Genomic DNA, 57,671 nt, shown 5'->3' with positions numbered 1-57,671 from the left:
CACTGGAACATGCCGACCGCGAGGGTCCAGTTGTCCTCGGAGACGAGCACGATCTTCGACACGATGTAGTCGCCGAACGCCGCGATGAACGAGAGCAGGGCGACCACCGCGAGGATCGGGGTGACCAGCGGGATGATCAGCCGCCAGAAGATCTGCGCGTGCGTGGCGCCGTCGATCTTGGCGGACTCGTCGATCTCGATGGGGATGGTGTTGAAGAACCCGTACATGAGGAAGGTGTTCACGCCGAGCGCGCCGCCGAGATACACGCAGATCAGGGCGAGCTTGGAGTTCAGCCCCAGTGCGGGGACGACCTCGCCGAGGCTCAGCAGCATGAGGAAGATGGCGACGAAGGCGAGCGCCTGCGGGAACATCTGGATGATCAGGAGCGTGGTGAGGCCCCCGCGCCGCCCGGCGAACCGGAACCGCGAGAACGCGTACGCGGCGGCGGCACCCATCAGGACGGCGCCGATCGCCGAGGCGAAGCCGACGATCAGCGTGTTCGCGAACCAGGTCCAGTAGCTCGTGTCGGCGAGGGCCGCGTAGTTCGACAGGTCGAACGCCGAGAAGATCGCGTTGCTGGCGGCGAGGCTCGTGCTCGGGTTGAAGGACGCCGAGAGGATGTAGACGAGCGGGAAGACGGCGTAGAAGAGCACCACCACCGCCAGCAGGTACTTCCAGCCGACCTCGAGGATCCAGCGCCTGCGGCGGGCCGCCGTGCGACTGCCGTCCTGCCCCGGCTTCTGTCCCGTCGTGCGGACGGTGTCTGTGAGCGTCGTCTCGGACATCTCTAGAACTCCTCGAGCTTGCGGGTCTGTCGGAACGCGATCGCGGCGATCACGCCGACCACGATGAACACGATGATCGAGAGCGCACTGGCGAGGCCGTAGTCGGCGGCACCCCCGGAGACGCCGGAGATGTCCCAGATCGCGGATATGAGGATGTCCGTGGCTCCGAGCGCATACGGCGCGCCCGGTATGGCCGGACCGCCGTTGTTGAACATGTAGATGACCGTGAAGTTGTTGAAGCTGAAGGCGAACGACGAGATCAGCAGGGGCGCGGTCGCAACGAGCACCAGCGGCAGGATGATCGACCGCAGCTGGCGTGAGCGGCTCGCGCCGTCGATCGACGCGGCCTCCAGGGCGTCGGCGGGCAGCGCCTGGATCGCGCCGGTGCACACCAGGAAGTAGTACGGGTAGGTCAGCCAGATGTTGACGAACAGCACCGCGCCCCGCGCCAGCCAGGGGTCGCCCAGCCAGTCGATGTTCGCGCCGAAGAAGAAGAGCTCGTTGATGACGCCGAACTCGGAGTTGAACATGCCCCGGAACAGCAGCGCCGACATGAAGGCGGGGAACGCGTACGGGAGGATGAAGAGCGTGCGGAGGAACTTGCGTCCGCGCACCCGGGGGTCGTTGTAAATGATCGCGAGGATGAGGCCCATCGCGAACGGGATCGCGACCGACAGGACGGCGAACACCACCGTCCACACGGCCACCACCGAGAGCGCTTCGAAGAGCGCGGGATCGGTGAACAGTCGCGTGAAGTTCTCCCAGCCGACCGTCACCGCCCAGCCCGTGGGGAGCTTGGTGCCGTCCTCCGCGACGAAGTTGCCGTGGTCGTCGGCGCTGTAGACCGTGCCGTTGACCGTGTCGGTGATCGTCTGCGCCTGCTCGTCCCAGACCAGCGTGGACGTGTAGATCGCGCCGGTGCTGCCGTCGCGGGTGCGGATGGAGCCCTCGTTCGGGTCGTCCGACACCGGCACGCGCAGCTCCTGCACTTCCTGCTGCATCGCCTTGTCGCTGATGAGGTCGTTGCGCGGGACGATCTGCCACCCCGGCACGTCGGCCGGGGCGCCGGTGTCGCCGGTCTGCGCCACGACCTCGAGGGGCTGCTCGGCGCTGCCGACCTTGACCTCACCGGCGTCGGTGATCGCGAAGCCGAGGACGCCGGCCCGCTCCACGACGGCGAGCGGGTAGGTGGGGGAGCCTTCGACGCGCCGCTCGCCCTGGATGAGGGCGGCCTCGACGGCCTGCTCCTGGGTGCCGACGTGCCCGGTGCCGTAATTGGTGAAGGCGATGAACGCCGTGTAGCCGAAGATGAAGACCTGGAAGACGAACAGGAAGATCAGTCCGGGCAGCAGGTACTTGAGGGGGATCGAGCGCTTGGTGAAGTAGACCACGTCGGCGACGAGCAGGATGACGATCGAACCGACGAGAACGATCCAGGACCCGACCTGAGCGGCAGCGATGATCGTCAGGACGCCGAAGGCGTTGATCACCGCCAGGATGACGAGCTTCACGAGGAAGCCCCAACCGAGGCCTTTCCATGCGCGGGCGTGCGACTCGCGTGGGGGCGCCGATGGCGCCGTCGCGGGCTCTGTGGCCGTCCCCTGCGGAACCGACATGTGCTTCTCCTACTCGACGGGTGTCATGCGGTGTCCGGGGCGGGAGCGGTGCTCCCGCCCCGGACAGGGGATCAGCCGATCGCGGCCTCGAGGTCGGCGACCATCTTGTCCCACGTCGACGCCGGGTCAGCGCCCTTGATGATCTGCACCTGAGCGGCGTTCCAGAGGTCCCAGACCGAGCCCATCTCGGGGATCGACGGCATCGGGACGCCGTTCTGCGACGACGCGAGGAAGCCGGCGATGACCGGGTCGGAGGAGACCTCCTCGGCCAGGCTGCTCCACGCGGGGATGCGCGGGTCGGCCTCGTAGAGCGCCTTCTGCGCGTCGTCGGTGGCGAGGTAGTTCACGAGGAACTCCTGTGCGACCAGCGCGTTCTCGCTCTGCGAGCTCAGGTAGAAGCCCTGCACGCCCACGAACGGAGCAGCGGTCTCGCCGCCGGCCGAGGGGATCGGGTTCACCTTGATCTTGGCGCCCTGAGCGGTGAGGGTCTCGATCGCCCACGGGCCCTGGACGGTGTACGCGGCCTTGCCGGACGCGAACAGCTCGTTGTTGGTGTCGTAGTCGATCGTGGTCGAGATGTGCTTGGTGCCCTTCTCGCCCTCCGCGCCGAGCCACTCGGCGAAGGCGGTGCCGGCGTCGCCGCCCATGCCGACCTCGCTCGTGTAGGAGCCGGTGTCGTCCTGGACGAACACGGGGGCGCCGAAGGAGGTCTGGAACCCGTACATCGTGTACGCGTCACCGGTCTGCCCGCCCGTGTTGATCACGAACGGCCGCTCGGCGCCGGACTCCTCGCCCGCGGCGATCATGTCGTCCCACGTGGCGGGGGCGTCCTCGCCGACGAGGTCGGTGTTCTGGATGAGCGCGATCGTCTCGAGCGAGTACGGCAGCGCGTAGAGCTGACCGTCGTAGGTCATCGCCGACAGCGCGACGTCCTCGAACGAGTCGGCCTTGTCGCCCAGGTCGATGGTGTCCACGACACCGGCGGCGACGAGCGCGCCGAGCCAGTCGTGCGCACCGATCGTGAGGTCGGGGCCCTCACCGGTCGGGACCTGGTTGATGAAGTCGTTGCGGATGTCTTCGAAGTTCTTCTGGACGAGCTCGATCTTGCCGCCCGTCTCCTCTTCGAACGCGGCCGCGGCGGCCTCGATGGCGGGCTTGCGGTTCTCGTCGGTCCAGATCGTCAGCGTGACGCCCGAGGCGTCGATCGCGGCGTCCTCCGTCTCGGACGGGGTCGCGCTGGGGCTGCTGCTGCAGCCGGCGAGGAGGATGGCCGAGGCGAGTGCGACGGCGCCGATTCCCATCTTGCGCATGGATTTTCCTTCCGTGGTGCGGTCGGTCCAGCGCTCCCCGTGGGAGATCGCGCCGTCACGACCTTTTCTTGGCGGGTGTCGTGACCGGCGGCCACGACGTCGTGTTCCTTAGTGCTGTGGTGCAGCCGAGGCTGCGGTGGTGGGGACGGTCAGAGACCACCCCCCTCGAGGACTCGTGGAGTACGGAGGACGGCTACTTCGCCACCCGCCACGTCCAGCATGCCCGCGATCTGTGTTCCCGTCAGCAGCTCGGTGCCGGCGGCCCGCAACGATACGGTCTCGCTGCGATGGTTGATCGCCACCAGGTAGTCGGCGTCAGCGCCGCGCCGGGTGACCAGTTCGAATCCCTCGGGATAGCCGCTCGGGGCGACGTCGGCATCCGCGTACACGGCGCCCATCAGCGCGGTGAGCCCCGCGCGATCGAGCTTCGTGCTCACGTACCAGCCGGTGCCCGCGCCGTGGCTGTGGCGGGTGATGGCGGGCCGGCCGGCGCCGGGGCCGTCGATGTACGTCGCGACGACCTCCGCGCCCTCGACGACGAGGTCCTCCTGCCAGGCGGTCGCGCCGAGCGTGCCAGGCTCGCCGCCGCTCCAGGCGATCGTCGTGGCGTCGCCCTCGCGCAGCGGGAGGAACTCCTCGACTCGGACGCCGAGTGCGTCCTTGAGGGGGGCTCCGAAGCCGCCGGGGTGGACGGCGTCGTTCTCGTCCACGATCCCGGAGAAGAACGAGACGACCAGGGTGCCGCCGGCTTCGACGTACGCGGTGAGGTTCGCGGCGTCGGCCGCGGACAGCAGGTACTGCGCGGGCGCGACCACCAGGCGGTAGCCGGACAGGTCCTGGCCGGGCAGGGCGAAGTCGACGGTGATCCCGTCGCGCCAGAGCTGCTCGTAGTACGCGCGCACCTGGGTCTGGTGGGTGATGTCCTCCGAGGGCCGCCACTCCAGGTCCTGCGCCCAGAACGACTCGAAGTCCCACAGCACCGCGACGTCGGCGACGACGCGCGATCCGCGGACCTCGTCGAGCCTGCCGAGCTTCGCGCCGAGGTCGACGACCTCGCGGAACACGCGGGACTCCGTGCCGGCGTGGGGGATCATCGCGGAGTGGAACTTCTCCGCACCCGAGCGGGAGGCGCGCCACTGGAAGAAGAGGATGGCGTCGGCGCCGCGGGCGAGGTGCGACAGCGAGTTGCGCGCCATCTCACCCGGTCGCTTGGCGACGTTGCGCGGCTGCCAGTTCACGGCGGAGGTGGAGTGCTCCATCAGGATCCACGGCTTGCCGCCGCCGACCGAGCGGGAGAGGTCGGCCGCGATGGCCAGGCCGATCTCGCCCTCCTCGTCTGCGGCCCACAGGTAGTGGTCGTCCGAGACGATGTCGAGCTCGCGGGCCCATGCCCACATGTCGGTCGTCCAGCTCTGGTTCGCCATGAAGTTCGTCGTGATCGGCTGCGCGGCGTGCGCGCGGATCGCGTCGCGCTCGAGGATGAAGCACTCGCGCAGCTGGTGGTCCGTGAAGCGCGCGAAGTCGAGGCGCTGCGCGGGGTTGACCACGGAGGGTGCCGCGGCGGGAGCGCCGATGTGCTCCCAGTCGCCGTAGCGCTGACCCCAGAAGGTGGTTCCCCACGCGGTGTTCAGGGCGTCCAGGGTGCCGTAGCGGTCCTGCAGCCAGCCGCGGAACGCGCGGACCGACTGCTCCGAGTAGTCCTCGCCGACGGGCACGCCGTACTCGTTGTGGATGTGCCACAGCACCACGGCGGGGTGGTCGCCGTAGCGCTCGGCGAGCGCGGAGGCGATGCGGACGACCGCGTCGCGGTACGCAGGCGACGAGTGCGATGCCATGCCGCGGGCGCCGAAGCCCATCACGGTGCCGTCGCGGGTGAGCACCCTGGCGTCCGGGTGCGCGGCGAAGAACCACGCGGGCGGGGATGCCGTCGGGGTGCCGAGGTCGGCGCGGATGCCGTTCTCGTGCAGCAGGTCGAGCAGCTCGTCGAGCCACGCGAAGTCGAACTCGCCCTCGTCGGTCTCGATGAGGGCCCACGCGAAGATGCCCACGCTGACGAGGTTGACCCCCGCCTGCTTCATCAGGGCGACGTCCTCGATCCACGTCTCTCGCGGCCACTGCTCCGGGGTGTAGTCACCGCCATAGGCGATTCCCCGCAGATCGGGCCAGGCGGGCGACGAGGTCATGGAGACCCTCCTTCGGATCTGTGACGGCGCGGGTGCGCAACGGCGGTCGGGGCGGGTCTGGGACAAACCTGTGACCGGTCACAGTCTTACTCGGCGGCCTCGGTCCGATCAAGTCGCTGCAGGGGTTCGTTATTCAACTGTGACCGGTCCCACGATAGAGTCGCGGCGTGACCGAGACTGACGAGCGAAGGCGCCCGACGATCCGCGATGTGGCGGCTGCCGCCGGTGTGTCGCGCGGCACGGTGTCGCGGGTGATCAACGGCGGGCACTGGGTCTCGCCCGACGCGCGCGAGGCCGTCGAAGAGGCCATCCGCCGCACCGGCTACACCGCGAACCACGCGGCGCGCAGCCTCGCGACGGGCCGCGCCGACTCTGTGGCGTTCCTGCTCACCGAGTCGCAGCACCTGCTGTTCTCCGACCCGACCTTCGCGCTGCTGCTGCGCGGGGCGACCGAGGCGCTCGCGCAGCGCTCGATGACCCTCGTCCTGCTCATCGCCGACACCGCCGCAGAGCGGGCCAATGTCGAGCACTACGTGCGGGCGGGCCACGTCGACGGCGTGCTGCTGATCTCCTCGCACGAGTCGGACCCGCTGCTCGCCTCCCTCATCGCCGCCGGCGTCCCCACTGTCTGCAGCGGCGTGCCGCTGGGCGACCGCGCCCACGTGCCGACGGTCTCGGTCGACGAGGAGGAGTCGGCGCGCGTCATGACCCGGTACCTGATCGACCGCGGCTACCGGAAGATCGCGATCATCACGGGCCCCAACGACACCCCCGGCGGACGGCACCGCCTCGAGGGCTTCCAGGAGGTGATGGGCGACCGGTTCGACCCCGACCTCGTCGAGCAGGACAGCTACGACGCCGAGGCGGGCGCCGCCGCCATGACGAAGCTCCTCGAGCGCGCGCCCGACATCGACGCCGTGTTCGCCGCATCCGACGTCATGGCCGTCGGCGCGATCGCCGCGGCCCGCCGGATGGGGCGCCGCGTCCCCGACGACCTCGCCGTCGCGGGCTTCGACGATTCCGGCCTCGCCGCCACCCACGACCCGCCCCTCACGACGATGCGCCAGCCGTGGGCGCAGATCAGCAGCTCGATGGTCGAGATGATCCTCGACGTCATCGCCGGGCGCCCGCGCGAGGCCGTCGTGCTGCCGACGACGCTCGTCGCGCGCGAGAGCGCGTAGGCCCCGTCACACGGGAAGCGGCGGCACCAGCCGGAACTAGACTTCACTGGTGACATCAGGCGGCTCCTTCTACATCACGACCCCGATCTACTACCCGAGCGATGTGCCCCACATCGGGCACGGGTACACGACGGTGGCCGTCGACACGCTCGCGCGGTGGCACCGCCAGGCCGGCGACGACACATGGATGCTGACCGGCACCGACGAACACGGCCAGAAGATGCTCCGCGCGGCCGCCGCCAACGGCGTGACGCCGCAGGAGTGGGTCGACAAGCTCGTCACCGAGTCGTGGTTCCCGCTGCTGACGACCCTCGACGTCGCCAACGACGACTTCATCCGCACGACGCAGCAGCGTCATGAGGAGCGCGTGCAGCAGTTCGTGCAGGCCATCTACGACCGCGGCTACATCTACGCAGGTGAGTACGAGGCGCTGTACTGCGTGGGCTGCGAGGAGTTCAAGCCGGAGTCCGAGATCGTCGACGGCACCGGCGCCTTCGAGGGCCTGAAGGTCTGCGCCATCCACTCCAAGCCGCTCGAGCTGCTCCAGGAGAAGAACTACTTCTTCAAGCTCAGCGAGTTCCAGGACAAGCTGCTCGAGCTCTACCGGACGCAGCCGGACTTCATCCGTCCGGAGTCCGCGCGCAACGAGGTCGTCTCGTTCGTCAAGAACGGGCTCAAGGACCTCTCCATCTCGCGCTCGGCGTTCGACTGGGGCATCCAGGTGCCGTGGGACGAGCGCCACGTCATCTACGTGTGGGTCGACGCGCTGCTGAATTACGCCACCGCCGTCGGCTACGGCAACGATGCGGAGCAGTTCGACCGCCGCTGGCCGGCGTACCACGTGGTGGGCAAGGACATCCTCCGCTTCCACGCCGTCATCTGGCCGGCCATGCTCATGGCGGCCGGGCTCGAGGTGCCCCGCGGCGTGTTCGCGCACGGCTGGCTGCTCGTCGGCGGCGAGAAGATGTCGAAGTCGAAGCTCACCGGCATCGCGCCGACCGAGATCACCGACGTGTTCGGGTCGGACGCCTACCGGTTCTACTTCCTGTCGGCGATCGCGTTCGGCCAGGACGGCTCCTTCTCGTGGGAGGACCTCGCCGCGCGCTATCAGGCCGAGCTCGCGAACGGCTTCGGCAACCTCGCCTCGCGCACGATCGCCATGATCGAGCGGTACTTCGACGGCGTCGTGCCTGCGGCCGGCGAGTACACGGACGGCGACCTGGCCGTGCAGAAGACGGTGGCGGATGCCGCGAGGGCGGCGGACGCCGCCATCGAGCGCTTCCGCATCGACGAGGCGATCGCCGCGGTCTGGACCATCGTCGACGCGCTGAACGGGTACATCACCGAGAACGAGCCGTGGGCGCTGGCCAAGGACGCGGAGAACCGGGCGCGCCTGAGCACCGTCCTGTACACGGCGGCGGAGGGGCTGCGCGCCCTGGCCGTGCTGCTGTCGCCCGTGATCCCGGCGGCGACCGCCAAGCTGTGGGTCGCGCTCGGCGCCGACGGAGCCCTCGGGGCGCTCGTCGACCAGCCGCTGCGCGAAGCCGGAGCATGGGGCCTCCTGCCGGCGGGGACGACGGTGCAGCAGCTCGCGCCGCTGTTCCCCCGTGTGGAGAGCGCGTGACCGACCCCAGCCAGTACGTGCGGCAGCGCGAGAAGGGGTCGCGCGACGTGAGCTATCCGCCCGCGCCCGAGCCGCTGGCCGTGCCGGTGTACGACAACCACGCGCACCTCGAGATCCAGGACGGGCCCTCGTCGGAGTCGGACTCCGCCGCGGACGGACTGAGCCTGGACGAGCAGCTCGCGCGCGCCGAGTCCGTCGGTGTGATCGGGGTCGTGCAGGCGGGCGGCGACATCGAGTCGAGCCGGTGGTCCGCCTGGGCGGCGGCATCCCACCCGCGGGTGCTCGCGGCGGTCGCGATCCACCCGAACGAGGCGCCGTTGTACGCCGCGGCGGGGCGACTCGACGAGGCGATCGCCGTCATCGACGAGCTGGCCGCGCAGCCGCGCGTGCGGGCGATCGGAGAGACCGGGCTCGATGTCTTCCGCACCGACGAGACCGGGATGCCCGCGCAGTTCGAGAGCTTCGAGGCGCACATCGCCCTCGCCAAGAAGCACGGCATCGCGATGCAGATCCACGACCGTGATGCGCATGCGCCGGTGCTCGAGACCCTGGAGCGGGTGGGCGCGCCGGAGCGCACGGTGTTCCACTGCTTCTCGGGCGACGAGGCGATGGCCAGGTTCAGCGCGGAGCGCGGCTACTACCTGTCGTTCGCCGGCAACGTCACATTCCGCAACGCGCAGACCCTCCGCGACGCGCTCGCGGTGACGCCGCTGGAGCGGATCCTCGTCGAGACCGACGCGCCGTTCCTCACCCCGACGCCCTACCGCGGCCGTCCCAACGCGCCGTACCTGATCCCCGTCACGGTGCGGTTCATGGCCGCGGAGCTCGGTGTCGACCTCGACGCGTTCTGCGCGCAGATCGCGGCGAACACCGTCGCGGTGTACGGCTCGTTCGCCGACTGACGCCCTCGCGTTCACACGCCGGTCATCGGCGCGTCCCCAGCTGTACGAAACATGCCGGTAACATTCTGCGGAAGTCGAGTGACCTCACGATCTCGGCACCCGAGGCAGGGGGACCGCATGCGCTCCGCCGAGTACACCGCGCCCGAGCGCGTGCTGGTGCATCTGAGCGACACGCACCTGCGCGCGGCAGGCTCGAAGCTGTACGACGAGATCGACGCGGCCGAGCGTCTCGGTCGCGTGCTCGCCTCCATCGAGGCGAGCGGCCTGCGCCCGCACGCCGTGGTGGTCACCGGCGATCTCGCCGACTACGGCGAGCCCGCGGCCTATCTGCAGCTGCGTGCCCTCGTCGAGCCGTTCGCCGCGCGCCTGGGCACCCGCGTGCTGTGGGTGATGGGCAACCACGACGACCGGGCCGCGTTCCGCACCGTCCTCCACGGCGATGAAGCCGCCTCGCTCGCCCCTGTCGATCGGGTCGATGAGCTCGACGGGCTTCGTCTCGTCACCCTGGACACCACCGTGCCTGGCCACCACCACGGAGAGCTGCGCGATGAGCAGCTCAGGTGGCTGCGCGACGTGCTGGCCACGCCGGCGCCGCTGGGCACGATCCTCGCCATGCACCACCCGCCCGTCCCGAGCGTGCTGCCGCTCGCGGCCACGGTCGAACTGCGCGATCAGGCGCGCCTCAGCGGCGTGCTGCGCGGCAGCGACGTGCGCGCGATCATCGCGGGGCACCTGCACTACTCGACGTTCGCGACCTTCGCGGGCATTCCCGTCTCGGTGGCGTCGGCCACCTGCTACACGCAGGACCTCACCGTGCCGGTCGGGGGCACCCGGCCGCAGGACGGCGCTCAGGGGTACAACCTCGTGCACGTCTACGACGACACGGTCGTCCACTCCGTCGTCCCGGTGGCGGCCGCGCCGCATCCGCTCGAGTACGTCGACGCAGCGGAGGCGCTGCGCCGCCTCGCGGAGGCGGGCATCGGACCCGCGGCGGTCAGCGGCCCGCGCCGGAGCGCGCCGCCGACTCAGCCGCTGCCGGTACTGCGCTGACCTCGGGGCGCTCCCAGGGTCCTGCCACGGGGAACATGCGCTCCAGCGCGTCCACCACGGCGCGCACCCGCACGGACTCCGGCACGTCGGCTGCCCCGCCGTCGTTCAGGCAGAACATGTCGACGCGCCGGTCGGAGGTGAGGCGCTCCAGCCGCGGCAGTGCCGAGGCCATCGTGGTCTGCACGTAGCGCACCCGCGGCTCGTTCGTCGCGATCGCACGCCCCGTGAACAGCGCGTGGTAGTGGTACAGGCAGTTGGTCGCGGAGATGTCGGTCGCGGCGCGGAAGCGGGATGCCGCAGTGCGGGCGAAGTCGTCGGCGTACTCGCGTTCGAGCTCGGCCATGACGCTGCGGCGCAGCGGCGTCGCGCAGTGCTCCAGGTCGCGCGTGATCACGCGGCCGAAGCGCTCCTGCAGGAGGGCGCGGTTCACGCGCAGCGCATTGTCGTGGCCGCTGCGCTCGAGGCGCGTCGGGCCGGTGCCGATGCGGACGCCGCACTCGACGAACTTCGAGACCCCGCCGGGCGTGAAGAACAGCTCGGGGTCGACCGGGCGGCCGAAGAACATGTCGTCGTTCGAGTACAGGAAGTGCTCGGCGAGTCCGTCGATGCGGTGCAGCTGGGCCTCGACGGCGTGCGAGTTGTGCGTCGGCAGCACCGTCGGGTCGGCGAAGAACTCCTCGCTGCGGACGATCGTCACCTTCGGGTGATCGAGCAGCCAGGCCGGTGCGGGGGAATCGGTGGCGATGAAGATCCGCCGCACCCACGGCGCGTACATGTGCACGCTGCGCAGGGCGTAGCGGAGCTCGTCGACGTGCCGGTAGCGGGCGGGGCCGTCGTCGCCTTCGCCCACGACGTACTCGGCCAGCCGGGCCGCGCGCTGGCGCTGGAACTCGGTCGACGATCCGTCCACCCACGAGAAGACGATGTCGACGTCGGCGGTGAACTCGTCCGGGTGCGGGTCGAACATGCCGGCGATGCTCGACCAGGTGCGCCCGAAGCGCTCGATCTCGACCTGCTCCACGTCCTCCGCGGGGGTCGCGCGGCGCATCACGGCGTTCTCGCGCGGCGCGTGGACGATGCCGTCCTCGGTGCGCCAGAACTCGACGCGGACGCTGGACTCGACGCCGTACGCGAGCACCCCCGCGCGCACCAGCCGCGGCCGGAACAGGCGCAGCGCGTCGGTGCGGGGCTCCTTGGCCGCCTCGGCGAACAGCACGGGAGCGGCTCCCTTGGGCTTGACGTAGAGCGGCTCGCGCGCGCCGAGCGCGGTCAGGGCCGCGACGGCGGCGCTGCGGTGGGTCGCGTCGATCGCGAGTGCGGGGGAGTGCAGCCCGTGGCGGATGAGCACGACGGCGATGCCGGCGGATTCGAGCGCGTCGGCGATCAGGAGCAGATCGGCGGTGCGCGCCGCATCCGGCGTCGCGGCGGGGTCGTGGAGGTGCAGGATGCCACGCTCGAGCACGACGTCGTCTCGATCGAGCAGGGCGGACCAGGGGACGGATCCTGCGGGCAGCGCGGTCAACGCGTTCATGGGCGTCCTCCTTCGAAATGCGGTGCGCCCAGGGTAGGCGCGTGCGGTTTCGCGGAGATTTCGCCGCTGTGCCTGTCTCAGTCGCCGCGCGACTTCTTCGCAGGTCGGGTGAACAGCGTCTCGGTCTGCTCGAGCTCCATGCCCTTGGTCTCGGGGATCTTCCATGCCACGTAGACGAACGAGAGGGCAGCGAACACCGCATACATACCGTACGTCAGTGGGAGCGACCAGGCCGACATCGCCGGGAAGCTCACAGTCACCAGGAAGTTGGCGACCCACTGCGCACCGGCTGCGACGCCGAGCGCCTTGCCGCGGATGCGGCTCGGGAAGATCTCGCCGAGCAGCACCCAGACGAGCGGACCCCAGGACGCGCCGAACCCGATCACGAACACGTTCGCGGCCACGAGCGCGATCGGACCCCACGGGGCCGGCAGCACGACCGCACCGTCGGCATCGGTGGTCGAGAACACGAACGAGATCGCCATCACCGCGAGCGACACCGTCATCAGCACGGAGCCGGTGAGGAGGATGGGCTTGCGGCCCACCCGGTCCACCAGGAAGATCGCGACGAGCGTGATGAGCACGTTGGTGATCGACGTCACCACGCTGATGCCGGTGGCCGCCTCCTCGGGGAATCCGACCGACTGCCAGAGACTCGTCGAGTAGTAGAAGATCACGTTGATGCCGACGAACTGCTGGAACACCGACAGGATGATGCCGACCCAGACGATGCCCTGCAGGCCGAAGACGGGGCCGCGCAGCGAGACGCCGGCGTGCTTGCGATCCGTCTCGATCGCGTTGGTCAGCTCGGTGACGGTCTTCTCGAGGTCGGCCTCCGGCACGAGCCGGGCGAAGATCGCGCGCGCCTCGTCGGTGCGGCCCTTCGCGAGCAGGTAGCGGGGCGACTCGGGCATCGTGAAGGCGAGGATGCCGTAGACGGCGGCCGGGATCACGCCGACGAGGAACATCCAGCGCCACGCCTCCAGGCCCAGCCAGAAGGTCTCGGAGGCGCCGCCTGCGCCCCACGCGAACAGGGCGTCGCTGAGCAGGGCGACGAAGATGCCCAGGGTGATCGCGAGCTGCTGCAGCGAGGCGAGTCCGCCGCGGATCTGGCGGGGCGCGATCTCGGCGATATAGGCGGGGGCGACGACGGAGGCGATGCCGATGCCGAGGCCGCCGATGATGCGCCACAGGATCAGGTCGGGCACGCTGAAGCACAGCGCCGACCCGATCGAGCTGATCAGGAACATCGCCGAGCCCAGCATCATGACCTTGAGTCGGCCCCACCGGTCGGACAGGTTGCCCGCGATGACCGCGCCGACCGCGCAGCCGAGGAGGGCGACCGCGACGACGAAGCCGGTGAGGACCTCGCCCATCTCGAAGTTGCCCTGGATGGACTCGACCGCGCCGTTGATGACCGAGGAGTCGAAGCCGAACAGGAACCCGCCGACCGCCGCCGCGACCGACAGGCCGACGGCTCGGCGCCCGTAGGGGCTGCGGAGGGAGAAGGCTTTGGCGGGAATCGCGGAGGAGTCGGTCACTCCTGTCACACTAGCCACCGAGGTGGACGGCGGCGACCCACGCCTGCATCGCCGAGCGGGAGTTCCCGTCGTCGATGGCGTCGTCGGGCAGGTCGGCCAGCGCGGCCTGCGCGACGGCGAGCGCGTCGGCGCCGGCGAGGGCGGAGTACATCAGTACGTAGTCGCCCAGTGGTCCACGGAAGGATGCTGCGCCCCCCGCCTCCGCGACGTTCCGCGCGATCCGATCGGGGTCGCCGGCGAGGTACTCCTGGGCGAGCGGACCCATCGGCAGCAGCTGGATGCCGAGGATCGCCGAGGGCTCGGCGCTGAACCAGGTGGCGTAGTCGCGCTTGCCGCCCCAGCTCAGCGAGACGATCCCGTGTTCGTACCCGTCGGCGAGATCCTTCGGCTCCAGCCAGAGTGTGCGGGCGGCCTCGGCCTCGGCCGACAGCATCCATTCCGCCGTCGCCGCCAGGGCGTCGTCGCTGCGCACCTGCGCCCACAGCGCGAGGCCGTTCCACGCCGCGACGGCCTCGGAGCTGGACTCCTGGTTGTTGCCGTCGGCGAACGGCGCGGGGCCGGACGCCCACGAGTGGCCGCGGTAGGGGTCGAAGACCCGCAGCGCGGGCAGGTCGGGGTCGTCGGCGCCGGTGGCGATGTCGGCGGCGAGGAGGTCGATCACGGGGGCGAGCGCGGCGGCGGCGGAGGGGCGGTGCTCGGCGAGGGCCGCGGCCGCGAGCAGGAAGTGCCCGTAGTGGAAGTGGTGGTCGTTGCCCTCCTCGGAGCCGAACGAGGGCTCGCGCCCGACCACGAGGTGCAGGGCGTCGTCGTAGGTGACGCACTGCGCGGTGCGTGTCGCGCACCCGTCCGCCTGGATCCAGGGCGCGAGCTCCTCGTCGAGCCGGTCGGCCACCTCGTCAGCCAGCGCATCGGCCCCGATCGAACGGGCGAGGGAGAGCAGATCGCCGAGCCGCGCGAGCGCCTTGCCGCCGTAGTAGGTGTCCACCGGGAGCGGCCCGGTGGCGGCGAGGTCGGCGTCGATCTGCGTGGCGAGACGCGCGCGCTCCGACTCGTCCAGCCGGGCGAGGTCGTACGCATCGCGGGCTTCCAGCCGCGGCACGTCCCATTCGAGCCCGGTCGCGGCGCAGGCGGATGCGGTGCCGTAGGCGGTCGGGAAGCTGCCGAGTCCGCAGTCGTCCGCGCCGTCGCGTCCGGCGAACGGGACGAGCACGGTCGCGGAGGTGCCCTCGTACTCCAGGGTGGTCGTGGCCGTCTCGGCCGTCGTCGAGTGGGAGACGGCGACGGCGTCCACCGGTGCTGACAGGGCCGCCGTCCACGCCGCCAGTGTGGAATCGGCGGGCACGGCGAACCACTGCGCGCTCGCGCCGACGGCGACGTGGAGGCCGCCGCCGTCCCACTCGGCGCCGGGAGCCGTCACGCCGAAGGACGTCTCGTCGGCAGAAGCAGCCCACACCCCGTCTCCCGAGGGCGTGAGGGCAGCGGCCGGGGTGAGGGTGGCGTCGCGTGCGGCGGTGAACCCGACGACGGGCCAGCCCTCCGCGACGGTGACGTCGCCGATCGCGCCGTCGCCGTCCGAGTAGCGCAGCGTGACCGAGACGGGATCCGCGCGCACGACCTGGAAGCCGGTGGCCGCGAGGTCGACGCCCAGACCGCCGGCGAACAGCGCGGACACCGTGGTCGCGCTCGCTGTGACCGGGGGCAGGTCCACCGCGAAGCCGTCGGCCGACGCGGCGAACGCGAGGGGGTACGGGTACACCGGCTGCGGGTCGGCGCCGAACGCGAGGCCCGAGTACCAGCGGTTGGTCGGCGGCGTGACCCCCTCGGCGAGCCTGCTCATGTCGAGGGTGGCGGTGCGCTGCATCGGCACGTCGGCGAGCGGCGCGGCGGAGGGGCCCGCGTCGGTGTCCGCGTCGGTGCCCGCCGCCGTGCAGCCGCCCAACAGCACAGCCGCCGCGGCGATCGCGGTGAGGCGCAGCATCCGTCGTCCGCCTCGGATGCTCACCACCCGACCTTGCGCAGGAAGTCGCGCGCCGCATCGGCGGCACCCGCGAGCGGGCCGTCATCGCGCAGCTGGAGGGTCGCCGTGACCGGCGTGCCCGGCTGGTAGAGACCCCCGATCGGCTCGGCGGCGAGGGCCTTGCTGTCGATGACGATCGTCGAGCTCGCCTGGCCGTCGACCGTGTCGACGTCGATGGTGCTCACGGTGCCGGTGACGACCTGATCGTCCGGCAGCGACACCTCGACGCTCGAGCCCTCGCCGATGCGGCCGTAGTCCCGCGGGGTCAGCACGAACTCGGCGGCCACGGCCAGGGTGCCCGCCCGGTTGATGGTCGCGAGCACCTCGCCGCCCTGCACGAAGTCGCCCACCGGGGCGAGCACCTCCGAGAGCGTGCCGTCCACGGTCGAGACGATGGCGTAGGTGCCGTCGTCGTCGACCGGCATGCCGAGGTCGTCCGCGGTGACGACGTCGGATTCGAGGTCGCGCGCCAGCTGCGGACTGCGCACCTCGAACAGCGTCTCGCCCTCCTCGACCTCGTCGCCGACTGCGGCGTCCATGGTCGTCACCGTGCCCGGGTAGGCGCTGCCGACCGTGAACGACTCGGCGGTGATCGACGCCGACCGGCTCTCGGCCCTCGACTGGCGCTGCGTGAACACGAGCGTGCACGCGGCGACGATCGCGAACACGACCAGCAACCCGAGGAGGAGCCGGATGCGGGCGCCCCAGGTCATGCGATGCTCCGCTCGGCGATGGCGGCCCGTGCGGCGGCACGTCCCACGAGCACCTCGTCAGGGACGGCGGGGACAGGCAGCGGCCTGGCGACGATCGTGACGAGCTCGGGCGTCTCGGCGGGGGGCGACGTCGAGAGCACCCGCTGCGGGTGGCGCACCAGGTGCTGCTCGCGGAACGCGGCGCCGATGAACGCCCCGAGGATCACGGTGTTCGTGAGGTTCCATGCCGTCGCGAGCGTGGGCGTGCCGTTCTGCAGATCCCGCCAGATCGCGACCACCGAGGTCAGGGCGAGGAACACGAAGAACAGCACCTGCGGCACGATGAACTCGAACGGCGACCTGTGGGACGCCGACCCGGTGACATGCCAGCCGACGTCCTTCCCGGTGATCACGTTCCAGAGCGCCTTCGTGTAGATCGGGAACGAGACCGTCGCGAGCGTGAGCGTCTCCCACCGGAACGACCCGACCACGAACCACGCCAGCACGACCTGCATGAGGTAGAAGCCCGCGTAGTACAGCGCCCACGTCACCGCCGTGATGGTGAGGTTCATCGGGCGGAGGTCGAAGTAGATCTCCAGCGGCGGCACGAGCAGGAGCAGCAGCGGGCAGATGCCGGTGAGGTAGAACGTCGCCGTCACGAAGTACTGCACGCGCTGGTCGCCCGTCAGCCGTCGACGCGGGCTGAGCGGATTGTGCGTCAACAGGATCTCGAAGCCGCCTGTCGCCCAGCGCAGCTGCTGCTTGCTGTACGCCTCGATCGTCTCGGGCGCCTCGCCGACGGCGAGGATGTCGGCGATGTAGACCGAGCGCCAGCCCCGTTCGTGCAACGACAGCGCGGTCCAGACATCCTCCGACTTCGAGTCCGTGTGGATGCCGCCGATGTCGTCGATCGCCGCACGGCGGAAGATGACGTTCGTGCCGACGCAGAAGGCCGCGTTGAAGCGGTTGCGGCCGCGCTGGACGAACCGGTAGAACACCGTCTGCATGAAGGCGGCGCCGCGCGCGATGACCGTGTGCAGGTTGCCGTACGCCTGCGGGGTCTGCACGAACGCCACGTTGTCGTCCGTGAAGAACGGCACCGTCTCGACCAGGAAGTCCGGGTCGGGGACGAAGTCCGCATCGAAGACCGCGAAGAACTCGCCCGTGGTGGCCGACAGTGCGTGGTTGATATTGCCGGCCTTCGCGCCGTTCGAGCTGAGCCGGCGGATGTACCAGGCGCCGAGCTCCGCCGTGGCGTCCTTGAGCGCGTCCGAGCGCCCGTCGTCGAGCACCCAGGTGCGGTGCGCGCCGCGCATCGCCACCGCGGCAGCCACGGTCCGCCTGATGGTGTCGAGGTCTTCGCCGTACGCCGTGATGTAGACGTCGACGAGCACCTCCCTGCCGCCGAGCCGGACGGTGTCGTCGCCGTCTGCGAGCAGGGTCCTGCGGGCCTCGTGGTACGCGAAGTCCCGCGGCTCGTACCCCGAGGACAGGATCGTCCACATCGACAGCAGCGCCTGCACGACCAGCACCGTCTCGGCGATGAGCACGAGACTGTAGGGCAGCAGGTCGCCGCGGTTCGCCGGGTTGAGCAGGAACAGCGCGTACGCGACCACCCCGAGGGTGGCGAGCACCGAGACCAGCACGAACAGTGCGGAGGTCTCGCTGACGCGGACGACGCGTCCGCCGCGGTCGAATCGGGTGAGCTGTGTGGGTGGTCGGGTGATCGGCATCTTTCCCCCCGGAGTGATGTCGGTGCTTCCTCCGCGGCCACGTCGACGCCTGAACCCCCATGATGTGCGCGGCGCGCGACGGCGGGGTACCCGCTCTGTGAACGTCGCGTGACGATTGGCTGGATGCCGACTGGGTAGGGTGAACGCATGCCCGTGACCCTCCTCGGCGCCGGCGAGATCCGCGCGCTCGCCGCTGAACTCGACGTGACGCCGACCAAGAAGCTCGGGCAGAACTTCGTCGTCGACGCCAACACCGTGCGCAAGATCGTGCAGGTCGCCGGCGTGCAAACCGGGGAGCACGTCGTCGAGGTGGGGCCAGGGCTCGGATCGCTCACGCTCGCGATCCTGGAGACCGGGGCCGCGGTCACCGCCGTCGAGATCGACCACCGCCTGGCCGCCCGGCTGCCGGAGACGGCCGCGGCGCACGGCGTCGCCCCCGACGCCTTGACCGTCGTCGACGCCGATGCGCTGCGCGTGTCGGAGCTGCCGGGCGAGCCCAGCGTGCTGGTCGCGAACCTGCCCTACAACGTGAGCGTCCCGGTGCTGCTGCATTTCCTGGAGACCTTCCCGCACCTGCAGCGCGGCGTCGTGATGGTGCAGGCCGAGGTGGGCGAGCGCCTGGCCGCCCCACCAGGGTCGAAGGTCTACGGCGCACCGAGCGTGAAGGCGGCCTGGTACGGCCCGTGGCGGCTGGCCGGCACGGTCTCGCGCCAGGTGTTTTGGCCGGTGCCCAACGTCGACAGCGTGCTGGTCGCGTTCCGCCGCGACGCCGAGCCGCGCACCGACGAGGACGAGCGCCGCCGCACCTTCGCGATCGTCGACGCCGCCTTCCAGCAGCGGCGCAAGATGCTGCGTCAGGCACTGTCGAGCGTGCTCGGCGGGTCGGCGGCCGCAGCATCCGACATCCTCGTCGCCGCAGGCGTCGTACCCACGGCCCGCGGCGAGGAGCTCGGGGTCGACGACTTCGTGCGCATCGCCCGCGCGGCGGGCCCGCTCGCTCGCTAGGGTCGAAGGATGACCGACGCACCGCGCTTCCGCCCCGACGTCGCCGATATCCACCGGCCCTACGCGGCCGCCGACGACCGCTACGCGAGCACCGAGTACCGCCAGGTCGGCACCTCGGGACTGTACCTGCCGCCGCTGTCGCTCGGGCTGTGGTGGAACTTCGGCGACAACATCCCGATCGACAACCAGCGCACGCTGCTGCGCCACGCGTTCGACCGGGGTATCACCCACTTCGACCTGGCCAACAACTACGGCCCGCCATACGGCTCGGCCGAGAAGAACTTCGGCCGCATCTTCGCCGAGGACTTCCGCCCGTACCGCGATGAGCTGATCATCTCGTCGAAGGCCGGATGGGACATGTGGCCCGGTCCGTATGGCGACCTCGCCAGCCGCAAGTACATCCTCGCCAGCGCCGAGCAGTCGCTCACGCGCATGGGCCTCGACTACGTCGACATCTTCTACTCGCACCGGGTCGACCCGGTCACCCCCATCGAGGAGACCATCGGGGCGCTCGACACGCTGGTGCGGCAGGGCAAGGCGCTGTACGTCGGCATCTCGTCGTACAGCGCGGAGCGCACCGCGGTCGCCGCGGCCGTCGCGCGCGACCTGGGCACGCCCCTGGTGATCCACCAGCCCGCCTACTCGATCCTGAATCGCTGGGTCGAGGACGGCCTGAGCGGCGTGCTGAAGCAGGAGGGCATGGGCGCGATCGCGTTCACCCCGCTCGCGCAGGGGCTGCTCACCGACAAGTACCTCGGCGACGGCACGGCGCAGCGCGCGCAGCAGCGCTCGTCGCTGCCGCAGCAGCAGCTCTCCGCGCACGGGCTGGCGACGCTGCGCGGACTCGACGTCATCGCGAAGGAGCGCGGGCAGACGCTCGCGCAGCTGGCGATCCAGTGGGTCCTGCGCGACGGCGTGGTCGCCTCGGCGCTCATCGGCGCGAGCCGCCCCGCACAGCTCGACGAGAACATCGCGGCGCTGACCGGTCCCGGCTTCTCGGCCGAGGAGCTGGAGCAGATCGACTCCCTCTCGGACGGCATCGACGTCGACCTGTGGGCTGAGTCGGCACAGCTGTGACGGAGGTCCTGGTCGCCGACCGCGTGCACGTGCGGGCACCCGGCAAGCTCAACGTTTTCTTCGAAGTCGGCGGTGCACAGGCCGACGGGTACCACGACGTGGCATCGGCGTACCAGGCCGTCTCGCTGTACGAGGACGTCTGGGCGGAGCCGGCACGCGACTTCACGGTGTCGATCTCCGGCACCGTCGATGTGACCGGCGTTCCCGCCGACGACCGCAATCTCGCGCTCCGGGCGGCGCGGCTGGTCGCGAAGGAGATCGGCCACGACGGCGGCGTGCACCTCGACATCGTCAAGCACGTCCCCGTCGCGGGCGGGATGGGCGGAGGCTCGGCGGATGCCGCCGCCGCCCTCGTCGCCTGCGACGCGCTCTGGGGCGCGGAGCTCGGCACGCACGGGCTGCACCGCCTCGCCGCCCGGCTCGGCGCGGATGTGCCGTTCGCGCTCATGGGCGGCACCGCCATCGGCACCGGCCGCGGTGACCAGCTCAGCCCTGCGCTGGCGAAGGGGCGCTTCGACTGGGTCATCGTGACATCGGAGGAGGGCCTGTCGACCCCCGAGGTCTACCGCCGCCTCGACGAGCTGCGCGCAGGGCCCGACATCGCCCCTGCGCCGCGCGTTCCCGCCGTCGACCCCGGGGTGCTGCACGCCCTCCGGGCCGGCGACGCCGTGGCGCTCGCCGCCTACGTGCGCAACGACCTGCAGGCCGCAGCGCTCTCGACCCGCCCCGAACTGCGCGACGTGCTCGAGACCGCGGAGCGCTCGGGTGCGCTCGCCGGCCTCGTGTCCGGATCGGGGCCGACGCTCGCCTTCCTCGCCGGCGGCGCCGAGGAGGCCCTCGAGCTGCAGGTGACCCTCGCCGCGGCCCGCCACCCCGCCCTGCACGTGCACGGACCGGTGCCGGGCGCGCGCGTCATGCCGGTCTGACCGACCCCCCCCAGAACGGAGCGACCATGGACGATCTCGTGCGCACCCACCACGACGGGCCGGTGGACGGCGCCGCAGCGGCGGCCTTGGCCGACCGGGGCCTGCGGCTGACGCGCGTGCCGAACGACGACCGACCGGGCTTCGGCTCCTGGCTGGATGCGGTCGCGCGCGGCTTCCTCGACGGCGAGCGCAGCGATCTGCACCGCGCCGCCGCGTTCGAGCGGCTCGGCCAGCGGCGGCTGATCGGCGTGTTCGACGACAGCGCACCGGAGCCGACCGTGCCGGTGGGCACCTTCGCCTCGTGGGTGAGTGAGCTCACGGTGCCGGGGGGCACCAGCATCCCGTCCTGCGCCATCAGCTCGGTCACGGTCGCGCCCACCCACCACCGGCGCGGCATCGCCCGGGCGATGATGGAGGGCGAGCTGCGCGCCGCGGACGCACTCGGCGTGCCCGTCGCCGTCCTCACGGTCAGCGAGTCCACTCTCTACGGCCGCTACGGGTTCGCCTCGGCCGCTGCCGCCGTGTCGCTGCGCATCGAGACACGCCGCGCCGGCTGGACCGGGCCCGCCGCCCCCGGCCGCGTGGACTTCATCTCGCGGGAGCGGTGGCGCGAGCTCGCCCCGCAGGTGCACGAACGAGGGCGCACCCGCAGGGCGGGGGAGATCGAGATGCCCGGCGGCCACTGGGATCGGCTCGCGCGCACGCGCCCCGACGCGGAGGATCCGGGCAAGGTCCGCGCCGTGCAGTACGCGGGCCTCGACGGCGACGTGACCGGGGTCGCGGTCTACTCGGTGGAGGAGAACCACGACGACTTCACGAAGTCGATCGCGCACGTCCACCTGCTGCTCGCGGGGGACGACGACGCGTACGCGGGCCTGTGGCGGTTCTTCCTGCAGCTCGACCTGATCGGCGAGGTGCGCGCCAGCGAGCTCTCGCTGGACGAGCCGCTGCTGTGGATGATCGCCGACCAGCGGGCCGCCGTGATCACGGTGCGCGACCATCAGTACGTCCGGGTGCTCGACGTGCCGGCCGCCCTCACAGCACGGCGCTACGGCGCTGCCGGCGTCTTCGCGCTCGACGTGGCCGACCCGCTCGGCATCGGCGGAGGCCGCTGGGTGCTGCGGGTCGACGCGGACGGCGCGGGAGCGGTGTCACCGTGGGAGGGGGACGCCCCCGAGGGCGCGGTGCGCGTCCAGCTGGGCACGGCGGAGCTCTCGGCCCTGTATCTGGGCGGCGTCTCCGCTGCGGCGCTCGCCACCGCCGGGCGCCTGCGCGCGTCGGATGTGGTGGCTCTCGCGCGCACATTCGCGTGGCACGAGAGCCCGCGGCTGAGCTTCTGGTACTGATCGGCCCCCGCCCCGCGCACGCCACGTAGGCTCGGAGGACGCGAGAGCAAGGAGCTGCGTTGAGAGCACGAATCGGTGACACCGTCTACGCCGAGGCCCCGGAGTCCGACCTGATCCGCATCGAAGGCAACTGGTATTTCCCGCCCGCAAGCGTCGACTTCAGTCTGCTGCAGGAGAGCCCGACGCCGTACACCTGCCCCTGGAAGGGCGAGTGCCAGTACTACTCGGTCCACGAGGGCGACCAGACGCTCGCCGACCGCGCATGGGCCTATCCCACCCCGTATCCGACCGGCATCGAGCGCGTCGGCAGGGACTTCTCCGGCTACCTCGCCTTCTGGAAAGAGGTCGAGGTGGCGTAGCACCCGGAACCATGCGCCTACCCTGGAGAGGACATGGCGCATCTTCTGGGGGCTGAAGCCCTCCACCTCGAATTCCCGACCAAGGTCGTCTTCGACGCCGTCTCCCTCGGCATCGACGAGGGCGACCGCATCGGCATCGTCGGCCGCAACGGCGACGGCAAATCGAGCCTGCTCGCCATGCTCGCGGGGCGGATGGAGCCGGACGCCGGCCGCGTGACCGTGCGCGGGGGAGTGACGGTGGGCGTCCTCGACCAGGCCGACACCCTCCCCGACGACGAGACCGTCGGCCACGCGGTCGTCGGCGACACTCCCGAGCACGAGTGGGCGGGCTCCGCGCGGGTGCGCGACGTGATCGCGGGACTCCTGGGCGGACTGCCCTGGGACGCGCGGCTCGGCTCGCTCTCCGGCGGACAGCGGCGGCGGGTGGCCCTCGCGCAGCTGCTCACGGGCGACCACGACATCATCATGCTCGACGAGCCGACCAACCACCTCGACGTCGAGGCGATCGCCTGGCTCGCCGCGCACCTGAAGACCCGGTGGCCCGCGAACGCGGCCGGGCTCCTCATCGTCACGCACGACCGGTGGTTCCTCGACGAGGTCTGCACCCGCACGTGGGAGGTCCACGACCGCATCGTCGAGCCCTTCGACGGCGGTTACGCCGCCTACATCCTGCAGCGCGTGGAGCGCGACCGGCAGTCGGCCGTCATCGAGCAGCGCCGCCAGAACCTGGCCCGCAAGGAGCTCGCCTGGCTGCGCCGAGGGGCGCCCGCGCGCACCTCGAAGCCGAAGTTCCGCATCGACGCGGCGAACGCCCTGATCGAGGACGTGCCGGAGATCCGCGACCGGGTCGGCCTGCAGTCGCTCGCGGTGTCCCGGCTGGGCAAGGACGTCGTCGACCTGCTCGACGTGGGCGTCTCGTACCCGGCACCCGTCGGCGCGCACGAGGTGCTGCGCGACGTCGAGTGGCGTATCGCACCCGGCGAGCGCACCGGCATCCTCGGTGTGAACGGCGCGGGGAAGTCCACGCTGCTCGGCCTCGTGGCCGGCACCGTCGAGCCCACGTCGGGGCGGGTCAAGCGCGGCAAGACCGTGCAGGTCGCGACCCTCACCCAGCGCCTCGACGAGCTCGAGCAGCACCTCGACGACCCGGTGCGCGTGGTCATCGCGCGCCTGCGCACCACCTACACCTTCGGTGCGGGGTCCAAGGCGCAGGAGCTCACCCCCGGTCAGCTGCTCGAGCGGATGGGCTTCGCCAGCGCCCAGCTGTCGACCCCCGTGAAGGACCTCTCCGGCGGTCAGAAGCGGCGCCTGCAGCTGCTGCTGATCCTCCTCGACCAGCCGAACGTGCTGATCCTCGACGAGCCCACCAACGACCTCGACACCGACATGCTCGCGGCGCTGGAGGACCTGCTGGACAGCTGGCCGGGCACGCTCCTCGTCGTCTCGCACGACCGGTACTTCCTGGAGCGCGTCACCGACCAGCAGTACGCGATCCTGCACGGGCGTCTGCGGCATCTGCCCGGCGGCGTCGACGAGTACCTGCGTCTGCGCCGTCGCGACGACGCGGATGCCGTGCAGGGGCCCGCCGCCGCCGTCGCTGCGCCCGCCGGCCTGGCCGGAGCGGAGCTGCGCGCGGCCACGAAGGAGCTCGCCGCGCTGGAGCGCCGCATGGAGAAGCTCGAGGCGCAGATCACCGCCGCGCGCACGGCGCTCGCCGAGCACGACCAGGGCGACTACGTCGGACTGGCCGCCGAGATGCAGCGCATCAGCGGACTCGAGGCCGAGCGCGATGACGCCGAGGGCCGCTGGTTCGAGCTCACCGAACTCGTCGGCTGAGCGCCGCGGCACGGGCGATGGTCAGGCGTCGAAGCCCAGGCTGAGCTTGCGGAGGAGCGCCGCGAGCCGCTCCCGGTCGGCGCGGCTGAGGCTGCCGAGCAGCACGGCCTCCGCGTCGACCAGCCGGGTGATGGCGGCATCCACGCGCGTGCGGCCGTCCTCGGTCAGGATGACCAGGATGCTGCGCCCGTCGTCCGGGTCGGCCTCTCGTCGCACGAGCCGCCGGCCCACGAGGCGGTCGATGCGGTTCGTCATGGTGCCGCTGGAGACGAGCGTCTGCTGCAGCAGCTGCTTGGGGCTCAGCCGGTACGGCTCGCCCGCCCGGCGGAGCGCGGACAGCACGTCCCACTCCCACGGCTCCAGGTCGCTGCGCCGGAACGCCTCGCGCCGGGCGCGGTCGAGGTGACGCGAGAGCCGGTCGACCCGCGACAGGACCTCGAGGGGGGAGAAGTCGAGGTCGGGCCGCTGGGCGAGCCAGGCCTCGACGATGCGATCGACCTCGTCGGACTCGTGTGCCACCCGCCCATTATGGGGGTTGATTCCGCTCGACGCGTGCGAGAGACTGTGACCGTTCCCAGTGACTGTGACCGGTCACAGCCATCGATCGACGAGGATCGGAGCACGAGAAGATGCATGCACGCCCGCACACCCGCTGGATGAGGATCGCCGCCATCGCGGCCACGGCGGGGGCGGTGACACTCGGCATGGTCGCTCCGGCAGCGGCGGTCGACGGTCCCGTCGAGGCCGGCATCGTGGTCGACAAGGTCGACGGACTCCCCGAGGACTTCATCAACGGCGTCGACGTGTCGTCCGCGCTGGCGCTGGAGGACTCCGGCGTCGTCTTCCGCGACGAGGACGGCGAACCCGCCGATCTGTTCGCGGTCCTGGCCGACGCGGGCGTCACCGACGTGCGGGTGCGGGTGTGGAACGACCCCTTCGATGCGGAGGGCAACGGCTATGGCGGCGGCGACGTCGACGTCGCCCGCGCGGTCGAGATCGGCGAGCGGGCGACGGACGCGGGTCTGCGGGTCCTCGTCGACTTCCACTACTCCGACTTCTGGGCCGACCCCGCCAAGCAGAAGGCGCCCAAGGCGTGGGCGTCGCTGTCGGTCCCCGAGAAGGCGACGGCCGTCGGGGAGTACACCGCCGATGCGCTGCAGCAGTTCGAGGACGCCGGCGTCGACGTGCGCATGGTGCAGATCGGCAACGAGACGAACAACGGCATCGCCGGTGTGACCGGCTGGGCCGGCATGGCGCAGATCTTCTCGGCCGGGTCTGCCGCCGTCCGCGCGACGCTTCCCGACGCGCTCGTCGCCGTGCACTTCACCAACCCCGAGACCTCCGGCCGGTACGCCGGGTACGCGAAGAGCCTCAGCGACTACGACGTCGACTACGACGTGTTCGCCTCGTCGTACTACCCGTACTGGCACGGCAGCCTGAGCAACCTCACGACCGTCCTCCGCCAGGTCGCCGACACATACGGCAAGGACGTGATGGTCGCCGAGACCTCGTGGGCCTACACCCTCGAGGACGGCGACGGGCACGGCAACGTCATCGACCTGCCGAGCGAGGCCACGCAGTACCCGGTGAGCGTGCAGGGCCAGGCCACCGCGCTCCGCGACGTGATCGCCGCCGTCGTCGGGGTGGGAGACGCGGGTATCGGCGTCTTCTACTGGGAGCCCGCGTGGCTGCCGGTCGGGCCGCCCGAGGACCTGGCGCAGAACAAGGTGCTCTGGGAGCGCGACGGCTCAGGGTGGGCATCGAGCTACGCGGGCGAGTTCGACCCCGACGACGCGGGCGAGTGGTACGGCGGGTCGGCCTGGGACAACCAGGCGCTCTTCGACCACGACGGCGTGCCGCTGGAGTCGCTGCGGACCTTCGCGTACGCCCGCACCGGCGCGACCGCGCCGCGCGAGGTCACCTCCGTCGAGAAGCCGGCCCTGACGTTCGCGGACGGCGATCCGATCGCCCTGCCCGCCACCGTCGAGATCTCCTACAACGACGGCTCGACCGAGGACGAGGCGGTGACCTGGTCGGAGGCCGCAGAGTGGATCGACGGGCCAGGGGCGTACCGCGTCGACGGGCGGACCGCATCCGGCCATGCCACGGTCGCGACCGTCACCGTGCTGGCGTCGAACCTGCTGCGCAACCCCGGCTTCGAAGCGGCCGACGTCAGCATGTGGCGGGCCACCGGTCCGCTGACCCTGCGCGCCACGGACGATCCGCACTCGGGGACCCGCTCGGCGCACTTCTACTCGGGTGCGGCATACACGTACTCGCTGTCGCAGACCGTCACGGCCAGCACGGCCGGCAAGTACACCGCCTCGGCGGCGCTGCAGGGCGACGGGGAGGATGCTGCGAGCACCGTCCGGATCGCCGTGACGACGTCATCAGGGGCGACCGCCGGCGCGCCGTTCGCGATGACCGGATGGCGGCAGTGGTCGACCCCGACCACCGCTCCGGTCGCTGTGGCTGCCGGCGAGACCGTGACGGTCACGATCTCGGCGACGCTGTCAGCTGGTGCCTGGGGCACCCTCGACGATGTCGTGCTCGCGCGGCTCGCGCCGGATGCCGCAGACACGAGCGCGCTCGAAGCCGCCCTCGAACGCGCTGAGGGGCTCGACCGCGACATCATCACCGCGGCCTCGCTCGCGGTGCTCGACGACGCCGTCGAGATCTCCGAGGTCGTCCTGGCCGCCACGACGCCCACGCAGACCCGCGTCACCGCGGCTCTCGCGCGCATGGACGCCGCGTTCGCGCAGCTTGAGCTGATCGGCGAGGCGCCCGCGCCGGAGATCGCGCCCGTCGCGCTCACGGTGGTCGAGGGTGACGCGATCGCCCTTCCGACCACGGTCGCGCTCACCTCGTGGAACGGCGCGGTCGAGCGCGTCCCGGTGACCTGGTCGGACGCCGTGTCGTGGATCGAGGGACCGGGCGAGTACGCGATCCCCGGCACGGCGCGCGGCGAGACCGCGACGGCGACGGTCACCGTCACCGAGCGGCAGTGGGTGCTCGATCCGGGCTTCGAGGACGCCGCGTCGTCGGCGTGGACGGTCGCAGGGCCGGGCGCGTCGATCGGGCAGACCGCGGACGCGGCGGCCGGAGCGCGCGCGGTGAGCTTCTGGAGCGACAGCGCGTACGCGTTCACGGTGTCGCAGCGCATCACGGGGGTCTCCGCGGGCACGTACGCCCTGCGGGCCACGACCCAGGGCGACGGCGAGGGCGCGGGCGATGCACTGACGATCAGCGCGACCACTGCCCAGGGGCGCGCGAGCGCGCCCCTGGCACTGGACGGGTGGCAGGTGTTCCGCACCGCCACCACGGGGCTCGTCACGGTGGACGACGGCGACGCCCTCACGGTGACGGCCTCGCTCGCGCTCAGCGCGGGCGCCTGGGGCACGGTCGACGAGATCCGGCTCGCCCGGGCCGGCGACCCTGTCGACGACAGTGCGCTCGTGGAAGCGATCGCGGCAGCATCCGCTCTCGACCGCGGCGCCTACACCGCCTGGTCGTGGGCGCCGCTGGAGGCAGCGCTCGCGAGGGCGCGCGTCGTCGCCGACGCCGACTGGCCGACCGCTGCGCGCATCGGCCAGGCGCGGACGCTGCTCGCCGACGCGCGGGCCGGTCTCGTGCGCCGCGATGCCGACAGCGCCACCGCCGCACCGGCGAAGGGCGTCCTCTCGCACGACAACGGGCAGGACACCGGGCTGCAGGACGGCGACTACCGGGTGACGATGAACCTCTGGTGGGGCGTGAACGGCTCCTCGTTCCGCCTCTACGAGAACGGCGAGCTCGTCGACGTCGTGGCGCTGGACTACGCGGGCGACCGCCGGGCGCAGACCGCGACCGTGCGGATCACGGGCCGCACCGACGGCACCTACGTGTACACCGGCGAGGTCGTCAACACCCGCGGCGCCACCGCCGTGCAGCCGGTGATGGTGAAGGTGACCGCGGCGAAGCCGGGCACCCCGGTGCTCAGCCACGACAACTGGGACACCGACGGCTCGTTCGTGGTGACGGCGAACATGTGGTGGGGCACGAACGCCACCTCGTACCGCTTCTACCAGGACGGGGTGCTGGCCTCGGAGGGTCCGCTCGCGGCCAAGACCCCGAGCGCGCAGACCGCGCGACTGCAGGTGAAGGGCGCGGGAATCGGCACGCACATGTACCGGGTCGAGTTCGTCAACGCGGCCGGGACCACCTCGAGCACGTCGCTCGCCGTCGTCGTGAGGCGCTGAGGGCTGGCAGACTTGGACCGCGGCCGCACCACCGGCGGCCGCGGTCCGCCGTGGTGTAATGGCAGCACGACAGCCTTTGGAGCTGTGAGGTCTAGGTTCGAATCCTGGCGGCGGAGCATGACCGAGAACACCGCGGATCCGTCGCTCGCCGTGATCATCCTGGCCGCCGGCCAGGGCACCCGCATGAAGTCGTCGGTGCCCAAGGTGCTGCACCGCATCGGCGGCCGGCCGCTGGTCGGCCACGTGCTCGACACCGCGCGCGATCTCGCGCCCGCGCACGTGCTCGTCGTGGTGCGCCACGAGCGCGACCAGGTCGCCGAGGCCGTCATGGGCGTCTCGCCGGGGATCGTCGTCGTCGACCAGGACGACGTCCCCGGCACCGGCAGGGCCGTCGAGGTGGCGCTCGCCGCGCTGCCCGACTACTCGGGAGACGTCCTGGTGCTCAGCGGCGACGTGCCGCTCCTCGATGCAGACACCCTCAGCGGCCTGATCCGGGCGCATCGCGCCGGCGGGACCGCGGTCACTCTCCTGAGCGCCGTGCTCGAGGACGCGACCGGCTACGGCCGGGTGATCCGGGACGAGGCGGGCGACGTCGACCGGATCGTCGAGCAGAAGGACGCCACCGACGACGAGGCGGCGGTCACCGAGATCAACGCCGGCGTCTACGTCTTCCAGGCCGAGCCGCTGCGCGCCCAGCTCGCGCAGGTGGGCACCGCCAACGCGCAGGGCGAGAAGTACCTCACCGACGTGATCGGACTGCTGCGTGCCCAGGCCCTCGGGGTGGCGGCATCCGTCGTCCGTGACGTGGCGCTGACGCTCGGAGTCAATGACCGTGCCCAGCTGGCCGAGGCGGCGCGGCTGCTGAACGCGCGCACCGTGCGCCGCTGGCAGCTCGCCGGCGCGTCGATCCTCGACCCGGCGACCACCTGGATCGACGTGACGGCGACGCTCGCGCCGGACGTGACCGTGCTGCCGAACACGCACATCCTGCGGGCCAGCACGGTCGCCGAGGGCGCGATCATCGGCCCCGACACCAGCCTGGTGGACTGCGAGGTGGGCGAGGGCGCCACCGTGCGCCGCACCGACGCGACCCTCGCGGTGATCGGCGCCGGGGCGACAGTCGGCCCGTTCGCGTACCTGCGGCCGGGCACCGTGCTCGCCGCCGACGGCAAGATCGGCACCTTCGTAGAGACGAAGAACTCGTCGATCGGCCGGGGCAGCAAGGTGCCCCACCTGTCGTACATCGGCGACACCACGATCGGGGAGCACGTCAACCTCGGCGCGGGGGCGATCACGGCGAACTACGACGACCTGGCCAAGCACCGCACCGAGATCGGCGACGAGGTCCACACCGGTTCGCACAACGTCTTCGTCGCGCCCGTTAGGATCGGAGACGGAGCGAAGACCGGAGCCGGTGCCGTCATCCGCAAGGATGTGCCACCCGGGGCCCTCGCACTCAGCGTCGCCCCTCAGCGCAATGTCGAGGGGTGGGTCGAGAAGAACAGACCGGGAACGGGCGCGGCAGAGGCCGTGGTCAAGGCTCGGTCCGCACAGAAGGCGGACGATGGCTCGCAAGAAGAAGACGGTTGATCTCGATCGCGAGCACGACATCGCGCCGGGTCTGGTCGCCAAGACCAAGAAGCGACTCGTCGTCCTGACCGGAAGCTCGCACCCCGAGCTCGCGCGGCAGGTGGTCGAGGCGATCGGCACCGAGCTGGTGCCGACCGAGCACCGCACCTTCGCCTCCGGCGAGATCCTGACCCGGTTCGAGGTCTCGATCCGCGGCTGCGACGCCTTCATCATCCAGTCCTTCGGCCCGCCCGTGAACGAGTGGCTGATGGAGCTGCTCATCATGCTCGACGCGGCCAAGCGCGCGTCCGCCAAGCGCATCACCGTCGTCGCCCCGTACTACCCGTACTCGCGCCAGGACAAGAAGGGCCGCGGCCGTGAGCCGATCAGCGCCCGCCTCGTCTCCGACCTGATGAAGACCGCCGGTGCCGACCGCGTGATGAGCGTCGACCTCCACGCCGCGCAGATCCAGGGTTTCTTCGACGGGCCCGTCGACCACCTGTTCGCCAAGCCGGTGCTGCTCGAGTACTTCGAGAAGACGCTCTCCGAGGCGGACCGCGCGCTCCTCACCGTCGTCTCGCCCGACACCGGCCGCGTGCGCGTGGCCGACCAGTGGTCCGACAGCCTCGGCGCCCCGCTGGCGATCATCCACAAGCGCCGCGACCCGAATGTGGCGAACCAGGTCACCGTCAACGAGATCGTCGGCGAGGTCGCCGGTCGCGTCTGCCTGCTGGTGGACGACATGATCGACACCGGCGGCACGATCGTGAAAGCCGCGGAGGCACTGAAGAAGAACGGCGCCGAGCGCGTCATCGTCGCCGCGACCCACGCGATCTTCAGCGCGCCCGCCACCGACCGCCTGCAGAGCCCGGCGATCGACGAGGTCGTCGTCACCGACACCGTGCCTGTGCCCGAAGACAAGCGCTTCCCGACGCTCACGATCCTGCCGATCGCCCCGCTGCTGGCCCGGGCGATCCACGAGGTCTTCGAAGACGGATCCGTCACGAGCATGTTCGACGGAGCCGCCTGACACTAGCCTGAGCTTGCCGGATCCGGGAGGAACCATGACAGCTCAGCTCACCGACGCCGACCTCGCGATCGTCCGTCCGCACGCCCGGTCGGCGGACGACGTCGTCACCGCGCTCGGCACCGACGGCCACGGTCTCTCGAGCGAGGAGGCGCGCGCGCGACTCGCACGCGTCGGCCCCAACCAGCTGCCGGAGCCCGCCCGCAAGCCCGCGATCGTGCGCTTCCTCGTGCACTTCAACGACACCCTGATCTACATCCTGCTCGCGGCCGCCGTCATCAAGGCGGTGATGGGGGACTGGCTGGACTTCTGGGTGATCATGGCGGTCGCGATCATCAACGCCGTCATCGGCTACATCCAGGAGGGGCGCGCCGAGAAGGCGCTGGCCGGGATCAGGGGGATGCTGTCCGCCGACGCGAGCGTGCGCCGTGACGGAGGGTGGGGCACGATCCCGTCGTCCGACCTCGTCCCCGGCGACATCGTCCGGCTCATGCCCGGCGATCGTGTTCCCGCCGATGTGCGGCTGACGCAGGCCTTCCAGCTGCGGGTGGACGAATCGGCGCTGACGGGCGAGTCGGTGCCCTCATCCAAGGACCTCGCCCCCGTCGACGACGACGCCGGTGTCGGCGACCGCACGTCGATGGCGTTCTCCGGCACGATCGTCGCCGCCGGACAGGGCCGGGGCGTCGTCACCGGCACCGGCGTCTCGACTGAGATCGGGAAGATCCAGACGCTCGCCGACGAGGCCGGCTCGCTCGCCACGCCCCTCACCCGGCAGCTCGACGACTTCGGGCGGCTCCTCACGATCGTCATCCTCGCGATGGCGGCCGTGATGCTGCTGATCGGCCGGTTCCTGCACCAGATGCCGTTCGACGACCTCATCTCCGCGGCGATCGGCTTCGCGGTCGCCGCCATCCCGGAAGGGCTGCCCGCCCTGGTCACGATCACCCTGGCGATCGGCGTGCAGCAGATGGCCAAGCGGCAGGCGATCACCCGCAAGCTCCCCGCGGTCGAAGCCCTGGGCTCGGTCACCACGGTGTGCTCCGACAAGACCGGGACGCTGACGAAGAACGAGATGACCGTGCGCAGCATCGTGACCCCCGTCGCGACCTACGACGTGACGGGTCTCGGGTACGACCCCGACGGCGCGATCGAGCCGCGCGAGGGGCAGTCCGGCGGCGACCTCGCCGCGATCCTCGCCGTGGCGACCCTGTGCAACGACGCCCACATCGTGGCCGACCCCGCCGCGGCCTCCGGCGACGGAGGCTGGGCGCTGGTCGGGGAGCCCACCGAGGGTGCCCTGAAGGTCGTCGCGATGAAGGGTGCCGTGAACGCCGGCGGCAGCACCCGCGTCGGCGTGCTGCCCTTCGACTCCGCGAACAAGTTCATGGCGACCCTCAACGAGGGTTCCGACTCGTCGCGGGCGATCCTCGTGAAGGGGGCTCCTGACCGGCTGCTCGATCGGTCCGGATCGCAGCGCGGCCTGCGGGGGGCCGAGCCGCTCGACCGCGCGCGGTGGGACGGGGTCGTCGACGAGCTCAGCGCGCAGGGGCTGCGGGTGCTCGCCGCCGCGCGTCGGCCGGTGCCCGCCGGAACCGACGGGCTCGGCATCGACGATCTGCACGACCTCGAGTTCCTCGGCGTGTGGGGCATCGTCGACCCGCCGCGGCCGGAGGCGATCGAGGCGATCGCGGACTGCCACCACGCCGGCATCAGCGTGAAGATGATCACGGGCGACCACGCGGGCACGGCGCTCGCGATCGGACGCGAGATGGGCCTGGTCAGCGGCGACGACGTGCGCGTCCTCACCGGCGCCGAGCTCGAGGCGCTGAGCCAGGACCAGCTCACCCGGGTGGTGCGCGACGTCGACGTCTACGCCCGCACCAGCCCCGAGCACAAGATCCGCATCGTGCGCGCGCTGCAGGCACACGACGAGGTCGTCGCGATGACCGGCGACGGGGTCAACGACGCGCCGGCCCTCACCAGGGCGAACGTCGGGATCGCGATGGGCATCAAGGGCACCGAGGCGACCAAGGAGGCCGCCGAGATCGTCCTCGCGGACGACAACTTCGCCACGATCCGCAGCGCGATCCGCGAGGGCCGCCGCATCTACGACAACCTCCGGAAGTCGGTCGTCTTCCTGCTGCCCACCAACGGCGCGCAGTCGCTGGTCATCCTCATCGCCGTGGTCTTCGGGCTCACCCTGCCGCTGACCTCGGTGCAGGTGCTGTGGGTCAACATGGTGACGGCGCTGACGCTCTCGCTCGCGCTCGCGTACGAGCCTGCCGAGCGGGGCATCATGTCGCGGCCGCCTCGCCGCACGGGCGGGGGCATCATCGACGGGCGCGAGTTCGGGTTCGTGCTGGTGGTGTCCGTCCTCATCGCGGCCGCCGCGATGGGGGTGTTCTACACGCAGGTGGCCGTCGGCGTGGCCGTCGAGTACGCACGGACCCAGGCCGTGCTCATGCTCGCACTCGGTCAGCTCGCCTACCTGCTCAACTGCCGGTTCCTGACGCGGTCGAGCATCACAACTGACGTGTTCCGCGGCAACCGGATGGTGTGGATCTCGGCCGCCGCGCTGATCGCGCTGCAGCTCGTGTTCACCTACGTGCCGTTCATGAACGTGCTCTTCGAGTCGGTCCCGCTGGGCGCGCAGTCGTGGCTGCTGCCGCTGCTGCTGTCCGTCGTGATCTTCTTCCTCGTCGAGGTGCTCAAGGGCGTGCTGCGCACGCGCGACGCCGGGCCGCGACGCTGATTCAAAGCGGTCTCATAGGCGGTTCGGCAACCATGGCGAGCGGACCCGCCTAGCGTGGGACATCCCCCCGTACCGCTGCAGAAGGAGGACCCCATGATCCGCACTCCCGCCGCCCCCCGTCCGCTCCGCGTCGGAGCCGGTCTCGCCGGCGTCGCCGGGATCGTCCTGCTCGCCGGCTGCTCCACGACCGGCGGCGGCACCACCGACGTCGACGGCGAGCAGTCCAGCGCGCCGAGCAGCGAGTCGAGCGCGTCCGGCGACACGGGCGACTCGTCGACCGCGAGCTACGCCGACGGCACCTACACGGCCGAGGGGTCGTACGCGACGCCCGAATCGGTCGAGACCATCTCCGTCACGGTCACCCTCGCAGACGACGTCATCACCGCCGTCGAGGTGACGGGCAACCCGACCAGGCGCGAGTCCGAGCAGTACCAGGGCGAGTTCATCGGCGGGATCGCCGATGTCGTCGTGGGCAAGGACATCGACGAGATCTCGGTCAGCCGGGTCGCCGGCTCCTCGCTCACGAGCGGCGGGTTCAACGAGGCGATCGATCAGATCAAGGCGGATGCGGCGGCCTGATCCCGTGAGCAGGGCGCCGGAGCGGGTCGTGTGGCGGTTCGAGGCCATCGGCACCGTGTGGGAGATCGAGTCCGCCCACGCGCTTCCCCCGTCGGTGCGGACGACCGTGACGGAGACGATCGCCTCGTTCGACCTGGAGTGGTCGCGGTTCCGCGACGACTCGCTCGTGTCGCGGCTCGCGGCGGGCGGGTCGGCACCCGCGCCGGCGGACGCCGCGCCGATGCTCGCGGTCTACGCGGAGCTGTCGGAGGCCACGGACGGCGCCGTGAACCCGCTCGTCGGCGGACCCCTCGCGCGGCGCGGCTACGACGCCGCCTACTCGCTGCGCGACGAGGGGCCGTCCGCGGCACCGGCCGCATGGACCGACCTCCTGACCTGGCGGGACGGGCGACTCGCCCTCGCCGCACCCGCGCTGATCGACGTCGGCGCGCTCGGGAAGGGGCGCCTGGTGGATCTGGTGCTCGCGGAGACGCAGCACGCCGCCGGGGGAGACCTCGTGGTCGACGCAGGGGGAGACATCGCCGTGCGCGGCGCGGCGCAGCGGATCGCGCTCGAGCACCCGTACGACCCGCAGCGCGCGATCGGCGTCTGGGAGGTCGCCGATGCGGCCCTCTGCGCATCGGCGACGAATCGCCGCGCCTGGGGCGACGGGCTGCACCATGTGCTCGACGCCCGCACCGGCGAGCCGGTGCGCACCATCGCCGCGACCTGGGCGCTCGCACCAGACGCCATGCACGCGGATGCGGCCGCGACCGCGCTCTTCTTCGACGGCGGACCGGCGCTGGCGCACCGGTGGGGCGTCGAATGGGTGCGGATGACGACCGACGGCCGGGTGGAGTGGTCACCAGGCTGCGGCGCGACCCTCTTCACGGGGCGATAGCGTGGACGTGTGAGCGAAGCGCCCGTGCACGTCATGACCGGAACCCTCACCGCGCTGTGGAACCGCGTCTACGCGCAGCTCGGCCGGCTCTCGATGTACCGGCTGGTGCTGCTCGGGCTCGCGGCGCTCGCGCTGGTGGCCCTCATCCTGTCGTTCTTCGGGCTGGTCGCCCCCACGCCCCTCGAGCTGGTCGTCAGTCTCGCCGTCCTGTGCGGCGTCTGCGTCGTGGTGGACGCGGTCGCCCAGCGGATGCTGGGACTCCCGGCACGGGTGGAGTCGTCCCTGATCACGGCTCACATCCTGCTGTTCGTGCTGCGACCCACGCTCGAGCCGGTCGCGCTGGTCGGGCTCGCCGTGGCCGCGGCCGTCGCGTCGCTCTCGAAGTACGCGCTGGCCTGGCGCGGGCGCCACATCTTCAACCCCGCCGCGGTCGGCGCGACCGTGCTGACGCTGCTCAGCATCCCGTGGCCCGAGCTCGGCGCCTCGTCGTGGTGGGTCGGGACTCCGGCGATGGCCGCGCCCGTGATCCTCGTCGGGGTGGCGGTGCTCTGGCGCACCGAGAAGCTCCGGGTCGTCGGGATCTTCCTCCTCATCGCGGTCGCGGTGGCGCTCCTGCGCACCGTGGCCCAGTACCAGGCGGCCGGCCTGGAGATCGACTACGGCCAGGTGCTCTGGAGCGTGCTGTGGTCCTCGCCGTTCCTGTTCCTCGGCGCGTTCATGCTGTCCGAGCCGCTCACCCTGCCGCCGCGGCGCTGGCAGCAGTCCACGGTCGCCGCGGTCGTCGGTGTGCTCGCCGGATGGCCGATCCCGCTGGGCGAGATCACCCTGGGCCAGGAGCGGGCGCTGCTGATCGGCAACCTCGTCGCCTTCGCGTTCTCGTTCCGCGCGGCGGTGCGGCTCACCCTCGTCTCGCGTGAGCAGATCACCGCGAGCGTGCAGCAGCTCACGTTCCGGACCGCGCGCCGCCTCGCCTTCTCGCCGGGCCAGTACGTCGAGCTCGAGGTGCCGCATCCGCATCCCGATGCCCGGGGCACCCGGCGCGAATTCAGCATCGCGTCGGCGCCGGAGGACCTTCCGCAGCTCGTCGTCGCGTTCAAGGAGTCGACCGGACCGGACGGCAAGCCGCAGAGCTCGTACAAGAAGGCCCTCGCGCAGGTGTCGCCGGGGGGCGCACTGGCGGCGACCGGCGTGTGGGGCGACTTCCTGCTGCCGAGCCGTCACGGCGCACCCGTTCTCATGGTCGCCGCGGGCATCGGCGTGACCCCGTTCGTGTCGCAGCTGCGCCACGTCAGCGCCGCGGCGGAGGACCGCGACATCGTGCTCGTGTACATCGCGTCGACCGCGGCCGAGCTGGCCTTCCGCGACGAGCTGGCCGCCACCCGCGTCCCGGTGGTGGTCTTCACCCGCGACGAGCCGGAGTCGCTGCCGGCGCACTGGCGGTGGGCGGGCGGCGTGCGCCTGGACGCCGACGGCCTCCTCGCGGTCGTGCCCGACATCTCGGCGCGCCACGCGTACATCTCCGGCCCGGCCGGCCTCATCGCCGACCTCGCGCCGGCCCTCGAGCGGGCCCGCTCGATCACGACCGACGCCTTCAGCGGCTATTGAGCGCCACCGCTGGGCGTCAGGTGGCAGCTCATCCAGGCTGAATGAGGGATGCTGCTCCGCTCCGTCAGGTGGCAGTTCTTGTCGCTGCGCGTGGGCGATGCGACAGTTCGTGACACCTCATCCCGGCCGGCCGGCCGTCAGGTGGCAGTTCGGGTCGCCCGGGCGCGCGCAGGCGACACCGAGTGACCCTCATCCGGGCCGACCTCAGGGATGCTGTGCCGCGGCGCGCGTCGGTCAGGCCTCGGCCGCGTCGGCCGGGCGCGCCGGCAGACGCAGCTCGAACGTGGTGTCGCCGGGGGTGCTCTGCACACTCAGCGTCCCGCCGTGCGCGTCGACGATGGCCTTCGCGATCGACAGGCCGAGACCGGTGCCGCCGGTCTTCCGCGCGCGCGACCGGTCGGCCCGCGAGAAGCGCTCGAACAGGTCGTCGGCGATCGCCGGATCGACCCCGGGGCCGTCGTCGTGCACCCGCAGCACCGCCTGACCGTCGGCACGATGCACGCTCACCGTGACGGTCGTGCCGGCAGGGGTGTGCGTCCGGGCGTTCGCGAGCAGGTTCGCTGCGACCTGGTGCAGGCGCACCGCGTCGCCGGCGACCACGACGGGATCCTCGCCCAGGTCGAGCTGCCAGATGTGGTCGGGGCCGGCCGGCCGCGCATCGGCGACCGCCTCGATCGCCAGCTGCGACAGGTCGACGGAGCCGTACACGAGCTCCTGGCCCTCGTCGAGCCGCGCCAGCAGCAGGAGGTCCTCGACCAGGGTCGTCATCCGCAGCGACTGCGCCTGGATGCGCTCGAGGGACGACTCCGTGTTCTCAGAGAGGTCGGGCGCCCGCAGCGACAGCTCCGAGTAGCCGCGGATCGATGCCAGCGGCGTGCGCAGCTCGTGGCTCGCGTCGGCGACGAAGCGACGCATCCGCTCCTCGTTGCGCTGTCGCGCGTCGAGCGACTCGTCGACGTGGTCGAGCAGCGTGTTCAGCGCGTGGCCGACGCGCCCGATCTCGGTGTGCTCGTCGGCCTGATCGCCCGGCACGCGCTCGCTGATCGTCACCGCGCCCTCGGACATCGGCATGGCGGCCACGCGGGTGGCGGTGTCGGCGACGGCGCGCAGCGGCGCGAGGCTGGCCCTGATGACCAGGGCGATCACCGCCGCGAGCAGCAGCAGGCCGCCCGCGGTGACCAGCAGCATCGTGGTGAGCATCTGGGTGATCGTCGTCTGCACCTCGCTCAGGGGCAGGCCGGCGACGGCGACGTAGCTCTGCGCCTGGTAGGCGGTCACGCGGTACTCGCCGAGACCGGGCACGTCGACATCGTGCTCCGGCTGGCTGATCCCTTCGACGACCGCGTCGACCTGCTCGTCGGAGAGGGTCTCGACGTCCGTGTCCGACGCGACGACGGCGCCGGTGGTCGTGCCCTCCGGCGCGCGCACGATCAGCAGCGTGCCCGGCTGCTCACGGCCGGCCTCGAGCACGTCGTACGCCGTGATGGGCTCGCCAGGGGGACCGTACTGCAGCTGCAGCAGCACCTGGCCGGTCTGCTGCTGCGTGGTCTGCAGCTTGGCGTTCAGATTGTCCTGCAGCACGGTGCCGAAGACCGCGCTCGTGGCCACGGCGATGATCACGAGCATGAGCGACACGATGCCGATCACCGCGACCATCAGTCGCGTCTGCAGGCTCCAGCGCAGCCTCGGCGCCGTGGTGGGGGACGGCTCGGCCGGCTCCGCGTCGGCGGTCTGCGTCACTGGGGCGCCTTGATCATGTAGCCGACGCCGCGCACAGTGTGGATGAGCGGCTCGCGGCCCGCGTCGATCTTCTTCCGCAGGTACGAGATGTACAGCTCGACGACGCTGGAGCGCCCGCCGAAGTCGTAGTTCCAGACCCGGTCGAGGATCTGCGCCTTCGACACCACCCGGCGCTGGTTGCGCATGAGGAAGCGCAGCAGCTCGAACTCGGTCGCGGTCAGCTCGATCGCCTGGCCGGCGCGCTCGACCTCGTGGCTGTCCTCGTTCAGCGACAGGTCGGCGACCCGCAGGATGGGCTCGGCCTCGTCGGCGAGGGCGCTGCCCGCGCGCCGCATGAGGCCGCGCAGCCGCGCCACGACCTCCTCGAGGCTGAACGGCTTGGTGACGTAGTCGTCTCCGCCCGCGGTGAGGCCGGCGACCCGGTCGCCGACGGAATCCTTCGCGGTGAGGAACAGCACGGGCACGTCGTTGCCGGAGTGGCGCAGCCGCTGCAGCACCGCCATGCCGTCGAGGTCGGGCATCATGATGTCGAGCACCATGGCGTCCGGCTCGAACTCCCGCGCCGACTGCAGCGCCTGGAAGCCGCTCGCGGCCGTGCGCACGTCCCATCCCTCCATCCGCAGCGCCATCGACAGCAGATCGGTGAGCATCTGCTCGTCGTCGACGACCAGCACGCGCAGGGGCGTGCCGTCGGGGCGGTGGAGGGCGGTGGCGGGAGCGATCGCGGTCATGGGTTCATTGTGCGCGCATTCCTATGGGCCTGCTGTGGAAGAACCTATGCGGATGCTGTGAGCTCCGCGCTCATACGGATTCCATAAGGCGCGCTGAACCGCCGCATCGCCGCCGCTCGTACCGTCATCCTCGTGAGGCAGGCCCCCGCCGCCAGAAGGAGACCCATGTACGGCACGTACCTACGGCGCGAGCTCGCCGGCCGGAAGAAGCAGACGATCATCGTCGCCACCGGCCTCGCGATCGCCATCGCGCTCGTCATCATCGTCAACGCACTCGCGGCCGGCGTCCGCGACGCGCAGTCCCAGGCGCTCGAGTCGGTCTACGGCGTCGGCACCGACATCACCGTCACCGGCTCGATGGCGGAGCCGGGGGAGGGCGGCCAGGGCGGCCGGTTCGAGTTCGACGAGGAGGGCGGCACGACCGCCGACGACGGCACGACCTCGCTCAGCCAGTCGCGGCTGACCGCCGACATGATGCGCGGAACGCTCGAGGCCTCGACCGTCGACACCGTCGCAGGCCTGGACGGCGTGGCCGCCGCATCCGGCGCCCTCAGCCTCACCAACGCCACCTTCTCGGGCGAGCTCCCGCAGCGCCCCGATGACTCCGGCGCGACCACCGAGACGCAGGGGCAGGCGCCTCCGCAGGGCGACGGCGGCGGCGCGGGCGGCGGCTTCGGCGGCGGCTCGTTCGACGTCGAGTCCTACACCGTGCTGGGCATCGACCCCGCCGACACCGCGGTCGGACCGCTGTCGGCCGTCGAGGTGACGGACGGGCGCGGGCTCGCGTCGTCCGACGCCGGGGCGGACGTCGCCGTGCTGGACGCGACCTACGCCTCGACCAGCGAGCTCGCCGTGGGCGACACCATCGACGTGGGCGGCACCGACGTCGAGGTGGTCGGCATCGTCTCCGCCACCGGCAGCGAGGCCGACACCGCCGCGAACGTATACCTGCCGCTGGACACCGCGCAGACCATCGCCGGCCTCGACGACGTCGTGTCGACGGTGTACGTGCAGGCCGAGTCGGCCGACGCCATCGCCTCCGTGCAGTCGGCGATCGAGGCGGAGCTGCCCGACGCCACCGTCAGTTCGCAGTCCGATCTCGCCGCGACCGTCTCCGGCTCGCTCTCCAGTGCCACGTCGCTGATCACGAACCTCGGCACCTGGCTGTCCATCATCGTGCTCGCGGTCGCCCTGGCGATGGCGGTGCTGTTCACCATCTCCGGCGTCTCGCGCCGCACGCGCGAGTTCGGCACGCTCAAGGCCATCGGCTGGTCCAACGGACGCGTCGTCGGCCAGGTCGCCGGCGAGTCGGTCGTGCAGGGCCTCATCGGCGGCGCGGCCGGTCTCGTGATCGGGCTGGCGGGCATCGCGGCCATCAACCTCATCTCCCCGACGATCTCGGCGGCTCCCGCTGCCGCGACGCAGACCGGACCGGGCGGCGGCCAGATGATGATGGGCGGCGGCGGACCGTTCGCGCAGGCGTCGCAGACCGCCGCCGACATCGTCCTGCACGCCCCGCTCACGCCGTGGGTGATCGTCGCCGCGGTCGGCCTCGCCGTCGCCGGCGGCCTGCTCGCCGGGGCGTTCGGCGGCTGGCGCGCCGCGCGGCTCAGCCCGGCCGAAGCCCTCCGATCGGTGGGCTGACCGATGGAACCCGCCCTTTCCGACCCGCAGGCCTCCACGACAGGAGAGAACATGACCATCGCAGACGTGCACGCCGAGACGCCGGCGGCACCCGCATCCCCCGTCCCCATCTACCGGCTCGCGCAGGTCACGCGCACCTACCGGCAGAAGGGCCGGATCGTGAAGGCGCTCGACGGCGTCGACCTCGACATCGCCGCGGGGGAGTTCGCGACCATCCAGGGACCGACCGGCGGCGGGAAGTCGACCCTCCTGCAGCTGCTCGGCGCCCTCGACAAGCCGTCCAGCGGATCGCTGCGGCTCGGCGACCTCGACATGGCGACCGCGACGAGCGCCCAGCTCGGGGCGCTGCGCGCCCGCGAGATCGGGTTCGTGTTCCAGGGGTTCAACCTCATCCCGACGCTGACCGCGCACGAGAACGTCGACATGGGCCTCGAGCCGCTCGGCCTGCCGAGGCAGGAGCGGGCCGACCGAGTCACCGAGGCGCTCACCCACGTGGGCCTCGCCGACCGCGCCGACCACAAGCCGGGCGAGCTCTCCGGGGGCCAGCAGCAGCGCGTCGCGATCGCCCGCGCGATCGTGAAGCGACCGACGGTGCTCCTGGCCGACGAGCCGACGGGCAACCTCGACGAGAGCATGCGCGACGAGATCCTCACGCTGCTGCGGAGCCTGAACGAGGAGGGGCTGACGCTCATCGTCGTGACCCACGACTCGGCGGTCGCCCGCAGGGCGAGCCGACGCCTGAAGCTCGAGCGCGGCAGCATCCGCGACATCACGCGCTGACCGGAGACCCCCGGTCGTGGACGTATCGTGGGCATCATGACGGTCATCGACTCGGGGGTCTACGTCGACGGGGTGCGGATCGCCTCCGGCGACGCACCCTCCGACGCCATCGCCCGCGCCCGGACCAACGGGGGGATGGCCTGGATCGGGCTGCGCAGGGCGGACGGCGACGAGCTCCGCGTGATCGCCGACCTGCTCGGGCTGCATCCGCTCGCCGTGCAGGGCAGCCTCGCCGGCCATCAGCGTGCCAAGATCGAGCACTTCGGCAAGACCGTGTTCGTCGTGCTGCATCCGGCCACGTACATCGACGAGACCGAGCGGGTCGAGTCCAGCGAGGTGGACGTGTTCGTCGGCCCCGACTACATCGTGACCGTCCAGGACGACGACGACATCGACACGGATGCGGTGCGTCAGCGCCTCGAGGCGCACCCCGAGGTGCTGGCGCGCGGCCCCTACGGCGTCGTCTGGGCGCTCGTCGAGGAGGTGCTCAGCGGCTACCGCCCGGTCGCGGACGGCGTCGAGAACGACATCGACGAGATCGAGGAGGAGCTGTTCTCCGATCACCCGCATGTGACGCGGCGGATCTTCGACCTGCAGCGCGAGGTGATCGACCTCCAGCACGCGACCTCCGCGCTCCCTGACGTCATCCGGCGCCTGGAGGAGACCCTGACCGCGCAGGGCAAGAGCGCGGGTTCCGCGGCGCTGCGGGCGAGCTCCGACCGCGCCCAGCATGTCGTGGAGCGCATCGACGGATTCCGGCACACCCTCGACGCCGCCCTGACCGTGCACGCCACGCTCATCGAGCAGCAGAACAACGTCGCCATGCGGCGGATGTCGGAGCAGGGTCTCGCCCAGAACGACCAGGTCAAGAAGATCTCGGCGTGGGCGGCCATCGGCTTCGCGCCGACCCTGGTCGGCACCGTGTACGGCATGAACTTCCGCTACATGCCCGAACTCGACTGGGTGTGGGGGTATCCGATGGCGCTCGGGCTGATGGCCGCGGTCAGCGGCGCGCTGTATGTGCTGTTCCGGCGGCAGGGCTGGCTCTGACGAGCCGTCAGCGGTCGCGGCGGGGCAGGAGCAGGAAGGCCAGCAGCAGCATGAGCAGCATCCCGATCGTCGCGCCGAGCGTGTTCGCGACGATGTCCCGCACGTCGGGAACCCGCGAGTCGAGGTAGGCGGCCTGCAGCGTCTCGATCGCCCCGCTGACGGCGAGGCCGAGCAGGGGAGCGGTCCACCACCCGCGGACGCCGAACCAGAGCACGGCGAACACCCCGAGCGGCACGAACATCGCGACGTTGGCGGCGAATTCGACGCGGTCGAACGTGATCCACGCCGTCGACTCGCGCTGCGCCAGCCAGACCAGCAGCCGGTCGAGCGCGTCGGCGATGTCGGATCCGTACGGACGTGCCCGCAGCGTCAGCCAGGCCACCGCCCACAGATAGGCGGCGCTGAGCACGGCGAGCACGATCCGCGCGGTCGCCCGCTGCACGCGCAGCGACGCGGGGACCGAGCTCACCGAACTCAGTGCGTGTCCTCGGCCTCGATCTCGGTGCGATCGCCCGACCAGAGCGTGTGGAAGGTGCCGTCGCGGTCGACGCGCTTGTACGTGTGCGCGCCGAAGAAGTCGCGCTGACCCTGCACGAGCGCGGCCGGCAGGCGCTCGGCGCGCAGCCCGTCGTAATACGCCAGCGACGACGCGAACGCGGGAGCCGGGATGCCGGTGCCCGCCGCGGACTGCACGATGCGCCGCCACGAGTCCTGCGCCCGGCCGAGGGCCTCGACGAAGTACGGGGCGGTGAGCAGCACCGGCAGCTCGGGAGCCTCGGCGTAGGCGTCGGCGATGCGGTTGAGGAACTGGGCGCGGATGATGCAGCCGCCGCGCCAGATCTTCGAGACGGCGCCGAGGTCGATGGTCCAGTCGTACTCGGCTGCGCCGGCGCGGATCTCGTCGAACCCCTGCGAGTACGCGACGATCTTCGAGGCGTACAGCGCGAGCCGCACGTCTTCGATGAAGGCGTCGGCGTCGTCGACGAACCCGGTGGAGGCCGAGGGGCCGGGCAGGTCGCGCGAGACGGCGCGCTGCTCGGGGTGGCTCGACAGCGAGCGGGCGAACACGGCCTCGGCGATGCCGGAGACCGGGGTGCCCAGGTTCAGCGCGGTCTGCACCGTCCAGGCGCCGGTGCCCTTCGCGCCGGCCTGGTCGAGGATGACGTCCACCAGCGGCTGGCCGGTCGCGGCGTCGACCTGGCGCAGCACCTCGGCGGTGATCTCGATGAGGTAGCTCTCCAGCTCGCCGCGGTTCCACTCGGCGAAGACGTCGGCGATCTCGGCCGGGCTCTTGCCGGTGCCACGGCGGATGAGGTCGTAGGCCTCGGCGATCAGCTGCATGTCGGCGTACTCGATGCCGTTGTGCACCATCTTCACGAAGTGCCCTGCGCCGTCGTGGCCGATGTGCGTGACGCACGGCTCGCCCTCGGCGACCGCGGCGATCGACTTCAGGATCGGGCCCAGGGTGACCCACGACTCGTCCGAGCCGCCCGGCATGATCGACGGGCCGAGCAGCGCGCCCTCCTCGCCGCCGGAGATCCCGGCGCCGACGAAGTTGATGCCGGTCTCGCGGACGGCCTTCTCACGGCGGATCGTGTCGGTGAACAGCGCGTTGCCGCCGTCGACGATGATGTCGCCCGGTTCGAAGACCTCGACGAGCGCGTTGATCACGGCGTCGGTGCCTGCGCCGGCCTTGACCATGATGATCGCCGTGCGCGGCTTCGTCAGCGTCGCCGCGAATTCCTCGTACGTGAAAGCGGGAGCGAAGCCGGCCTCGGGGTGCTCGGCGAGCAGCTCATCGGTCTTCGAACGGCTGCGGTTGTACACCGCCACCGTGTTCCCCTCGCGGCTGGCCAGGTTCCTGGCCAGGTTCGACCCCATGACCGCAAGGCCCACCACACCGATATTCGCCACTGCCTCAGACACGCACTCTCCTGTCGTCGTTCGCTTCCAGCCTAGAGTCTGACGTGTGCGTGTTGCACCGCGAGGGCTGGATGCCCCCGCGACGAGGGAGCCGATGGTGAGCGAGCGTGCGCGCACGGTCCGGCCGGTGGTCGTGATGGGGCCGAGCGGCTCGGGCAAGACCGTGATCGGCGCACGTCTGGCCGCCCTGCACGGAGCGCTGTTCATCGACGCCGACGATCTGCATCCCGCCGCCAGCATCGCGAAGATGGCGGCGGGCATCCCACTGGACGACGACGACCGGATGCCGTGGCTCGACGACGTCGGCCGCGCGCTGCGCGAGCGGGGCGAGGTCGTCGTGGCCTGCTCGGCGCTGGCCCGCAGGTACCGGGACCGGATCCGCGCGCAGGCGCCGGACGCGGTGTTCGTGGAGCTCGAGGTGACCCCGGACGAGCTGGCGAGGCGCATGGCCGAGCGCGAGCACTTCATGCCGCCCGCGCTCCTGGCGTCCCAGTTGAGCACGCTCGAGCCGCTCGCCGCCGACGAGGCGGGCGTGCGGATCAGCGCCGCAGGAGCGATCGACGATGTGGCCGCGGACGCGTCCGCCGCGCTGGCGGATCAGTCCTTGCGGTAGGCGGAGCGGCCCATCGAGAAGAACGCCGCGGCCGTGCCGACCACGCCGCCGAGGGCGATGAGACCGATCACGCCGAGCAGGATGTTCGAGGCGAGCTGGCTGTCGATCATGGGTCCTCCATCGGGAAAGGGGCAGCGTCTCCATCGTAGTGACGGCGCTGGTAGACTTGGGATTCGTACTTCGGCGAGGGGTGCCCGCGACCCGCAAGGGTGAGCACAGGCATCCGTGATCGACGCGGTGAAGCAGGCTCACACGGCTTTCCTCACGCGCATGCGTTCGAGTCGAACCCCAGCCCCACATCCGGGCCCGTGTGCCCTGCAAGGAGATTCCATCATGTCGACCGAAACCGACAACAAGGTCACCGCCGAGCTGCGCGAGAACTTCGGCAAGGGCTTCGCCCGCCGTCTGCGCGCCGCCGGCCAGATCCCCGCCGTCCTGTACGGCCACGGCACCGACCCGGTGCACGTCGCGCTGCCCGGCCACCAGGTCGCGCTGCTCATCCGCCGCGCGAACGCACTGCTCGAGCTCGACATCGCGGGCAAGAGCCACCTCGCGCTCGTCAAGGACGTGCAGAAGGACCCGGTGCACCAGATCATCGAGCACATCGACCTCCTCGTCGTGAAGAAGGGCGAGAAGCTCGCCGTCGACGTGCCGATCGTCGTCGTGGGCGAGTCGTTCGCCGGCACCATCGTCAACCTCGACAACACCACGGTGTCGCTCGAGGTCGAGGCCACGCACATCCCGCAGCACATCGAGGTCGACGTCGAGGGCCTCGAGGAGGGCGCGCACATCACCGCCGCCGACCTGAAGCTGCCCAAGGGCGCGACCCTGGCCGGCGACCCGGAGCTGCTCATCGTCGCCATCGCGACCCCGGCCGCGCCGACCGCCGACGACGAGGCTGCTGACGCCGCTGTCGCCGCGACGGCCGAGGCCGCCGCCGAGGCACCCGCCGAGGACGCCGCCGCCGAGTAAGTCACCGTCCGGAGCCCGTCACCGCCGTCACCGGTGGGGGCGGGCTTCGTCGTCGAGAGGGATGTCATGGCCGAGACGTGGCTGGTCGTGGGACTGGGCAACCCCGGTCCGCGCTACGAGCTGACGCGCCACAACGTGGGCCAGCTCGTCGTCGATGTGCTCGCGGAGCGCCGCGGCGAGGGCTTCAAGGCGCACAAGGCGAACGCGCGCGTGGCCGAGACCTGGCTGCGCCCGGGCGGGCCGAAGATCATCCTCGCCAAGCCGAACTCGTTCATGAACGTCTCCGGCGGCCCCGTCGCGGGCCTCGCGAAGTTCTACGGCATCGAGCCGGACCGCATCGTCGTCGTGCACGACGAGCTCGACATCCCGTTCGACACCGTCAAGCTGAAGATCGGCGGCGGGCACGGCGGCCACAACGGGGTGCGTGACGTCGCGAAGGCTCTCGACACCGCGGAGTTCCCGCGCGTCAGGGTCGGCATCGGCCGGCCGCCCGGGCGTCAGGACGCGGCGGACTGGGTGCTCGACCCGTTCGGCGCGACCGAGCGGCAGAACCTGCCGATCCTGCTGGGCGATGCGGCGGATGCGGTGGAGCAGCTCATCGGCGAGGGCCTCCTCGCCGCACAGCAGAAGCACCACGCCCCGCGGGCGTGACCGCGCCGGCCGCGCTGTCGGTGGAGCGCAATAGACTCGTCCGGTGACAATTCCCGGGATCGTGCGCGCCCTCGAGCAGGCGGAATCCTTCCGGGATGCCGTCGCCTCCTCCTCCGTCGACGGGGAGTTCTCGCTCGTCGAGGGCCTCGATGCCCCCCTGCTCGCGGCGATGCTCGACCGGCGCCGCACGGCGGGGCACCCCCCGCTCCTCCTGGCCGTCGCCCCGACCGGTCGGCGGGCGGAGGCGCTCGGCCCCGCCGTGGGCGCGCTGCTGCCGGGGTCGGAGGTGCTCCACTTCCCCGCGTGGGAGACCTTGCCGCACGAGCGGCTCAGCCCGAGCGCCGAGATCGTCGGGCGCAGGCTCGAGGTGCTGGCGCACATCGCGCGGTGGACGGGCGAGACGCCCCTCGTCATCACCGCGTCCGTGCGCGGGGCGATCCAGCCCCTGGCGGCGGGGCTGACCGATGCGCCGGTGCTGCGGCTGGTCGCGGGCGAGCGCGGCTACGAGCTCACCGAGGTCGCGGCGCAGCTCGTCGAGCTCGCGTACCACCGCGTCGACATGGTCTCGCGTCGCGGCGAGTTCGCCGTCCGCGGCGGCATCCTCGATGTCTTCCCGCCGACGGCGCCGCACCCGTTCCGCATCGAGTTCTTCGGCGACGAGGTCGAGCAGATCCGCTCGTTCTCGGTCGCCGATCAGCGGTCGCTCCCCGACGACGTCCACGGGATCGAGGTGCTGCCGAGCCGTGAGCTGCTGCTCACCCCCGCGGTGCGCGAGCGTGCCGCCACGCTGACGGCCCAGTTCCCCGGGCTGCGCGGCATGCTCGAGAAGATGTCCGAGGGCATTCCGGTGGAGGGCATGGAGTCGCTCATGCCCGCCGTCGTCGATGCTCTCGTGACGCTCGTGGACTACCTGCCCCAGGGAGCGGCGATCGCACTCGCCGATCCCGAGCGCGCCGTGACCCGCGCGATCACCCTCGGCGAGACCAACCGCGAGTTCCTCGAGGCCGCATGGAACGCGGCGACCGCCGGTGCCGAGAGCCCGATCGACCTGGGCGCGGGCGACTTCCTGACCCTGCCGGCGCTCCGCGAAGCGGCGAGCCGGCGAGGGCAGGTCTGGTGGACACTCTCCAGCTTCGATTCCGGCGAGGCGGATGCGGCGGCGGAGGGCCTCTTCGGCGTGGACGCCGCCCTCGAAGCGCGCGCCGTGGTGCGTGTCCCCGGCGTCGCCGTGCCCTCGTTCCAGGGCAACGTCGACGGGGCGACCGCCCACATCGGCCAGCTGGTCGCCGACGGCTGGCGCGTCGTCGTCGTGTCGGAGGGCACTGGTCTCGTCGAGCGCGCGCGCGACGTCCTCGCCGAGCGGGGCATCGCCGCGCGCAAGGTCGACACCCTCATCGATGCGCCGGAGGGCGGCGTCGCCCATCTGGTGACCTGCGCCCTCGAGCGCGGCTTCGAGATGCCCGACGCGAAGATCGCGGTGCTCACCGAGTCGGAGTTCTACGGGCGCACGATCAGCGGCGAGCGCGGGGTCGTCAAGAAGCTCGCCTCACGTCGCCGCAACGTCGTCGACCCGCTGCAGCTCAAGGCGGGGGACTACGTCGTCCACACCACTCACGGCATCGGCAAGTTCGTCGAGCTGACCCAGCGCGAGGTCTCCAGCGGTGGACGCAATGCGATCAAGAGCGTCCGCGAGTACCTCGTGCTCGAATACGCGCCCTCCAAGCGCGGGCACCCCGGCGACAAGCTGTTCGTGCCGACCGATCAGCTCGACCTGCTCTCGCGCTACGTCGGCGGTGAAGCTCCGACGCTGTCGAAGATGGGCGGATCCGACTGGGCGCAGGCCAAGGGCAAGGCGCGCAAGGCCGTCCGCGACATCGCTGTCGAGCTGGTGAAGCTGTACTCGGCGCGGATGGCGGCCAAGGGGCACGCGTTCGGGCCCGACACGCCGTGGCAGCGCGAGCTCGAGGAGGCGTTCCCGTTCGCCGAGACCCTCGACCAGCTGCAGACGATCGACGAGATCAAGGCCGACATGGAGAAGCCGATCCCGATGGACCGGCTCCTCTCCGGCGACGTCGGGTTCGGCAAGACCGAGGTCGCCGTGCGCGCCGCGTTCAAGGCGATCCAGGACGGCAAGCAGGTCGCCATGCTCGTGCCGACGACCCTGCTCGTCAAGCAGCACCTCGAGACGTTCACCGAGCGGTTCGCCGGCTTCCCGGTCAAGGTGAAGGCGCTCTCCCGCTTCCAGACCGACAAGCAGGCCAGGGACGTGCTGGCCGGGCTCACCGACGGCACGGTCGACATGGTGATCGGGACCCACCGCATCCTCACCGAGAAGGTCATCTTCAAGGATCTGGGCCTCATGATCATCGACGAGGAGCAGCGGTTCGGCGTGGAGCACAAGGACACGCTCAAGAAGATGAAGACCAACGTCGACATCCTCGCGATGAGCGCGACGCCGATCCCGCGCACCCTCGAGATGGCGGTCACCGGGATCCGCGAGATGTCGACGCTGCAGACCCCGCCGGAGGACCGCCACCCGATCCTGTCGTACGTGGGGCCGCGCAACGACAAGCAGATCGCCGCAGCGATCCGCCGTGAGCTGCTGCGCGAGGGCCAGGTCTTCTACGTGCACAACCGGGTGCAGTCGATCCAGCGGGTCGCCGCAGACCTCGCCGAGCTCGTCCCCGAGGCCCGCATCGCGGTGGCGCACGGGCAGATGGGCGAGCACGCCCTCGAGGAGGTCGTCGACGGCTTCTGGGAGCGCAAGTTCGACGTGCTGGTGTGCACCACGATCGTCGAGACGGGCCTCGACATCTCCAACGCCAACACGATCATCATCGACCGCGCCGACAAGTACGGGCTGTCGCAGCTGCACCAGCTGCGCGGCCGAGTGGGCCGCGCCCGTGAGCGCGCGTACGCGTACTTCCTCTACGACGAGATGAAGCCGCTGTCCGAGACCGCCGCCGACCGGCTCGAGACGATCGCGGTCAACAACGATCTGGGCTCGGGCATGCAGGTCGCCCTGAAGGACCTCGAGATCCGCGGCGCCGGCAACATGCTGGGCGCCGAGCAGGCCGGGCACATCGCCGGCGTCGGGTTCGACCTGTACCTCCGCATGATCGGCGAGGCGGTCTCCACCTTCCGCGGGGATGACGTCGAGGGGCCGACCGAGCTCCGGCTCGAGCTGCCCATCCAGGCGCGCATCCCGGAGACCTACATCGACAGCGAGCGCCTGCGGCTGGAGGCGTACCAGAAGCTGTCGGCGGCAGCATCCGCCGCCGCGAAGGACGACGCCATCGACCTGGTGATCGACGAGCTGCGCGACCGCTACGGCGAGCCGCCGGCCGATGTCGAGGGTCTGCTTGCGGTCGCGCGGCTGCGTCGGCGCGCCGCGCAGGCAGGGCTGGCCGATGTCGTGGCGATGGGCCCCAACCTGCGCATCGCGCCGGCGCATCTCGCCGACTCGATGCGCGTGCGCCTGCAGCGCCTGCACCCCAGGGCGAAGGTCCTCGCCGGCGGCGACGCGCTCATCGTGCCCCTGCCGACCGCCGGCGGCGAGCCGCTCGGCGACGCGCAGCTCATCGCCTGGGTCGCGCAGCTGCTCGATCAGCTGTGGCCGGTAAAGGATCCGGCGCCGGTGCGCGCTGAGGCGTAGCCGGGCGCCGTGGCGACGGACCCCTCCGGGTCAGATGACGCCCTGCGCGAGCATGGCGTGGGCGATGCGCTCGAAGCTCGCTGAGTTCGCCCCGACGACATAGTCGCCCGGCCGTCCGTAGCGCTCGGCCGCGTCGAACGCGGCCCGGTGCACACCCTGCATGATCGAGCGCAGCTTGGCCTCGCTGTCGGCGAAGGTCCAGCGCTGCCGTGCCGCGTTCTGGCTCATCTCCAGCGCCGAGGTCGCGACGCCGCCGGCGTTGGCGGCCTTGCCTGGTCCGAAGAGCACGCCCGCGGACTGGAACAGCTCGATGGCCTCCGGGGTGGACGGCATGTTCGCGCCCTCGGCGACGGCGCGCACGCCGTTCGCGATGAGCGCCCGTGCGTCGTCAGCGCCGAGCTCGTTCTGCGTCGCCGACGGGATCGCGATGTCGACCGCGACCTCCCACGGCCGAGCGTCCTCGACGAACCGGGCCCCCGGGCGCTGAGCGGCGTACGCCGAGATCCGGGTGCGGTCGACCTCCTTGACCTGCCGGAGCAGGGCGAGGTCGATGCCGGCGTCGTCGACGACGTAGCCGGAGGAGTCGGATGCCGTCACCGGCGTCGCGCCGAGCTGGTACGCCTTGTCGATCGCGTAGATCGCGACATTGCCCGAGCCGGAGACGCCGACGCGCTTGCCCTCGAGCGACTCGCCGTGCACGGCGAGCATCTCCTGGGCGAAGTAGACCGCACCATAGCCGGTGGCCTCGGTGCGCACCTCGGCACCGCCCCACTGCACGCCCTTGCCGGTGAACATGCCGGACTCGTGGCGGTTCGTGATCTTGCGGTACTGCCCGAACAGGTAGCCGATCTCCCTGGCTCCGACGCCGATGTCACCCGCGGGGACGTCGGTGTGCTCACCGAGGTGCCGGTAGAGCTCGCTCATGAACGACTGGCAGAAGCGCATGATCTCGGCATCGGAGCGCCCGTGCGGGTCGAAGTCGCTGCCGCCCTTCGCTCCGCCGATGCCCTGCCCGGTGAGCGCATTCTTGAAGATCTGCTCGAAGCCGAGGAACTTGATGATCGACAGGTTCACCGAGGGGTGGAAGCGCAGCCCGCCCTTGTACGGGCCCAGCACCGAGGAGAACTGCACGCGGAACCCGCGGTTGACCTGCAGGCGGCCGTCGTCATCCACCCACGGCACGCGGAACATGATCTGGCGCTCAGGCTCGACGAGGCGCTCCAGGATCCCGGCGTCGACGAACTGCGGATGCGCATCGAGCACCGGGGCGATCGACTCGAGCACCTCGTGCACGGCCTGGAGGAACTCCGGTTCGTGGGGGTTGCGGGCGACGACGGTCTCCAGCACGCCGCGCACGGCAGGGGGAGTGTCAAGGAGCGTGAGTGACATGGGGGGACTTTCAGAGACATGGAGAACCCGCGGGGGTCGGGCACCTCCAGCCTAGCTTTGCGCCCCCAGTGGTCTGACCATGTGACGCGGGCCGGCTCAGATCGAGATCCACCCGGTCACGAGCGCGACCACGCCCACGATCGCCCCCAGTGCGACGACCGTGAAGATCACCGCCTCGCCGCGGGTGAAGATGCGGCGTCCCTGCTCGCGGCGCGAGATCGCGAACAGCACGGTCGCGGGCGCGTAGACGATCAGCGAGACGAGCAGATAGGTCGTGCCGGACGCGAGCAGCAGGAAGATGGCGTAGGCCGTCGCGAGCAGGGCGACGGGCAGATCCGCGCGCCCGCGGCCGTCCGGGTCGGTCAGCGCGATGCGCAGCGCGTAGCCCGCGGCCAGGAGGTACGGGACCAGCATCAGAGAGCTGGTGAGATCGAGGGCGAAGTTGAACGCGTCGGCCGAGAACAGCACGACGACAAGGCCGACCTGGGCGACGGCGGCCGTCATCAGCAGGGCCGACACCGGCACGTCGCGGTGGTCCGTCGTGCGCAGGAAGCGCGGCATGTCGTCGTCGCGGGCCGCCGCCAGCAGCACCTCGGCGGCCATCAGCGTCCACGCCAGGTATGCGCCGAGCACCGCGACGATCAGGCCGATGCTGATCAGGATCGCCCCCCACTGGCCGACGACCGCCTCGAGCACGCCGGCCATCGACGGCTGCCGCAGCGCCGCGATCTTCTCGCGCGGGAGGATGCCGTACGAGACGATCGTGACGGACGCGAACACGGCGAACACGCTCGCGAAGCCCAGGGTCGTCGCACGGCCGATGTCCTGACGCCGACGCGCGTGTCGGGAGTAGACGCTGGCGCCCTCGACTCCCAGGAAGACGAAGACGGTGACGAGCATCGTGGCCCGCACCTGCGAGAAGAGCGAGCCCGCGTCGTCGCCGCCCGCCCAGTTCGCCGCGAACACGGCGGGGTCGAACGCGAACACGCACAGTGCGACGAAGACGAGGATCGGCACGATCTTCGCGACCGTGACCACCCGGTTGATCGCGGCGGCCTGCCGCGCACCCAGCCGGATGAGGAAGAAGAACGTCCAAAGCAGCACCGAGGCCACGAGGACCGCGGCGGGGGTGTCGCCCGCGCCGAAGACCGGGGCGATCGCGCCGAGCGTCGACATGATGAACACGAGGTAGAACACATTCCCCGCGACCGCGCTCGCCCAGTAGCCGAACGCGGAGAAGAAGCCCGGATACTGCCCGAACCCCGCCTTGGCGTACGCGTAGACCCCCGCGTCGAGGTGCGGCCTGCGGATCGCGAGCCGCTGGAAGACGAGGGCGAGCATGAACGTGCCCGTGCCGGCGACCGCCCAGGCGATGAGGGCGCCGGCGACCCCGGTCTCTGCGGCGAAGCGTCCAGGCAGCGAGAAGACGCCTGCGCCGACCATGGACCCGACGACGAGGCCGCTCAGCGTCAGCATCGACAGCCGCGCGGGCGCGGTGGTGTTCTCGGTCACGCACCCAGGATGGCAGGTCCGCCGCTCCGAGGGTGCGCGGCGATACGCTGGCACCGTTCGAGGGAGGCAGCGTGGAGTTCCAGCACCTCGGGGCGAGGCCCCGCATCCATCGCGACGCGGTGATCGCACCCACGGCCGTCATCAGCGGCGACGTCGAGATCGGCGCAGACTGCCAGGTGCTGCACGGCGCGGTGATCACCGCCGAGGGCGGCCCGATCACGCTCGGCGCGAGCGTCATCGTGATGGAGAACGCGCTCATCCGGGCGAGCGCGACCCATCCGGTGCACATCGGAGACCACACCCTGGTCGGGCCGATGGCGAGCATCTCGGGCGCCACCATCGGCGAGGAGGTCTTCCTCGCGACCGGCACCCGGGTCTTCAACGGCGCACGGGTGGGGGAGCGCAGCGAGGTGCGGATCAACGCCGTCGTGCATCTGCGCACGGTGCTGCCTGCGGAGTCGGTCGTCCCGATCGGCTGGGTCGCGGTCGGCGACCCCGCTCAGCTGCTCTCACCCGACCGGCACGAAGAGATCTGGGCGCTGCAGAAGGACCTCGACTTCCCCGGCTACGTGTTCGGGCTCGACCGGCAGACACCGGACCTGATGGTGCAGCTCACCGAGCGCTACGGCAGCAGCCTCGCGCGCCACTCCCGCGACGAGCGCGTGGACTGACCGGCGCGGCGGGTCAGGACCAGAGCAGGCCGCAGTCGCGGCAGCCGAACTCGAGGCGGTCGACCCACCCCTGCTCGTGTCCGAGCTCCCTGCGCCGCTCGAGGTCGATCGCGAACCAGTGCGGCTCGACGACACGGACATCGAGCGAGCCGCAGCCGGGGCACATCTCTACGACGACGGATCGTGTCATGCCGACACGGTAACCCCGGGCCGCCGCTCACTCGGCAGCGACGCGCGTCACCCGGTGTTCTGCAGGCCGGCGGCCACGCCGCTGACCGACAGCAGCAGCAGGCGCTGCGCATCCGCGGGCGCCGGGTGCGACTCGTCGCGCAGCGCCCGGAGCGCCCGCAGCTGCAGCAGCGACAGGGCGTCGACGTACGGGCTGCGCATCTTCACGGCCCGCTGCAGCACCGGCTTGCCGCCGAGCAGCTCGGTGCCCGCGGTGGCGCGGATGACCCACGAGCGGGTGAGCTCCATCTCCTCGACCACCAGCGCGGCGAGATCGTCGCGGTCGCCGAGGGCGAGGTAGCGCCGGGCGATCCGGTCGTCGGCCTTCGCGAGGCTCATGGCGACGTTGTCGATCATGGTGCGGAAGAGCGGCCACTCCTCGTAGGCGCGGGCGATGGTCTCCTCGTCGCCGACAGCCTCGAGGGCAGTGCCCAGCCCGAACCAGCCGGCCAGGTTGATGCGGGCCTGCGACCAGGCGAACACCCACGGGATGGCGCGGAGGTCCTCCAGCGATTCGACCGAGAGCCCGCGCCGCGCAGGGCGCGAGCCGAGCGCGAGCAGGCCGATCTCCTCCATCGGGGTGACCCGCGCGAACCAGGGGGCGAAGCCCGGCGCCTTCACGAGGGAGAAGAAGCGCTCCCGCGACGCGGTGTCCATCGTCGCCGCCATCGCGGCGTACCGCTCCGCCGCCTCGGAGTTGCGCTTCTCGACCGAGGGCGCCGAGGCGAGCAGCACCGCGGCGGCCACCTGATCGATGTGGCGCATCGCGATCGCGGGGTCGCCGTAACGGGCGAAGATGACCTCACCCTGCTCGGTGAGCTTGAAGCGTCCGTCGACGGAGTGGGGCGGCTGGGCCATGACGGCGGAGTTCGCCGGCCCGCCACCGCGGCCGAGGGCGCCGCCGCGGCCGTGGAAGAGGGTGAGCTCGATGCCCTCCTCGAGCGCCCAGGCCGAGATCAGGGCCTGCGCCTCGTAGAGCGCCAGGTTCGCGGCGACGGGTCCGACGTCCTTCGACGAGTCGGAGTAGCCGAGCATGACCTCCAGGCGCCGCCCCGTGGCCTCCAGCCGCGCGGCGAACTCGGGATGCTGGACGATCTCGGCGAGGATCGCGGGCGCGGCCTGCAGGTCGGCGAAGGTCTCGAAGAGGGGGATGACGTCCAGCACCGGCGGCACGCCGTCGCCGGTGGCGTGCCGGGCGAGCCGGTGCACCGCGGCGAGGTCGTCGGCCGACTGCGTGAACGACACGATGTACCGACCAGCGGCGCGCGGACCGTACTGCGCCTGCAGGTGCGCGATGGTGCGGAACACCTCGAGCACCTCCTCGGTCTGCTCCGTGCGCGCGGCGCCGGAGTCGAGCTCGGCGAGCACCTTCGCGTGCACCGCGGAATGCTGGCGCACCTCGAGTTCGGTGAGGTGGAAGCCGTAGGTCTCCACCTGCCAGATCAGCTGCTGCAGGTGCCCGTACGCCTGGCGCGGTGCGCCCGCCAGTGCGAGCGACTGCTGCACGACGCGCAGGTCGGCCAGCAGGTGCTCCGGGTCGGCGTACGCGAGGTCCTGCTCGCTCGCCCGGGTCGCGCCGATCTTCCGGGCGATCAGCAGCAGCAGTCGCCGGTGGTGCTCGTCGGGCGAGCGCTGCGCGATCTCCCGCGCGGCATCCGCGTCCTCGGCGGCGAGGCGGTCCCACAGCGCGACCAGCGCCGCGCTCGGCGGGGTCGTGTCGGCGTCGAGGGTGAGTCCGCGGCCGATGCGCAGCGCCGTGCGCTCGAGGCCCAGCAGCACGTGCTCGCTCGCGATCGCGGCTGCCGCGCGGGTGACCGACGACGTCACGAACGGGTTGCCGTCACGGTCGCCGCCGACCCAGGAGCCGATGCGCACGAAGGGGCGCACCACCGGCTCGCGGCTGCCCGCCGCGACACCCTGCAGCGCGTCGTCCACGCGCCGGTACACGTGCGGGATCGCGGTGTAGAGCGTCTCGTCGAACACCGCCATGACCGCGCGCACCTCGTCGGTGGGCGAGGGCTTCTCCGGCCGCAGCGGCGCCGTGCGCCACAGCGTGTCGATCTCCTCCAGCATCCGCCGCTCCGCGCGGCGCTGGTCGGCGCCGCCGCGCAGCGACGCCTCGTACTCGTCGAGCAGGCCGGCGAGGCGCCGGATGCTGGTGGACACCGCGCGCCGGCGGGCCTCGGTCGGGTGGGCTGTGAAGACGGGATGGAACCGCAGCGACTGCAGGCGGCGCAGCGCCGTGTCGTCGCCGACCTCCGCGGCCAGGCGCACGAAGGCGGCCGCGACGGAGTCGGTGGCGTCCTCGCGGTCGGGGCGGCCGTCGCGCTCGCGCAGGACGCGCACGCGCTGGTGCTCCTCGGCGAGGTTCACCAGGTGGAAGTAGCACGTGAACGCGCGGGCGACCTCCTCCGCGCGGGCGGCGGAGAAGGAGTCCGCGATCGCCGCGGCGCGCTCGAACGCCTCGGGCGTCTCATCCGTGTAGGCCTGGATCGTCGCCGCGCGCAGGCGCTCGACGTCGTCGTACAGGTCGGCCGAGCCGCTCTCGCGCAGGACCCGGCCGAGCAGGCCGCCCAGCATCCGCACATCCGAGCGCATCGGGCTCGGGATCTCCTGGCCTGCCTCGAATCGGCCGACGAGGTCGATCACTTCGGTCTGGGTGAGCTCACGCATCCCTCCACGCTAGCGCGGCGTTGTTACGCCTCTGTCACACCGGGGCCGCCCGAGACGCATGGTTACGATGGT

44 protein-coding genes and 1 tRNA gene (1 of these 45 cut by a window edge) are annotated in these 57,671 nt (G+C 71.3%); 26 read left to right on the top strand and 19 right to left on the bottom strand.

Annotated elements, in window-relative coordinates:
- The 4 genes from Microterr_RS09090 to Microterr_RS09075 all read right to left on the bottom strand — a co-directional run.
- Nucleotides 1-785, bottom strand: partial view of a sugar ABC transporter permease gene (locus Microterr_RS09090; RefSeq protein ID WP_263798280.1) — the 5' portion only. It extends 139 nt beyond the left edge of the window; the window shows 785 of its 924 coding nt (coding positions 1-785); the start codon lies at nt 783-785; its stop codon lies beyond the left edge, outside the window.
- 2 nt (nt 786-787) lie between these two features.
- The gene (locus Microterr_RS09085; protein ID WP_263798281.1) at nt 788-2,401 is read right to left on the bottom strand and encodes an ABC transporter permease subunit; all 1,614 of its coding nucleotides are present in this window, start codon (nt 2,399-2,401) and stop codon (nt 788-790) included.
- Nucleotides 2,402-2,472: 71 nt separating this feature from the next.
- Nucleotides 2,473-3,711: a sugar ABC transporter substrate-binding protein gene (locus tag Microterr_RS09080; protein ID WP_263798282.1), complete on the bottom strand. Its 1,239-nt coding sequence runs from the start codon at nt 3,709-3,711 to the stop codon at nt 2,473-2,475.
- A gap of 149 nt (nt 3,712-3,860) precedes the next feature.
- On the bottom strand, nt 3,861-5,894 hold the full coding sequence (locus Microterr_RS09075; RefSeq protein ID WP_263798283.1) for a beta-galactosidase: 2,034 nt from the start codon (nt 5,892-5,894) through the stop codon (nt 3,861-3,863).
- 167 nt (nt 5,895-6,061) lie between these two features.
- On the opposite strand from Microterr_RS09075, the gene Microterr_RS09070 reads away from it, so the two are divergent.
- From Microterr_RS09070 to Microterr_RS09055, 4 genes are all read left to right on the top strand, one after another.
- Nucleotides 6,062-7,075 carry a LacI family DNA-binding transcriptional regulator gene (locus Microterr_RS09070; RefSeq protein ID WP_263798284.1) on the top strand — a complete coding sequence of 338 codons (1,014 nt, stop codon included), beginning with the start codon at nt 6,062-6,064 and terminating at the stop codon, nt 7,073-7,075.
- A 49-nt stretch (nt 7,076-7,124) separates the two neighbouring features.
- Nucleotides 7,125-8,699, top strand: a complete 1,575-nt coding sequence (metG, locus tag Microterr_RS09065) for a methionine--tRNA ligase (RefSeq protein WP_263798285.1) — start codon at nt 7,125-7,127, stop codon at nt 8,697-8,699.
- Nucleotides 8,696-9,601 (top strand): TatD family hydrolase, encoded by a 906-nt coding sequence (locus tag Microterr_RS09060; RefSeq protein ID WP_263798286.1) that lies wholly within the window; start codon nt 8,696-8,698, stop codon nt 9,599-9,601. The genes metG and Microterr_RS09060 overlap by 4 nt, the downstream gene beginning before the upstream one ends.
- A gap of 117 nt (nt 9,602-9,718) precedes the next feature.
- Nucleotides 9,719-10,651, top strand: a complete 933-nt coding sequence (locus Microterr_RS09055; protein WP_263798287.1) for a phosphodiesterase — start codon at nt 9,719-9,721, stop codon at nt 10,649-10,651.
- Here the strand turns inward: Microterr_RS09055 and Microterr_RS09050 are convergent.
- The 5 genes from Microterr_RS09050 to Microterr_RS09030 form a co-directional block, all read right to left on the bottom strand.
- Complete coding sequence (locus Microterr_RS09050) at nt 10,596-12,182, bottom strand: stealth family protein (RefSeq protein ID WP_263798288.1); 1,587 nt, start codon at nt 12,180-12,182, stop codon at nt 10,596-10,598. The genes Microterr_RS09055 and Microterr_RS09050 overlap by 56 nt on opposite strands.
- 77 nt (nt 12,183-12,259) lie before the next feature.
- Nucleotides 12,260-13,723, bottom strand: a complete 1,464-nt coding sequence (locus Microterr_RS09045) for a sugar porter family MFS transporter (protein ID WP_263798289.1) — start codon at nt 13,721-13,723, stop codon at nt 12,260-12,262.
- 10 nt (nt 13,724-13,733) lie between these two features.
- Nucleotides 13,734-15,725: a glycosyl hydrolase gene (locus tag Microterr_RS09040; RefSeq protein WP_263798290.1), complete on the bottom strand. Its 1,992-nt coding sequence runs from the start codon at nt 15,723-15,725 to the stop codon at nt 13,734-13,736.
- The gene (locus Microterr_RS09035; RefSeq protein ID WP_263798291.1) at nt 15,722-16,453 is read right to left on the bottom strand and encodes an HlyD family secretion protein; all 732 of its coding nucleotides are present in this window, start codon (nt 16,451-16,453) and stop codon (nt 15,722-15,724) included. The genes Microterr_RS09040 and Microterr_RS09035 overlap by 4 nt, the downstream gene beginning before the upstream one ends.
- The gene (locus Microterr_RS09030) at nt 16,450-18,165 is read right to left on the bottom strand and encodes a glycosyltransferase family 2 protein (protein ID WP_263798292.1); all 1,716 of its coding nucleotides are present in this window, start codon (nt 18,163-18,165) and stop codon (nt 16,450-16,452) included. Before Microterr_RS09030 ends, Microterr_RS09035 begins: the two co-directional genes overlap by 4 nt.
- A gap of 147 nt (nt 18,166-18,312) precedes the next feature.
- Between Microterr_RS09030 and rsmA the strand changes: the two genes are divergently transcribed.
- Genes rsmA through Microterr_RS09000 form a run of 6 tightly spaced genes read left to right on the top strand, consistent with a single transcriptional unit; the run spans nt 18,313 to nt 24,714 of the window.
- The gene (gene rsmA, locus Microterr_RS09025; protein WP_263798293.1) at nt 18,313-19,170 is read left to right on the top strand and encodes a 16S rRNA (adenine(1518)-N(6)/adenine(1519)-N(6))-dimethyltransferase RsmA; all 858 of its coding nucleotides are present in this window, start codon (nt 18,313-18,315) and stop codon (nt 19,168-19,170) included.
- Nucleotides 19,171-19,179: 9 nt separating this feature from the next.
- The gene (locus Microterr_RS09020) at nt 19,180-20,247 is read left to right on the top strand and encodes an aldo/keto reductase (protein ID WP_263798294.1); all 1,068 of its coding nucleotides are present in this window, start codon (nt 19,180-19,182) and stop codon (nt 20,245-20,247) included.
- Complete coding sequence (locus Microterr_RS09015) at nt 20,244-21,173, top strand: 4-(cytidine 5'-diphospho)-2-C-methyl-D-erythritol kinase (protein ID WP_263798295.1); 930 nt, start codon at nt 20,244-20,246, stop codon at nt 21,171-21,173. Before Microterr_RS09020 ends, Microterr_RS09015 begins: the two co-directional genes overlap by 4 nt.
- A 26-nt stretch (nt 21,174-21,199) precedes the next feature.
- A complete protein-coding gene (locus Microterr_RS09010) occupies nt 21,200-22,519 on the top strand; it encodes a GNAT family N-acetyltransferase (protein WP_263798296.1) in 1,320 nt (439 codons plus the stop codon).
- Nucleotides 22,520-22,578: 59 nt separating this feature from the next.
- A complete protein-coding gene (locus tag Microterr_RS09005) occupies nt 22,579-22,878 on the top strand; it encodes a DUF427 domain-containing protein (RefSeq protein WP_263798297.1) in 300 nt (99 codons plus the stop codon).
- A gap of 33 nt (nt 22,879-22,911) precedes the next feature.
- Complete coding sequence (locus tag Microterr_RS09000; RefSeq protein ID WP_263798298.1) at nt 22,912-24,714, top strand: ABC-F family ATP-binding cassette domain-containing protein; 1,803 nt, start codon at nt 22,912-22,914, stop codon at nt 24,712-24,714.
- 21 nt (nt 24,715-24,735) lie between these two features.
- On the opposite strand, the gene Microterr_RS08995 is transcribed toward Microterr_RS09000, so the two are convergent.
- Complete coding sequence (locus Microterr_RS08995) at nt 24,736-25,233, bottom strand: MarR family winged helix-turn-helix transcriptional regulator (protein WP_263798299.1); 498 nt, start codon at nt 25,231-25,233, stop codon at nt 24,736-24,738.
- 137 nt (nt 25,234-25,370) lie between these two features.
- Here Microterr_RS08995 and Microterr_RS08990 point away from each other — a divergent pair, with 137 nt between their 5' ends.
- The 8 genes from Microterr_RS08990 to Microterr_RS08955 all read left to right on the top strand — a co-directional run bounded on the left by Microterr_RS08990 (nt 25,371) and on the right by Microterr_RS08955 (nt 37,367).
- Complete coding sequence (locus Microterr_RS08990; RefSeq protein ID WP_263798300.1) at nt 25,371-28,952, top strand: glycosyl hydrolase 53 family protein; 3,582 nt, start codon at nt 25,371-25,373, stop codon at nt 28,950-28,952.
- Between the two features lie 44 nt (nt 28,953-28,996).
- Nucleotides 28,997-29,068, top strand: a tRNA-Gln gene (locus tag Microterr_RS08985).
- A 1-nt stretch (nt 29,069) separates the two neighbouring features.
- On the top strand, nt 29,070-30,542 hold the full coding sequence (gene glmU / locus Microterr_RS08980) for a bifunctional UDP-N-acetylglucosamine diphosphorylase/glucosamine-1-phosphate N-acetyltransferase GlmU (protein ID WP_263798301.1): 1,473 nt from the start codon (nt 29,070-29,072) through the stop codon (nt 30,540-30,542).
- A complete protein-coding gene (locus tag Microterr_RS08975) occupies nt 30,517-31,551 on the top strand; it encodes a ribose-phosphate diphosphokinase (RefSeq protein WP_263798303.1) in 1,035 nt (344 codons plus the stop codon). Before glmU ends, Microterr_RS08975 begins: the two co-directional genes overlap by 26 nt.
- Before the next feature lie 34 nt (nt 31,552-31,585).
- Nucleotides 31,586-34,303 carry a cation-translocating P-type ATPase gene (locus tag Microterr_RS08970; protein WP_263798304.1) on the top strand — a complete coding sequence of 906 codons (2,718 nt, stop codon included), beginning with the start codon at nt 31,586-31,588 and terminating at the stop codon, nt 34,301-34,303.
- Nucleotides 34,304-34,396: 93 nt separating this feature from the next.
- A complete protein-coding gene (locus tag Microterr_RS08965) occupies nt 34,397-34,882 on the top strand; it encodes an FMN-binding protein (RefSeq protein WP_263798305.1) in 486 nt (161 codons plus the stop codon).
- On the top strand, nt 34,869-35,762 hold the full coding sequence (locus Microterr_RS08960; protein ID WP_263798306.1) for an FAD:protein FMN transferase: 894 nt from the start codon (nt 34,869-34,871) through the stop codon (nt 35,760-35,762). The genes Microterr_RS08965 and Microterr_RS08960 overlap by 14 nt, the downstream gene beginning before the upstream one ends.
- A 33-nt stretch (nt 35,763-35,795) precedes the next feature.
- A complete protein-coding gene (locus Microterr_RS08955) occupies nt 35,796-37,367 on the top strand; it encodes an FAD-dependent oxidoreductase (RefSeq protein WP_263798785.1) in 1,572 nt (523 codons plus the stop codon).
- Nucleotides 37,368-37,601: 234 nt separating this feature from the next.
- On the opposite strand, the gene Microterr_RS08950 is transcribed toward Microterr_RS08955, so the two are convergent.
- On the bottom strand, nt 37,602-39,107 hold the full coding sequence (locus Microterr_RS08950; RefSeq protein ID WP_318528826.1) for a sensor histidine kinase: 1,506 nt from the start codon (nt 39,105-39,107) through the stop codon (nt 37,602-37,604).
- Nucleotides 39,104-39,838, bottom strand: coding sequence for a response regulator transcription factor (locus Microterr_RS08945; protein WP_263798307.1), 735 nt, complete (start codon nt 39,836-39,838; stop codon nt 39,104-39,106). Before Microterr_RS08945 ends, Microterr_RS08950 begins: the two co-directional genes overlap by 4 nt.
- Nucleotides 39,839-40,003: 165 nt before the next feature.
- Between Microterr_RS08945 and Microterr_RS08940 the strand changes: the two genes are divergently transcribed.
- The 3 genes from Microterr_RS08940 to Microterr_RS08930 are packed head-to-tail and all read left to right on the top strand — an operon-like array spanning nt 40,004 to nt 43,312.
- A complete protein-coding gene (locus tag Microterr_RS08940) occupies nt 40,004-41,482 on the top strand; it encodes an ABC transporter permease (protein WP_263798308.1) in 1,479 nt (492 codons plus the stop codon).
- A gap of 51 nt (nt 41,483-41,533) precedes the next feature.
- The gene (locus tag Microterr_RS08935; RefSeq protein WP_263798309.1) at nt 41,534-42,262 is read left to right on the top strand and encodes an ABC transporter ATP-binding protein; all 729 of its coding nucleotides are present in this window, start codon (nt 41,534-41,536) and stop codon (nt 42,260-42,262) included.
- A 36-nt stretch (nt 42,263-42,298) separates the two neighbouring features.
- The gene (locus tag Microterr_RS08930) at nt 42,299-43,312 is read left to right on the top strand and encodes a magnesium and cobalt transport protein CorA (RefSeq protein WP_263798310.1); all 1,014 of its coding nucleotides are present in this window, start codon (nt 42,299-42,301) and stop codon (nt 43,310-43,312) included.
- A 7-nt stretch (nt 43,313-43,319) separates the two neighbouring features.
- Here Microterr_RS08930 and Microterr_RS08925 read toward each other — a convergent pair whose 3' ends face one another.
- Both Microterr_RS08925 and gndA read right to left on the bottom strand, forming a co-directional pair.
- The gene (locus Microterr_RS08925; protein ID WP_263798311.1) at nt 43,320-43,781 is read right to left on the bottom strand and encodes a VanZ family protein; all 462 of its coding nucleotides are present in this window, start codon (nt 43,779-43,781) and stop codon (nt 43,320-43,322) included.
- Between the two features lie 5 nt (nt 43,782-43,786).
- Nucleotides 43,787-45,238 carry an NADP-dependent phosphogluconate dehydrogenase gene (gene gndA / locus Microterr_RS08920; protein ID WP_263798312.1) on the bottom strand — a complete coding sequence of 484 codons (1,452 nt, stop codon included), beginning with the start codon at nt 45,236-45,238 and terminating at the stop codon, nt 43,787-43,789.
- 133 nt (nt 45,239-45,371) lie between these two features.
- On the opposite strand from gndA, the gene Microterr_RS08915 reads away from it, so the two are divergent.
- Nucleotides 45,372-45,848, top strand: coding sequence for a gluconokinase (locus Microterr_RS08915; protein ID WP_263798787.1), 477 nt, complete (start codon nt 45,372-45,374; stop codon nt 45,846-45,848).
- Here the strand turns inward: Microterr_RS08915 and Microterr_RS08910 are convergent.
- On the bottom strand, nt 45,833-45,958 hold the full coding sequence (locus tag Microterr_RS08910; RefSeq protein ID WP_263798313.1) for a hypothetical protein: 126 nt from the start codon (nt 45,956-45,958) through the stop codon (nt 45,833-45,835). The two genes, Microterr_RS08915 and Microterr_RS08910, sit on opposite strands and share 16 nt — an antisense overlap.
- Nucleotides 45,959-46,181: 223 nt before the next feature.
- Here Microterr_RS08910 and Microterr_RS08905 point away from each other — a divergent pair, with 223 nt between their 5' ends.
- From Microterr_RS08905 to mfd, 3 genes are all read left to right on the top strand, one after another.
- Nucleotides 46,182-46,820, top strand: a complete 639-nt coding sequence (locus Microterr_RS08905) for a 50S ribosomal protein L25/general stress protein Ctc (protein ID WP_263798314.1) — start codon at nt 46,182-46,184, stop codon at nt 46,818-46,820.
- A 66-nt stretch (nt 46,821-46,886) separates the two neighbouring features.
- Nucleotides 46,887-47,471, top strand: a complete 585-nt coding sequence (gene pth, locus Microterr_RS08900; protein ID WP_263798315.1) for an aminoacyl-tRNA hydrolase — start codon at nt 46,887-46,889, stop codon at nt 47,469-47,471.
- Between the two features lie 43 nt (nt 47,472-47,514).
- Nucleotides 47,515-51,126 carry a transcription-repair coupling factor gene (gene mfd / locus Microterr_RS08895; protein WP_263798316.1) on the top strand — a complete coding sequence of 1,204 codons (3,612 nt, stop codon included), beginning with the start codon at nt 47,515-47,517 and terminating at the stop codon, nt 51,124-51,126.
- A gap of 30 nt (nt 51,127-51,156) precedes the next feature.
- On the opposite strand, the gene gdhA is transcribed toward mfd, so the two are convergent.
- Nucleotides 51,157-52,515, bottom strand: a complete 1,359-nt coding sequence (gene gdhA / locus Microterr_RS08890; protein ID WP_263798317.1) for an NADP-specific glutamate dehydrogenase — start codon at nt 52,513-52,515, stop codon at nt 51,157-51,159.
- A 96-nt stretch (nt 52,516-52,611) separates the two neighbouring features.
- Nucleotides 52,612-54,027, bottom strand: coding sequence for a basic amino acid/polyamine antiporter (locus Microterr_RS08885; RefSeq protein ID WP_263798318.1), 1,416 nt, complete (start codon nt 54,025-54,027; stop codon nt 52,612-52,614).
- Between the two features lie 71 nt (nt 54,028-54,098).
- Between Microterr_RS08885 and Microterr_RS08880 the strand changes: the two genes are divergently transcribed.
- A complete protein-coding gene (locus Microterr_RS08880; RefSeq protein WP_263798319.1) occupies nt 54,099-54,698 on the top strand; it encodes a gamma carbonic anhydrase family protein in 600 nt (199 codons plus the stop codon).
- A 13-nt stretch (nt 54,699-54,711) separates the two neighbouring features.
- Here Microterr_RS08880 and Microterr_RS08875 read toward each other — a convergent pair whose 3' ends face one another.
- Together Microterr_RS08875 and Microterr_RS08870 are read right to left on the bottom strand one after the other, a co-directional pair.
- Complete coding sequence (locus Microterr_RS08875; protein WP_263798320.1) at nt 54,712-54,888, bottom strand: hypothetical protein; 177 nt, start codon at nt 54,886-54,888, stop codon at nt 54,712-54,714.
- Nucleotides 54,889-54,935: 47 nt separating this feature from the next.
- Nucleotides 54,936-57,599: a phosphoenolpyruvate carboxylase gene (locus Microterr_RS08870; RefSeq protein WP_263798321.1), complete on the bottom strand. Its 2,664-nt coding sequence runs from the start codon at nt 57,597-57,599 to the stop codon at nt 54,936-54,938.
- Nucleotides 57,600-57,671 lie beyond the last annotated feature (72 nt).

Source organism: Microbacterium terricola (assembly GCF_027943945.1).
GTDB lineage: Bacteria > Actinomycetota > Actinomycetes > Actinomycetales > Microbacteriaceae > Microbacterium > Microbacterium terricola.
This window is presented reverse-complemented; position numbering and strand designations above follow the sequence as displayed.

What these genes read in the sequence shown, in the direction of transcription:
- Microterr_RS09085 (WP_263798281.1), bottom strand. Translation starts at nt 2,401, where the DNA reads ATGTCGGTTCCGCAGGGGACGGCCACAGAGCCCGCGACGGCGCCATCG.
- Microterr_RS09080 (WP_263798282.1), bottom strand. Translation starts at nt 3,711, where the DNA reads ATGCGCAAGATGGGAATCGGCGCCGTCGCACTCGCCTCGGCCATCCTC.
- Microterr_RS09075 (WP_263798283.1), bottom strand. Translation starts at nt 5,894, where the DNA reads ATGACCTCGTCGCCCGCCTGGCCCGATCTGCGGGGAATCGCCTATGGC.
- Microterr_RS09055 (WP_263798287.1), top strand. Translation starts at nt 9,719, where the DNA reads ATGCGCTCCGCCGAGTACACCGCGCCCGAGCGCGTGCTGGTGCATCTG.
- Microterr_RS09050 (WP_263798288.1), bottom strand. Translation starts at nt 12,182, where the DNA reads ATGAACGCGTTGACCGCGCTGCCCGCAGGATCCGTCCCCTGGTCCGCC.
- Microterr_RS09035 (WP_263798291.1), bottom strand. Translation starts at nt 16,453, where the DNA reads ATGACCTGGGGCGCCCGCATCCGGCTCCTCCTCGGGTTGCTGGTCGTG.
- Microterr_RS09030 (WP_263798292.1), bottom strand. Translation starts at nt 18,165, where the DNA reads ATGCCGATCACCCGACCACCCACACAGCTCACCCGATTCGACCGCGGC.
- rsmA (WP_263798293.1), top strand. Translation starts at nt 18,313, where the DNA reads ATGCCCGTGACCCTCCTCGGCGCCGGCGAGATCCGCGCGCTCGCCGCT.
- Microterr_RS09020 (WP_263798294.1), top strand. Translation starts at nt 19,180, where the DNA reads ATGACCGACGCACCGCGCTTCCGCCCCGACGTCGCCGATATCCACCGG.
- Microterr_RS09010 (WP_263798296.1), top strand. Translation starts at nt 21,200, where the DNA reads ATGGACGATCTCGTGCGCACCCACCACGACGGGCCGGTGGACGGCGCC.
- Microterr_RS09000 (WP_263798298.1), top strand. Translation starts at nt 22,912, where the DNA reads ATGGCGCATCTTCTGGGGGCTGAAGCCCTCCACCTCGAATTCCCGACC.
- Microterr_RS08990 (WP_263798300.1), top strand. Translation starts at nt 25,371, where the DNA reads ATGAGGATCGCCGCCATCGCGGCCACGGCGGGGGCGGTGACACTCGGC.
- glmU (WP_263798301.1), top strand. Translation starts at nt 29,070, where the DNA reads ATGACCGAGAACACCGCGGATCCGTCGCTCGCCGTGATCATCCTGGCC.
- Microterr_RS08975 (WP_263798303.1), top strand. Translation starts at nt 30,517, where the DNA reads ATGGCTCGCAAGAAGAAGACGGTTGATCTCGATCGCGAGCACGACATC.
- Microterr_RS08970 (WP_263798304.1), top strand. Translation starts at nt 31,586, where the DNA reads ATGACAGCTCAGCTCACCGACGCCGACCTCGCGATCGTCCGTCCGCAC.
- Microterr_RS08965 (WP_263798305.1), top strand. Translation starts at nt 34,397, where the DNA reads ATGATCCGCACTCCCGCCGCCCCCCGTCCGCTCCGCGTCGGAGCCGGT.
- Microterr_RS08960 (WP_263798306.1), top strand. Translation starts at nt 34,869, where the DNA reads ATGCGGCGGCCTGATCCCGTGAGCAGGGCGCCGGAGCGGGTCGTGTGG.
- Microterr_RS08955 (WP_263798785.1), top strand. Translation starts at nt 35,796, where the DNA reads ATGACCGGAACCCTCACCGCGCTGTGGAACCGCGTCTACGCGCAGCTC.
- Microterr_RS08945 (WP_263798307.1), bottom strand. Translation starts at nt 39,838, where the DNA reads ATGACCGCGATCGCTCCCGCCACCGCCCTCCACCGCCCCGACGGCACG.
- Microterr_RS08940 (WP_263798308.1), top strand. Translation starts at nt 40,004, where the DNA reads ATGTACGGCACGTACCTACGGCGCGAGCTCGCCGGCCGGAAGAAGCAG.
- Microterr_RS08935 (WP_263798309.1), top strand. Translation starts at nt 41,534, where the DNA reads ATGACCATCGCAGACGTGCACGCCGAGACGCCGGCGGCACCCGCATCC.
- Microterr_RS08930 (WP_263798310.1), top strand. Translation starts at nt 42,299, where the DNA reads ATGACGGTCATCGACTCGGGGGTCTACGTCGACGGGGTGCGGATCGCC.
- Microterr_RS08915 (WP_263798787.1), top strand. Translation starts at nt 45,372, where the DNA reads ATGGGGCCGAGCGGCTCGGGCAAGACCGTGATCGGCGCACGTCTGGCC.
- Microterr_RS08910 (WP_263798313.1), bottom strand. Translation starts at nt 45,958, where the DNA reads ATGATCGACAGCCAGCTCGCCTCGAACATCCTGCTCGGCGTGATCGGT.
- Microterr_RS08905 (WP_263798314.1), top strand. Translation starts at nt 46,182, where the DNA reads ATGTCGACCGAAACCGACAACAAGGTCACCGCCGAGCTGCGCGAGAAC.
- pth (WP_263798315.1), top strand. Translation starts at nt 46,887, where the DNA reads ATGGCCGAGACGTGGCTGGTCGTGGGACTGGGCAACCCCGGTCCGCGC.
- gdhA (WP_263798317.1), bottom strand. Translation starts at nt 52,515, where the DNA reads ATGTCACTCACGCTCCTTGACACTCCCCCTGCCGTGCGCGGCGTGCTG.
- Microterr_RS08875 (WP_263798320.1), bottom strand. Translation starts at nt 54,888, where the DNA reads ATGACACGATCCGTCGTCGTAGAGATGTGCCCCGGCTGCGGCTCGCTC.
- Microterr_RS08870 (WP_263798321.1), bottom strand. Translation starts at nt 57,599, where the DNA reads ATGCGTGAGCTCACCCAGACCGAAGTGATCGACCTCGTCGGCCGATTC.